Origin of the sequence: Actinomadura miaoliensis, assembly GCF_039536785.1 — a bacterium.
Classification (GTDB): Bacteria; Actinomycetota; Actinomycetes; order Streptosporangiales; family Streptosporangiaceae; genus Spirillospora; species Spirillospora miaoliensis.
Genome location: NZ_BAAAZG010000001.1, coordinates 626,557 through 682,342, shown reverse-complemented (window position 1 = coordinate 682,342; position 55,786 = coordinate 626,557). Strand labels below are relative to the sequence as shown.

Annotated in this window: 45 protein-coding genes and 1 pseudogene (1 of these 46 cut by a window edge); 21 read left to right on the top strand and 25 right to left on the bottom strand. The window is 73.4% G+C overall.

Annotated elements, in window-relative coordinates; all coding sequences use genetic code 11:
- The 5 genes and pseudogenes from ABD811_RS03115 to ABD811_RS03095 form a co-directional block, all read right to left on the bottom strand.
- Nucleotides 1-215: pseudogene (locus ABD811_RS03115) on the bottom strand (hypothetical protein); the annotation flags it as partial.
- Between the two features lie 259 nt (nt 216-474).
- Nucleotides 475-1,935: an argininosuccinate synthase gene (gene argG / locus ABD811_RS03110; protein WP_344940309.1), complete on the bottom strand. Its 1,461-nt coding sequence runs from the start codon at nt 1,933-1,935 to the stop codon at nt 475-477.
- An 80-nt stretch (nt 1,936-2,015) separates the two neighbouring features.
- On the bottom strand, nt 2,016-2,885 hold the full coding sequence (locus ABD811_RS03105; protein ID WP_344940306.1) for a class II glutamine amidotransferase: 870 nt from the start codon (nt 2,883-2,885) through the stop codon (nt 2,016-2,018).
- 27 nt (nt 2,886-2,912) lie between these two features.
- Nucleotides 2,913-4,343, bottom strand: a complete 1,431-nt coding sequence (gene gad, locus ABD811_RS03100; protein WP_344940303.1) for a glutamate decarboxylase — start codon at nt 4,341-4,343, stop codon at nt 2,913-2,915.
- 112 nt (nt 4,344-4,455) lie between these two features.
- Nucleotides 4,456-4,836: a VOC family protein gene (locus ABD811_RS03095; RefSeq protein WP_344940300.1), complete on the bottom strand. Its 381-nt coding sequence runs from the start codon at nt 4,834-4,836 to the stop codon at nt 4,456-4,458.
- Nucleotides 4,837-4,954: 118 nt separating this feature from the next.
- Here ABD811_RS03095 and ABD811_RS03090 point away from each other — a divergent pair, with 118 nt between their 5' ends.
- Nucleotides 4,955-5,914 (top strand): DUF6891 domain-containing protein, encoded by a 960-nt coding sequence (locus ABD811_RS03090; RefSeq protein ID WP_344940298.1) that lies wholly within the window; start codon nt 4,955-4,957, stop codon nt 5,912-5,914.
- 70 nt (nt 5,915-5,984) lie between these two features.
- On the opposite strand, the gene ABD811_RS03085 is transcribed toward ABD811_RS03090, so the two are convergent.
- From ABD811_RS03085 to ABD811_RS03070, 4 genes are all read right to left on the bottom strand, one after another.
- On the bottom strand, nt 5,985-7,196 hold the full coding sequence (locus ABD811_RS03085; protein ID WP_344940295.1) for a globin domain-containing protein: 1,212 nt from the start codon (nt 7,194-7,196) through the stop codon (nt 5,985-5,987).
- Nucleotides 7,197-7,206: 10 nt separating this feature from the next.
- Complete coding sequence (locus tag ABD811_RS03080) at nt 7,207-8,631, bottom strand: beta/alpha barrel domain-containing protein (protein ID WP_344940292.1); 1,425 nt, start codon at nt 8,629-8,631, stop codon at nt 7,207-7,209.
- Nucleotides 8,624-8,749, bottom strand: coding sequence for a hypothetical protein (locus ABD811_RS03075; protein WP_344940289.1), 126 nt, complete (start codon nt 8,747-8,749; stop codon nt 8,624-8,626). The genes ABD811_RS03080 and ABD811_RS03075 overlap by 8 nt, the downstream gene beginning before the upstream one ends.
- Nucleotides 8,750-8,962: 213 nt before the next feature.
- Nucleotides 8,963-10,645 carry a GAF domain-containing sensor histidine kinase gene (locus ABD811_RS03070; RefSeq protein WP_344941059.1) on the bottom strand — a complete coding sequence of 561 codons (1,683 nt, stop codon included), beginning with the start codon at nt 10,643-10,645 and terminating at the stop codon, nt 8,963-8,965.
- A 260-nt stretch (nt 10,646-10,905) separates the two neighbouring features.
- Here ABD811_RS03070 and ABD811_RS03065 point away from each other — a divergent pair, with 260 nt between their 5' ends.
- Nucleotides 10,906-11,871, top strand: coding sequence for an Acg family FMN-binding oxidoreductase (locus ABD811_RS03065; protein WP_344940286.1), 966 nt, complete (start codon nt 10,906-10,908; stop codon nt 11,869-11,871).
- A 47-nt stretch (nt 11,872-11,918) separates the two neighbouring features.
- Here ABD811_RS03065 and ABD811_RS03060 read toward each other — a convergent pair whose 3' ends face one another.
- The 7 genes from ABD811_RS03060 to ABD811_RS03030 form a co-directional block, all read right to left on the bottom strand.
- On the bottom strand, nt 11,919-13,076 hold the full coding sequence (locus ABD811_RS03060; RefSeq protein ID WP_344940283.1) for a hypothetical protein: 1,158 nt from the start codon (nt 13,074-13,076) through the stop codon (nt 11,919-11,921).
- 112 nt (nt 13,077-13,188) lie between these two features.
- Nucleotides 13,189-16,767, bottom strand: coding sequence for a discoidin domain-containing protein (locus ABD811_RS03055; RefSeq protein ID WP_344940280.1), 3,579 nt, complete (start codon nt 16,765-16,767; stop codon nt 13,189-13,191).
- A 59-nt stretch (nt 16,768-16,826) separates the two neighbouring features.
- A complete protein-coding gene (locus ABD811_RS03050; RefSeq protein ID WP_344941056.1) occupies nt 16,827-18,374 on the bottom strand; it encodes a glycoside hydrolase family 13 protein in 1,548 nt (515 codons plus the stop codon).
- 95 nt (nt 18,375-18,469) lie between these two features.
- Entirely contained in the window at nt 18,470-19,438 is a 969-nt protein-coding gene (locus ABD811_RS03045; RefSeq protein ID WP_344940277.1) for a carbohydrate ABC transporter permease, read from the bottom strand.
- An 11-nt stretch (nt 19,439-19,449) separates the two neighbouring features.
- On the bottom strand, nt 19,450-20,370 hold the full coding sequence (locus ABD811_RS03040) for a carbohydrate ABC transporter permease (protein ID WP_344940274.1): 921 nt from the start codon (nt 20,368-20,370) through the stop codon (nt 19,450-19,452).
- A 55-nt stretch (nt 20,371-20,425) separates the two neighbouring features.
- On the bottom strand, nt 20,426-21,808 hold the full coding sequence (locus ABD811_RS03035) for an ABC transporter substrate-binding protein (protein WP_344940271.1): 1,383 nt from the start codon (nt 21,806-21,808) through the stop codon (nt 20,426-20,428).
- Nucleotides 21,809-21,983: 175 nt separating this feature from the next.
- The gene (locus ABD811_RS03030; RefSeq protein WP_344940268.1) at nt 21,984-23,015 is read right to left on the bottom strand and encodes a LacI family DNA-binding transcriptional regulator; all 1,032 of its coding nucleotides are present in this window, start codon (nt 23,013-23,015) and stop codon (nt 21,984-21,986) included.
- Nucleotides 23,016-23,291: 276 nt separating this feature from the next.
- On the opposite strand from ABD811_RS03030, the gene ABD811_RS03025 reads away from it, so the two are divergent.
- Genes ABD811_RS03025 through ABD811_RS03015 form a run of 3 tightly spaced genes read left to right on the top strand, consistent with a single transcriptional unit; the run spans nt 23,292 to nt 26,612 of the window.
- Nucleotides 23,292-24,566 (top strand): iron-containing alcohol dehydrogenase, encoded by a 1,275-nt coding sequence (locus ABD811_RS03025; RefSeq protein ID WP_344940265.1) that lies wholly within the window; start codon nt 23,292-23,294, stop codon nt 24,564-24,566.
- Nucleotides 24,563-25,930 (top strand): MadS family sensor histidine kinase, encoded by a 1,368-nt coding sequence (locus ABD811_RS03020; RefSeq protein ID WP_344940262.1) that lies wholly within the window; start codon nt 24,563-24,565, stop codon nt 25,928-25,930. The genes ABD811_RS03025 and ABD811_RS03020 overlap by 4 nt, the downstream gene beginning before the upstream one ends.
- Nucleotides 25,920-26,612, top strand: coding sequence for a MadR family response regulator transcription factor (locus tag ABD811_RS03015; protein WP_344940259.1), 693 nt, complete (start codon nt 25,920-25,922; stop codon nt 26,610-26,612). Before ABD811_RS03020 ends, ABD811_RS03015 begins: the two co-directional genes overlap by 11 nt.
- A gap of 8 nt (nt 26,613-26,620) precedes the next feature.
- On the opposite strand, the gene mftM is transcribed toward ABD811_RS03015, so the two are convergent.
- The 4 genes from mftM to mdo form a co-directional block, all read right to left on the bottom strand.
- Nucleotides 26,621-27,571, bottom strand: a complete 951-nt coding sequence (gene mftM / locus ABD811_RS03010) for a mycofactocin oligosaccharide methyltransferase MftM (protein ID WP_344940257.1) — start codon at nt 27,569-27,571, stop codon at nt 26,621-26,623.
- Nucleotides 27,568-29,088, bottom strand: a complete 1,521-nt coding sequence (locus tag ABD811_RS03005) for a VWA domain-containing protein (RefSeq protein WP_344940254.1) — start codon at nt 29,086-29,088, stop codon at nt 27,568-27,570. Before ABD811_RS03005 ends, mftM begins: the two co-directional genes overlap by 4 nt.
- 14 nt (nt 29,089-29,102) lie before the next feature.
- Nucleotides 29,103-30,302 carry an AAA family ATPase gene (locus ABD811_RS03000; protein ID WP_344940251.1) on the bottom strand — a complete coding sequence of 400 codons (1,200 nt, stop codon included), beginning with the start codon at nt 30,300-30,302 and terminating at the stop codon, nt 29,103-29,105.
- A 123-nt stretch (nt 30,303-30,425) separates the two neighbouring features.
- The gene (mdo, locus tag ABD811_RS02995; RefSeq protein ID WP_344940248.1) at nt 30,426-31,718 is read right to left on the bottom strand and encodes an NDMA-dependent methanol dehydrogenase; all 1,293 of its coding nucleotides are present in this window, start codon (nt 31,716-31,718) and stop codon (nt 30,426-30,428) included.
- A 301-nt stretch (nt 31,719-32,019) separates the two neighbouring features.
- Between mdo and mftA the strand changes: the two genes are divergently transcribed.
- The 9 genes from mftA (at nt 32,020) to cydC (ending at nt 42,137) form a co-directional block, all read left to right on the top strand.
- Nucleotides 32,020-32,157: a mycofactocin precursor MftA gene (mftA, locus tag ABD811_RS02990; protein ID WP_344940245.1), complete on the top strand. Its 138-nt coding sequence runs from the start codon at nt 32,020-32,022 to the stop codon at nt 32,155-32,157.
- Nucleotides 32,158-32,167: 10 nt separating this feature from the next.
- Nucleotides 32,168-32,506 (top strand): mycofactocin biosynthesis chaperone MftB, encoded by a 339-nt coding sequence (mftB, locus tag ABD811_RS02985; RefSeq protein WP_344940242.1) that lies wholly within the window; start codon nt 32,168-32,170, stop codon nt 32,504-32,506.
- A gap of 22 nt (nt 32,507-32,528) precedes the next feature.
- On the top strand, nt 32,529-33,764 hold the full coding sequence (mftC, locus tag ABD811_RS02980; protein WP_344940239.1) for a mycofactocin radical SAM maturase: 1,236 nt from the start codon (nt 32,529-32,531) through the stop codon (nt 33,762-33,764).
- The gene (gene mftD / locus ABD811_RS02975) at nt 33,761-34,930 is read left to right on the top strand and encodes a pre-mycofactocin synthase MftD (RefSeq protein ID WP_344940237.1); all 1,170 of its coding nucleotides are present in this window, start codon (nt 33,761-33,763) and stop codon (nt 34,928-34,930) included. Before mftC ends, mftD begins: the two co-directional genes overlap by 4 nt.
- A 103-nt stretch (nt 34,931-35,033) precedes the next feature.
- Nucleotides 35,034-36,077 (top strand): Acg family FMN-binding oxidoreductase, encoded by a 1,044-nt coding sequence (locus ABD811_RS02970; RefSeq protein WP_344940234.1) that lies wholly within the window; start codon nt 35,034-35,036, stop codon nt 36,075-36,077.
- Nucleotides 36,078-36,131: 54 nt separating this feature from the next.
- A complete protein-coding gene (locus tag ABD811_RS02965; protein WP_344940231.1) occupies nt 36,132-37,520 on the top strand; it encodes a cytochrome ubiquinol oxidase subunit I in 1,389 nt (462 codons plus the stop codon).
- Nucleotides 37,521-37,576: 56 nt separating this feature from the next.
- On the top strand, nt 37,577-38,686 hold the full coding sequence (gene cydB, locus ABD811_RS02960) for a cytochrome d ubiquinol oxidase subunit II (protein WP_344940229.1): 1,110 nt from the start codon (nt 37,577-37,579) through the stop codon (nt 38,684-38,686).
- Entirely contained in the window at nt 38,683-40,359 is a 1,677-nt protein-coding gene (cydD, locus tag ABD811_RS02955) for a thiol reductant ABC exporter subunit CydD (RefSeq protein ID WP_344940226.1), read from the top strand. The genes cydB and cydD overlap by 4 nt, the downstream gene beginning before the upstream one ends.
- The gene (cydC, locus tag ABD811_RS02950; RefSeq protein ID WP_344940223.1) at nt 40,356-42,137 is read left to right on the top strand and encodes a thiol reductant ABC exporter subunit CydC; all 1,782 of its coding nucleotides are present in this window, start codon (nt 40,356-40,358) and stop codon (nt 42,135-42,137) included. The genes cydD and cydC overlap by 4 nt, the downstream gene beginning before the upstream one ends.
- On the opposite strand, the gene ABD811_RS02945 is transcribed toward cydC, so the two are convergent.
- Together ABD811_RS02945 and fdhA are read right to left on the bottom strand one after the other, a co-directional pair.
- On the bottom strand, nt 42,110-43,495 hold the full coding sequence (locus tag ABD811_RS02945; protein WP_344940220.1) for a coiled-coil domain-containing protein: 1,386 nt from the start codon (nt 43,493-43,495) through the stop codon (nt 42,110-42,112). The two genes, cydC and ABD811_RS02945, sit on opposite strands and share 28 nt — an antisense overlap.
- Before the next feature lie 57 nt (nt 43,496-43,552).
- Nucleotides 43,553-44,776, bottom strand: coding sequence for a formaldehyde dehydrogenase, glutathione-independent (gene fdhA / locus ABD811_RS02940; protein WP_344940218.1), 1,224 nt, complete (start codon nt 44,774-44,776; stop codon nt 43,553-43,555).
- A 340-nt stretch (nt 44,777-45,116) separates the two neighbouring features.
- Between fdhA and ABD811_RS02935 the strand changes: the two genes are divergently transcribed.
- The 5 genes from ABD811_RS02935 (at nt 45,117) to ABD811_RS02915 (ending at nt 51,609) form a co-directional block, all read left to right on the top strand.
- A complete protein-coding gene (locus ABD811_RS02935) occupies nt 45,117-45,884 on the top strand; it encodes a DeoR/GlpR family DNA-binding transcription regulator (protein ID WP_344940215.1) in 768 nt (255 codons plus the stop codon).
- A 172-nt stretch (nt 45,885-46,056) separates the two neighbouring features.
- Nucleotides 46,057-47,523, top strand: a complete 1,467-nt coding sequence (locus ABD811_RS02930; protein WP_344940213.1) for an amino acid permease — start codon at nt 46,057-46,059, stop codon at nt 47,521-47,523.
- On the top strand, nt 47,520-48,953 hold the full coding sequence (locus ABD811_RS02925; protein WP_344940210.1) for an FGGY family carbohydrate kinase: 1,434 nt from the start codon (nt 47,520-47,522) through the stop codon (nt 48,951-48,953). Before ABD811_RS02930 ends, ABD811_RS02925 begins: the two co-directional genes overlap by 4 nt.
- Nucleotides 48,950-50,353, top strand: a complete 1,404-nt coding sequence (locus tag ABD811_RS02920) for an NAD(P)/FAD-dependent oxidoreductase (protein WP_344940206.1) — start codon at nt 48,950-48,952, stop codon at nt 50,351-50,353. Before ABD811_RS02925 ends, ABD811_RS02920 begins: the two co-directional genes overlap by 4 nt.
- Nucleotides 50,350-51,609, top strand: a complete 1,260-nt coding sequence (locus ABD811_RS02915; protein ID WP_344940203.1) for an NAD(P)/FAD-dependent oxidoreductase — start codon at nt 50,350-50,352, stop codon at nt 51,607-51,609. Before ABD811_RS02920 ends, ABD811_RS02915 begins: the two co-directional genes overlap by 4 nt.
- Before the next feature lie 54 nt (nt 51,610-51,663).
- Here ABD811_RS02915 and mptB read toward each other — a convergent pair whose 3' ends face one another.
- Entirely contained in the window at nt 51,664-53,169 is a 1,506-nt protein-coding gene (mptB, locus tag ABD811_RS02910) for a polyprenol phosphomannose-dependent alpha 1,6 mannosyltransferase MptB (protein WP_344940200.1), read from the bottom strand.
- 338 nt (nt 53,170-53,507) lie between these two features.
- Here mptB and ABD811_RS02905 point away from each other — a divergent pair, with 338 nt between their 5' ends.
- A complete protein-coding gene (locus ABD811_RS02905) occupies nt 53,508-53,726 on the top strand; it encodes a hypervirulence associated TUDOR domain-containing protein (RefSeq protein WP_344940197.1) in 219 nt (72 codons plus the stop codon).
- 108 nt (nt 53,727-53,834) lie between these two features.
- On the opposite strand, the gene ABD811_RS02900 is transcribed toward ABD811_RS02905, so the two are convergent.
- Nucleotides 53,835-54,974: an FAD-dependent monooxygenase gene (locus ABD811_RS02900; RefSeq protein ID WP_344940194.1), complete on the bottom strand. Its 1,140-nt coding sequence runs from the start codon at nt 54,972-54,974 to the stop codon at nt 53,835-53,837.
- The gene (locus tag ABD811_RS02895) at nt 54,880-55,278 is read right to left on the bottom strand and encodes a mycothiol transferase (protein ID WP_344940191.1); all 399 of its coding nucleotides are present in this window, start codon (nt 55,276-55,278) and stop codon (nt 54,880-54,882) included. Before ABD811_RS02895 ends, ABD811_RS02900 begins: the two co-directional genes overlap by 95 nt.
- 119 nt (nt 55,279-55,397) lie before the next feature.
- On the opposite strand from ABD811_RS02895, the gene ABD811_RS02890 reads away from it, so the two are divergent.
- Nucleotides 55,398-55,786: the start of a TerD family protein gene (locus tag ABD811_RS02890; RefSeq protein ID WP_344940188.1), read on the top strand. Its footprint extends 1,792 nt past the window's final position; the window shows 389 of its 2,181 coding nt (coding positions 1-389); its start codon is at nt 55,398-55,400; its stop codon lies beyond the right edge, outside the window.

Genomic DNA, 55,786 nt, shown 5'->3' with positions numbered 1-55,786 from the left:
GAGGAGGTGAAGGCCACGGTGACGCAGCCGGAGACGCCGCCGCCGTGACCGTGGCACCGCAGGCCACAGCCCAGGGGCATCGACTCGGCGCCCGAGGCGTCGTCGCCCGCCGTCATCGCGACCGGCAGGCCGGGCCGGAGGAGGCGGCCGCCGACCACCGCGACCGGGAACCGGTTCAGGTCGGCGATGGTCGCCAGGATCTCTCCGGACGACACCGCCGCTGAGCGCCGTCATGTCGAGGGTGACGTCACGGCCGTCGCGCCGGACGGTGACGTAGCCGATCGCGCGGCGACGGCCGTGACCACCGTTAGGACGAGCCGTGCACCTGCGGATCTCATGACGACGATCGTCGTCGCGCGGTCACCGGGGCGGCGTCAGGATCGTCCCTGGACCGTCCCCGAGAGCGCGTCCGGCCCGGACGTCCCGCTGTGAGGCGGGACGTCCGGGCCGGAGTGGCGCGTCGGGGCGCGCGGGTCAGTCGGTGCCGGACTCGATGGCGGCGTGGTCGAGCATCTCGTCGTCGGCCGGGACCGTGGTCGGGACGGCGCCGCGGGAGGCGATCGCCTCGGCGCCGCCCTCGGGCATCGCCCCGATCAGCCCGGTCGAGGCCGCCTGCGCGGCGCCGATCAGCGGCGGGTGGGCGCTGCCGACCATGCCGAGCGCGGCGTACTGTTCGAGCTTGGCGCGCGAGTCGGCGATGTCGAGGTTGCGCATGGTCAGCTGGCCGATGCGGTCGACCGGCCCGAAGGCCGAGTCCTCGGTGCGCTCCATGGACAGCTTGTCGGGGTGGTAGCTGAGCGCCGGCCCGGAGGTGTCCAGGATGGAGTAGTCCTCGCCGCGCCGCAGCCGCAGCGTCACCTCGCCGGTGACCGCCGCCGCCACCCAGCGCTGCAGCGACTCGCGCAGCATCAGCGCCTGCGGGTCCAGCCAGCGGCCCTCGTACAGCAGCCGGCCGAGCCGCCGCCCCTCGTTGTGGTAGATGGCGAGGGTGTCCTCGTTGTGGATCGCGTTGACCAGCCGCTCGTAGGCCGCGTGCAGCAGCGCCATGCCCGGCGCCTCGTAGATGCCGCGGCTCTTGGCCTCGATGACCCGGTTCTCGATCTGGTCGGACATGCCCAGGCCGTGCCGCCCGCCGATGGCGTTGGCCTCCAGCACCAGGTCGACGGCCGAGGCGAACTCCTTGCCGTTGATGGTCACCGGCCGGCCCTGCTCGAAGCCGATGGTGACGTCCTCGGCGGCGATCTCGACGGCCGGGTCCCAGAACCGCACGCCCATGATCGGTTCGACGATCTCGATGCCGGCGTCGAGGTGCTCCAGCCTCTTGGCCTCGTGGGTCGCGCCCCAGATGTTGGCGTCGGTGGAGTAGGCCTTCTCCGTGCTGTCGCGGTAGGGCAGGTCGTGGGCGAGCAGCCACTGCGACATCTCCGTGCGGCCGCCGAGCTCGCTGACGAAGTCGGCGTCCAGCCACGGCTTGTAGATGCGCAGGGACGGGTTGGCGAGCAGCCCGTACCGGTAGAACCGCTCGATGTCGTTGCCCTTGAACGTGGAGCCGTCGCCCCAGATCTGCACGTCGTCCTCGAGCATGGCGCGCACCAGCAGGGTGCCCGTCACGGCCCGTCCGAGCGGGGTGGTGTTGAAGTAGGCGCGGCCGCCGGAGCGGATGTGGAACGCTCCGCAGGCCAGCGCCGCCAGCCCTTCCTCGACGAGCGCCGTCCGGCAGTCGACCAGCCGGGCGATCTCGGCGCCGTACGCCGTGGCGCGCCCGGGCACCGAGGCGATGTCGGGCTCGTCGTACTGGCCGACGTCGGCGGTGTAGGCGCAGGGGACCGCGCCCTTCTCGCGCATCCACGCGACCGCGACCGAGGTGTCGAGGCCACCGGAGAAGGCGATCCCGACACGTTCACCGACAGGCAGAGAAGTGAGCACCTTGGACACGAGTACAAGTATATGCACACCAATGCATGATCATGCAACCCGGACGACGGGACCTCGGCAATGCGGGCGACGGTGCGGTGCTACCGAACCTTCTGGGAGGCGGCGGCCTCGGGGCGCAGGTCCCGGATGCCGAGGCGATGCGCGGGCTCGTCGGGAAGCGCGATCGTGCTGGTGACGCGCAGGTCGGGTGCGGCGTGGAGGAGCTCGCCGGACTCCATCGGCCGCCAGCCGGGGTTGTCGTCCATGCGTTCGCTGGCGACCACCACCGCGGGCGCGGCGGCCAGGTCGGCGCAGTGGACGCGCATGCGGCCCGCGGTGCCGCTGTGGTCGAGATGCCGGTCGCCGTGGTGGCCGCCGCCCCGGCGTTCGAGCACGTACAGCGCGTGGGTGTCGGGATACCGCAGGGCCCACAGCCCCTGCGGGGTCGTCAGGACCATGTTGAGCGCGTACACCGGCAGGTTCCGGGCGATCCAGCGGGCGGCGCGCACGATGCCGCCGGCGACGTCGCCGTCACCGGACCTCAGCTCGCGGGTGATCAGGGCGAAGAACCGTTCGGAGTCGGTGTCGCCGCCGACCAGCGACCGGGCCGGGCCCAGTTCCGCGTCGAGCCGGTCCAGGCCCTCGATCACCCCGTTGTGCGCGAACAGCCGCCCGTCCTGTTCGAAGGGGTGGGTGTTGCGCCGCTCCAGCCCACCGGTGGAGGCGAAGCGGATGTGGGCGAGGAACGTCGCCGACCTCACCTGCTCGGCCTCTTCGGCGAACGCCCTGTCGGCGTACGCGGCGATGGGCGCCTTGTGCAGCCGCGGGGTGCCGTCGGTGTCGAAGAAGCCCAGGCCGGTGCCGTCCGGATCCCGGTGGCTCTGGTCGCTGAGGCTGTCGGGGGCGTCCAGCAGCCAGAAGGTGGCGCGGGTGCGCCGCGGAGAGCTGCTCATCCCGAAGAGACGGCACATGGACAGGGCTCCTCGTCGGGTGAACGGTCAGTGGTCGCTGTGGCGCCGGGGTCGCCTGGTCTCGGCACCGTGGGCGAAGGAGGCGGCGTCCTCGGGGGTCCGGCACGGCCGGGTCTGCCGTCGCAGGCGCGGCAGGACCCGGCGCAGGTCGTCCAGCAGCAGGTCCGCCAGGTCGTGGCTGAAACCGTTGCGGACCACGATCCGCAGCACCGCCAGATCGGTGCGGTTCGGCGGGAAGGTGTAGGCGGGCACCAGCCAGCCGTGCTCGCGCAGCGCGGCCGAGACGTCGTACACGGTGAACCCGCCGATCTCCTCCCGCAGCCGGAACGCGAACACCGGTGCCTGGCCGCCGTCGCTGACCAGCTCGAACGGGCCCAGGGCGGCGATGTGCCCCGCCAGGCGGGTGGCGACGTCCCGGCACGTCTGCTGGACCCGCCGGTAGCCCTCGAAGCCCAGCCGCAGGAAGTTGTAGTACTGCGCGACCACCTGGGCGCCCGGGCGGGAGAAGTTCAACGCGAAGGTGGGCACCTGCCCGCCCAGGTAGGTGACGTCGAACACCAGGTCGTCGGGGAGCGCCTCGGCGTCCCGCCACAGAGCCCAGCCGACGCCCGGCATGACCAGCCCGTACTTGTGGCCGGAGGTGTTGATCGACGCCACCCGCGGCAGGCGGAAGTCCCACTCCAGCTCCGGGTCGAGAAACGGTGCGATCATGGCCCCGGACGCCCCGTCGACGTGGACGGGCACGTCGAGGCCGGTCCGCTCCCGCAGGTCGTCCAGCCGCGCGGCCAGGTCGGCGACGGGCTCGTAGCTGCCGTCGAACGTCGAACCCAGGATGGCCACCACGCCGATGGTGTTCTCGTCGCACAACGCCACCGCCGCCTCGGGGCTCAGGTGGTACCGGTCGCCCTCCAGGGGGACGTACCGGGGCTCCACCTCGAAGTAGTCGGCGAACTTCTCCCAGCAGATCTGGACGTTGACGCCCATCACCAGGTTCGGCCGGTCGGCCGGCCGGCCCTGCGCGCGGCGGCGGTGCTGCCAGCGCCGCTTGAGCGCCAGCCCGCCCAGCATCGCCGCCTCGCTCGACCCGGTCGTCGAGCAACCCACCGCCCGCCGCGGGTCCGGTGCGTGCCACAGCCGGGCCAGCATGTGCACGCACCGCAGCTCCAGCTCGGCCGTCTGCGGGTACTCGTCCTTGTCGATCATGTTCTTGGCGGCGCACTCGGCCATGAGCCGCTGCGCCTGCGGCTCGGCCCAGGTGGTGACGAACGTCGCCAGGTTCAGCCGTGCGTTGCCGTCGAGCATCAGCTCGTCGTGCACCATCTGGTAGGCCGTCCGCGGATCCATCTCCCGCGCCGGAAGCGCGTACCGGGGAACCCGCACCGGCTCCCGGCTGAAGATCGGATTGGCCTCCAGATCACGGCTGCCCCGCCCGTTGTGCCGCGGTTGCTTCAAGACCATCGCTGCACCCCCCGACCCGACGCGTTCGTCGTGGTAGGGGATGCCTTCCCGCCGGACGGTGCGGGACACCCTCCCGGGGGGCCGGCGCACCCGGCCCCTGACCAGGCGGGCCCTACTTCCAGCCCCCGTAGGGGACGGTGAGCACTTCCATGTTGTGGCCGTTGGGATCGTCGAAGTACACGCCCCGGCCGCCGTCCCGGCGGTTGATCTCTCCGGGGCCGCTGTGGTCGGGGTTGGCGTAGTAGGGGATGCCCGCCTCCGTGATCCGGCCGAAGATCTCGTCGAACTCCTCCTCGGTCACCAGGAACGCGCAGTGGTGCCAGCGGAAGTCGGTGGAGTCCATGAAGTCGAGCGTGACGCCGTTGCTCGTCGTCACGGGCACGAACGGGCCCATCGGCGGGCCAGTCTCCACGCCGAGCACGTGGGCGAGGAACTCCGCCGACGTCTTCCTGTCACGCGCGGGGATGATGATGTGGTTGAGCTGTACCGACATGATCGTCACCTTCCGTCGGCCGGCGTCTCTGCCACCAGTCTGCGACCTCGACCTTGGTCGAGGTCAACGGGGACGGCGAGGTGATCATTTGTCGGTGCGAGGCGCCATAATCGGCGGCGTGATCGATGAGATTCAGCGGGGCGACCTGCGGCAGTACGTCCGGCTCCTGCTCGCGTTGGGCGACGACGACTTCGACGGCGTCGTGGAGAAGGGCGCGCAGTACCTGGAGGACGCTCCCGGTGCCGGGTCGCTGGCGCGGCGGTTCGCCGAGGAGGAGTTCGCCGGACACCTGGCCGACCAGCGGGCCTGGCCGGAGGTCCTCGACTCCGACCGGCTGCTGCGCGCGTTCCGCGACCTCGACCTCGCGGGGATCGTGGCCCGGGCCGACTTCGCCTGCTGCCAGAACTGCGGGGTCGGCGAGATCGGCGGGGAGGTGCCCGAGGACGAGCGGCACGCCTACCGCGGCTACGTCTTCTGTCACCGGCAGGACATGGAGAGCGCCGTGCGCGGCGACGGGCTGTTCCTCTCCTACGGCGTCTTCACCGACGCCGCCCGGCAACTGGCCGCCGACCAGGCCGGCATCGGCGCGGAGGTGGCCGCGGCGCTTCGCCGCCACGGCCTGGAGGTGGACTGGAACGGGGATCCCGCCAAGCGGATCGGCGTGCCCCTCACCTGGCGCCGCCGGCGCTTCGGCCGGTTCGCCGCCTGGCCTGACGGCCCCGCGCCGGCCGTTCCCGTCCCCGGCGGCCTGTCCGTCAGCTACTGCGACTACCGCCGGGGCCGCTACGAGGATCGTCCCGTGCCGGTGTCACTGGCGGAGGCCCGAACCGTCCTGCACGCCCTGACCCCCAGGGAGAACAACTTCGCCGTCTTCGAGGGCCGGTCGGGCGGGGTCGTCCAGATGCGCTGGGAGAAAGGGCGCCGGCTGTGGCTGGAGAGCCCCGACCCGGCCGCCGGCTGCTCACGCGGGCGTCATGTGACCCCCGACGAGGCCGACGACCTGGTGGCCGTCCTGGCCCGCGAGGACCGCGTGGCCCTCGACCGCCTGGGCGACGTGAAGACCGTCCCCTGGGCCTGAGCCGCAGCCGGCCGCCGGGCGCGGGGGCTGAAACGCGCCCGATTTCTGGCGGCCGGATCTTCGTGCCGGGTCAGTCGGCCTGGTTCCACAGGTCGGGGCCGAAGACCTCGTAGTGGATGCGCTCGTCGGCGATTCCCGCGGTGAGCAGTGCCCGGCGGACGCCGCGCATGAACGGGATGGGGCCGCACATGTAGACACGGGCCTTGGGCGGCAGGGACAGCCCGGTGATGTCCATGAGACCGGTGCGGATCTCCTCGCCCGCCGCCGACGCGGTGCCGTCCGGCTGTTCGTACCAGGTGACCCGGTGCAGGCCGGGCATGGCGCGGGCGGCGGTGGCGATCTGGTCGCGCAGCGCGTGGGTGCGTGGCGAACGGTCGGCGTGCAGGGCCAGGACGCGCCGGTCGGGGGCGGTGGCCGCCAGGTGGTCGATCATCGCGGCGACGGGAGTGACGCCGATGCCGGCGCTGATCAGCACGAGCGGGTCGGACTCGTCGTCCAGGACCAGGTCGCCGAACGGCGGGGACACCTCCAGCAGGTCGCCCTCGGCGACGTCGTGGTGCAGGAAGGACGACACCGCGCCGTCGGGCGTGCCGCCGTCGCCGCGCACCCGGCGCACGGTGATCTGGATGGCGTCGTCGGCGGGGACCCGTGACAGCGAGTACTGGCGGGGCTGGCGGAGCCCGTCGGGCAGCGTCACGGCGACGCTGACGTACTGGCCGGGGCGGTAGCCGGGGACGCCCTGCCCGTCGGCGGGCTCCAGGACGAGGGAGAACACGTCGTCGGTCTCGGGGCGGCGCGCCACGACCCGCCACGGGCGGAACGGCCCGGCGGGCGAGCAGGACGCCTGCTGGTAGAGCCGTGCCTCCTCGGCGACCAGCAGCGTGGCGAACAGCCAGTACACCTCCGACCAGGCCGCGTGCACCTCGGGCGTCACCGCGGCACCCAGCACGTCCGCCACCGCCTCCATCAGGTGGCGGCCGACGATCGCGTACTGCTCGGGACGCACGCCGAGGGAGGCGTGCTTGTTGGCGATGCGCGACAGCATCAGCCGCACGGAGGCGGGCCCGTCCGCGCTGGTGAGCCGCTGGGCGAAGGCCGCCACCGCCATCGCCAGGGCCTGGCGCTGCTCCCCGTTGGCCTGGTTGCCCTGGTTGAACATGTGGCGCAGCTCGGGGTGCGCGGCGAACATCGCGTCGTAGAACTTCGCGGTGATCTCGGTGCCGTGGGCGGTGACGGCGGGCAGGGTGGCCCGGACGATCTCAGCGTGGTCGGGCGACAGCATGGGACTCCTCTCAACGGTTCGACAGGTAGTCGACGGCGTCCGCGGCGGTGTAGTCACCGCCGTGCCCGCCGAGCAGGTCGGGGAGGAAGCCGAGGTCCTGCCCGAGTGTCAGGAGCGGGGGTTCGGTGTAGCCGTCCGGGCGGTGCTGGGCGAGGCCGATTCCGGCGACGAGCCCGTTGCACAGGCAGCGCCGTCCGGCGGTGTCCTCCGGCGCTCCGCCTTTGCGGATGTAGTCGTCGACCGGTTCGGCGGGGCAGCGGTAGCCGACCGCGCCGTTGGCCCGGACGTATGGGGTGCGCAGATACCCGAGATCGCACAGGCGCGGGCGGTCACGGTAGATGTCCGGTTCGGACAGGCTGTGGGGCAGTGCCGCGACCTTGAACGGGAACCCGGCCGGTGAGGCGGCCGGATCGTTGCGCACCCGCAGGTTACCCGCCGCGGCGGCCTGGACCAGCCGCCGCCGCAGCCGGGGGTCGAGGCCCGACTCCCGGCACAGCGCGAAGATCGTTCCGGCCTGGATCCCGGCGGCGCCGGACGAGCGGGCCGCGGCGGCCGCGCCGGGGGCGGCGTGGCCGCCGGCGAGCCAGAACGGCGATCCGAGCGCGGTGAACTTCGTCACGTCGACGCGGTCCCGCGGCCCGTAGACCGGCTCGCCCGCCTCGTCCAGGCGCAGCCGTCCGCGGGGCGGCGCGCTGTGCCCGCCCGCCACCGGGGACTCCACGACGAACCCGTCGGGGCGGGTGACGGGGGACCGGTGCAGGTACATGGCCAGCACGGCGGAGGAGACGATGGCCAGGAACCGTGGCCGGGCCGGCGGCGCCAGGGGCGTCTCCCCGGTCAGTGCCGACGGGGTGAAGGCGACGGTGCGGCCGTGTTCGGCACCGGCGACGGTGACCGTCAGCTCGCCGGTCTCGTTCGCGGCGAGCGCGTCCAGCAGGGCGGGGATCTGCGTGGGGATGCCGGCGCCCATCAGGACGTAGTCGACCCCGGCGAGCATGGCGCCGTAGGCCGCGGCCGGGGTGGCGAGCTGGATCTTCTCCAGGTAGTTGATGCCGACGGGTCCGTCGTGCCCCTGCTTGGCCAGCCACACCTCGGCGAAGTTGGCCGCGACGATCAGCTCGTCGCGGGCCCGGGAGGGACGCAGGCCGAGCCTCGGCACGGGCCGGAACGGGCGGCCGGGGGCGATGCCGCCGGGGACGAAGTAGCGCCGCAGGATCCGTTCCGTCACCTCGGGGACGGGGAACCGGCCCAGCGCCAGGCGCAGGTGACCGCCGGGGTCGCCGAGCTGGAGACGGCGCGCCAGGAGGGCGTCCAGGGCCACCCCCGAGACGACCCCGAGCTGTCCGGTCCGGGCGACGGCCCGCGCCAGCCGCCACCCGGAGACCCCGGCTCCCATGCCGCCCTGGATCAGGACCGGAAGGGAGGGCTCAGCCACGGCGCACCCGCACCCGCGCGTCCTCGGAACGGCGGGCTCCGCCGCCGGTCGAGGGGTTCGCGATCGGCGGGGCGGTGCCGACGGCGCCGCGCGGCGGCCGTCCGGGGCCGGTGGGCATGGGAACGTCCTCCTCGGGGTGCGCCGGCTCCGGCGGCTGTGCACCCCGCCCCGGGCCGGCCTTCGTGCCGGTGAGCCGTCCGCCGAAGATCGACGGTGGCGAGACACATCCTGATCCACCGGCACGGCGCGGCGGCCGGGACTTTGGTCCCGAAAAAGGAGACCTTTCGGCACACCCGGGCGGCGTGCGGCGTGATGTCCGGCACGCCGCCGGTCAGGCGCCGTCGCCGAGTGGCGCGCGCCACACCAGCAGGGTTCCGCCTTCGCGGCGGGGCCGTGTCCGGAAGGAGCCGCCCAGCCCCTCGGCGCGTTCGGCCATGTTGCGCAGCCCGCTGCGGCGGCCGCCGTCGGGGATTCCCACGCCGTCGTCCTCGACCCGCAGCACCACCTCGTCGTCGCCGACGTCGACGGCGACGTGCGCCTCGGTGGCCTGGGCGTGCCGGGCGACGTTGGACAGCGCCTCGCGCGCGACGGCCAGCAGGTGCTCGCCGACGTCGTCGGAGACGGCGGTGTCCAGCAGGCCGTCCAGCCGGACGGACGGGGCGAAGCCGAGGTTCTCCGTGGCCGCGTCGGCGACCTGGTGCAGGCGGCTGCGCAGGCTCTCCTCGTCGGGCGTGGTCTGCAGGGCGAAGATGGTCGAGCGGATCTGCCGGATGGTGTCGTCCAGGTCGTCCACCGCCCGCTGCACCCGGACCGCCACGTCCCGCCGCTGCGTGATCTTGATGGCGCTCATCAGCGTCATGGCCGTGGCGAACAGCCGCTGGATGACGGTGTCGTGCAGGTCCCGGGCGATGCGGTCGCGGTCCTCCAGCAGGGCGAGGCGCTCGGCGTCGCGGCGCCGCCCGGCCAGTTCCAGGGCGACCGCCGTCTGGCCCGCGAACGCCTCCAGGAGCCGCTGGGCGACGTCGCTGAACGCCGCCGCGCTCGGCGGGTTGACCAGGGCCAGCACGCCGCGCGCCGAGGCGCCCAGCCCCAGCGGGACGACCAGCAGCGGGCCGGCCTCCGCACCCGCGGCGAGCGCGGCGCCGTGGGACACGGCCGTGCCGTCCACCACACGCAGCGAGGCGCCGGTGCGGTACACCTCGGCGGCCGCGCCCTGGTCGATCGGCACGCGCAGGCCGTGCGGCGGGTCGGCGTGGGCGCCGTCGGCGGCCTGGAGCACGAACTCGCCGGCGGTCTCGTCGGCCAGCCACACCCCGGCCACGGCGGCGTCGGCGATCTGCCGGGCCCGCCGCGCCACCAGCGTCATGGCCTGGTGCGGCTCGGTGCCCGACAGCAGCGCGGTGGAGATCTCGGCCAGGGCCTCCAGCCAGCGCTCCCGGCGCCGCGTCTCGTCGTACAGGCGGGCGTTCTCGATCGCCACCCCGGCCGCCGTGGCCAGAGCGACCACCATGGCCTCGTCGTCCTCGTCGAACCGCCCGCCGCCGGCCTTCTCGGTCAGGTAGAGGTTGCCGAAGACCTCGTCGCGGACCCGGATCGGCACGCCCAGGAAGGTGCGCATCGGCGGATGGTCCGGCGGGAACCCGAAGGACTCGGGGTGGGCGGTCAGGTCGGTCAGCCGCAGCGGCCGCGGCTCCTTGATCAGAAGGCCCAGGATGCCGCGCCCGTGCGGCCACTGCCCGATGGCCTCGATCTGCTCCTCGGTCACCCCGACGGTGACGAACCGGGCGAGCCGCTCGCCCTCCCGGCCGACCACGCCGAGCGCGCCGTACCGGGCGTCCACCAGCGTGGTGGCGGCCTCGATGATGCGCCGCAGCACGGTCTCCAGGTCCAGTTCGCTGCCGATCGACACCACGGCCTCCAGCAGCGCGTGCACCCGGTCGCGGGTGACACGCGCCGCCTCCAGCCGGGCGTGCAGCTCGGCCAGCAGGTCGTCCAGCCGCAGCTGCGGCAGCATCAACCTGACGCGTTCGTCGCCGTCCTGGGGCACCGGCCAGTCCTCACCGTGGGCGCGGTTGACGTGAAGTCCCGGTTCGCGGGTGCGGCGCCCGTTCGCCGTCGGCCGGGCGCCATCACGAGGTTAGAGGATCGCCCCGGCACCCCTCACTCCGGGCGTGCGGGCCTCCGCACCGTTGATCAAGGACCTTCGTCCCTGGGACGCCCGGCTCCGCCGCGGAGAGGCTGTGCGGTGACAGCGGCAGCATGTGGAGGTGCGCCATGCCTCACCCATTCGCCACGCACGTCGGGATCCGGCGCCTGGTGACGGCGGCGATCGCGGCCCCTTCGGTGCACAACACCCAGCCCTGGCGGTTCCGGTGCGAGGACGCGCGGGTCCTTGAACTGCACGCCGACGAGGACCGCCGGTTGCCGGTCCTGGACCCGCGCGGGCGGGCCCTGCACATCAGTTGCGGGGCGGCGCTGCTCAACCTGCGGCTGGCGATCCGGGTGACCGGATACCGCCCACTGGTCCAGCCGATCCCCGACGCGTCGCGGCGGCCCACGCTGCTCGCGTCGGTACGGGCCCTGCGGGCGCCCGGGCCGTCCCTGACCGACGCGGAACTGTACGCCGCGATCCCGCTGCGGCACACCAGCCGCCGGCCGTTCTCCGAACGGCCGGTGCCGCAGGAGGTCCGCCGGGAACTGGTGGCGGCCGCCAGGGCCGAGGGGGTCACCCTGAGCCTGCCGGGACCGCAGGCCACGGCCTACCTGCTCAGCCTGGTCGCCGCCGCCGACCAGGAACTGGCCGCCGACCCCGGCTATCTCGCCGAGCTGGCCCGCTGGACCTGCGACGGCGGCCGGGCCGACGGCGTTCCCGCGTACGCCTTCGGGCCCCGCCCCAGCGGACGCGGCGTGCCCGTGCGGGACTTCGGCCTCGCCCGGCCCCTGCCCGGACGGGAGGTCGACCACTTCGCCGCGCGGCCGCAACTGGGCGTCCTGATGACCCGCGGCGACGAGCCGGAGGACTGGCTGCGGGCCGGGCAGGCCCTGCAGCGGGTGCTGCTGACCGCCACGCGGCGCGGGGTGTCGGCCTCGCCGATGACACAGCCGTTGGACATGCGGGACCGGCGGCCCGGCGTGCCGCGCACGGCCGGCCACATCCAGGCGATCATCCGGCTCGGCTACGGGCCGCCCGTGCCGGGCTCTCCCCGCCGCCCCTTCCCCGAGGTCCTCGAACGCGCCTGACACCTGCCGGAGAACGCGCGCCGGACGACGGCGAGAAGCGCCCGCCGTCAGTGCCCGCCGTCGTTCCGGCCCTCGGCGCCCCCGTCCGCTCTGCCGCGCGGGGGCTCCCGGCGCAGGCGGTCCGCCAGTTCCACGAACTCCCGCCTGGCGCGCCCGGGATCCTCGCCGTCGAGCAACGCGCCGGCCAGCTCCTGCACGGGCCAGGCCACGAGCACGCCGTGCCGGGCGAAGTACAGCGCGACGTTGCGGATCCGGTAGGCGTCGGCGGTGTCGAGCCAGGCGCAGGCGAGCAGCCGCCAGATCCAGCGCCGCGACCGGCTCAGCTTGTTGGTGGCGATCACCGAGCTGACGTCGATCAGCGTCGCCCCGCCCGTGCCGCCGACCAGGATGTCGTTGTCGGACCAGTGCGAGCCGAAGACCGGCCTGGCGATCCCCCAGGGACGCCCCGCCGGCGGGTGTCCGGCCAGGCGGCGCATCTCCGCCAGGCCGCCGGCGGTGTGGAGGCGTCGCGCCAGTTCGACCAGTTCGGAGACGATGGCCTCGTCGGCGGCGCCGTGCACCTGCTCGACGGTCGGCGGGCCGTCCCGGAACAGCCGGAAGAACGGCTCGTCGGCGGGGTCGTTGCGGAACAGGTACTCCAGCGTGCTCAGCAACTGGCACAGCCGCGCCAGCCCCTTCTCCGCGCCGGCCTGTCCGAGCGGCGCGTGCATCGCGAAGTAGGCGCGGATCCTGTCGAACAATTCGCCCAGCATCGGTTCGGCCGAGAAATCCGGGAACCTGGCGAAGGGGGACGAACCGTCCTCGCCCACAAAGGCGTCGACACTGTTCTCGGTGCCGAGGTCCAGCCAGCCGTCCAGCGTCGGGCGCAGGTCCAGTGCCCTGCGGCGCTCGGTTCCGCGAAGGTGGATGTGGGTCGGGTACAGCCCCGCCTGCCGGTGTGCCCAGTCGCGTCGCACCAGCCCGGCCCGCACCAGCCCGTACAGCGCCGAATAGGGCGGGGCGGGCTGCACCAGCGTGGCCATGCGAACGCCGAAGGCCCGGTCGACCTGGGACCAGTGGCGTCTGCCGACCCGTTCGGCGGGCCGGACCGGCGACTGGTCCTTGGTCTCCACGGAAATCCGATGCGCCACCTCGTCCGATCCGGTCAACCGTTCGGCACACCATTCCCCGAGTTCGCCGAAGTACAGGTGCGAGACGAGCGACACGCCGCCGACTATAGCGAGCGTTCTCGCGGACCGGCCGGGCTCTTTTCCGGTCGTGACGGCAATGAGATCACGAGGGGGCCGCGGGGCATTCCCCGCGGCCCCTGGTTGGGAGTTACTGGTTTCTGGTGATGGTGAACGTCGTGGTGTTGTTGCGGATGTCCTGGTGGTTGTTGCTCAGGCGCAGGCCGTTGAAGGTGGCCGAGCCGACGGCGGGGCCCTGGCCGGGTTCGGGCAGCTCGTTCACCCAGATGCCGAAGCCGGACTTGGCGTCGAACGCGTCACCGCTCTTGCGCGCCCCGGAGATGTCGATGTCGGTGAAGACGGTGTCGGAGATGGGGTTGAGCGGCCGCCCTCCGCTGTACTTGGTCTGGAACATGATTCCCGAGTAGGTCGGGTCGACGATGTCGACGTCGCTGATGCGGATGCCCCGGAACGGGAATTCGCCGGAGAACAGCCACAGGGCGGGGAACGTCTGCTGGCCCCAGAAGTGGCCGCCCGCCCGCACCAGCGAGATGTTCTCGAACTTCGTCTGCGGATCGGACTCGAAGCCCAGTGCGGGAATGCCGCCGAACTGCAGCGTGCCGATGGTGATGCCGGAGTAGACGAGGGTGTCGGCGATGTGGATGTTGCGGAAGGTGTTGCCGCCGCCCCCGTAGACCGCCAGCCCCGCGGCCCGCCAGGTCAGCAGGGAGGTGAGGTTCTCGTAGACGTTGCCGGTCTGCTGCTCGTTGCGGTGGTCGATGGCCGGGAACAGCGCGAAGCTGTCGTCGCCGGTGGTGCGGGTCTCGACGTTGCTCACCCTGTTGCCGCTGCTGCCGTTGGTCAGGTTCAGGCCGTCGGCCCACATGTTCCGGATCCGCGAGTTCCTGATCACGGAATTGTCGACGTTGGTGCCCCAGAACAGGCACACCATGTGCTCGGCCCAGATGTCCTCGACGGTCATGTCGGCGACGTTGCTGAAATCGAACACCTTGCCGGGGCCGTCGATGCGCGAGGTGTAGTTGCCGAAGAAGGCGAACCCGGAGAACGTGGAACCGTTGGCGGACGCGTCCGCGCGGAATCCCGCGTCGGTGTTCTGCTGGCTCGCCGGGGTGCGGAACCGGGTGAACCACGGGCCCGCGCCGACGACCTTGACGGCCTTGCCGTAGACGTTGAACTTCTGCGCGGTCTCGTAGTCGCCCGGCGGCAGGTAGACGCCCACCAGGTTCGCGTCCTGGCGCGCCCGGTCCAGGGCGTTCTGCACGTCCTGGTGGGTGAATCCGGCGGGCACCGCGTATTTCGCGGGGTCGGGGTTGGGCTTGGCCGCCACCTGCTCGGTGTTGACGAAGTCGATGGCGTAGCTGGTGGTGTTGGCCGCGTCCTTCTGCAGCCTGATCTTGCTGCCCTTCGGCACGGTGGTGCCGAGCATCAGGTTGGCCTCGTCGTAGATGTGGCGCGGCGGCCCCGAGCTCGGCGAGTCGTTCGGACTGGCCTCGTCGCCGTACACCCAGGTGTAGCGGGACGTCAGGTTGATGGCCTTGAGGAAGACGCCGTCGACGTAGACGTTCAGCGTCGCGTCGATGCCGCCGCCGCCCGGGGTGTCCGGGATGGAGTAGCGGGCCACCAGCGTGTTGGTGGGTGCCTTGGTGGTGAACTCGACGCTGGCGCCGGTGGTGGTGAGCCGCACCGCCCGGCGGCCGGACGCCTCGCCCGCCAGGTCGCCGACGGTGCGGTTGGGCCCGACCACCGTGGCGCCGCCGGCCAGCACGCCGTCCTCGGCCTCGTACACGTCGTACGGCATGGCGGCGCCGCGTCCGACGAACAGTGAGTGGGTGGAGGTGTTGTTGGCGCGTTTGACGGGGACCTCGTTGGCGTCGTCGGCGATCACCGTCCGGACGGTGTACCGGCCGTTGGCCGCCGTCCAGGTGCCGAGGTCGATCGGCGCGGTGGACGCGCCTGCGGCGAGCGCCCCGGTGTAGGAGCCGTTCAGCGTGCGCACCGCGTTCCCGGAGCCGTCCAGCACGGTCAGGGTGATGGCGTGCGCGCCGCCCGCGGCCGCCAGCGTGCCGTCGTTGCGCAGCGTCACCGAGAAGGCGACCGTGTCGCCGCCGCGCGGGTTGCCGGGGCTCCAGGTGACCGCGCCGGCGACCAGGTCGGAGCTGGACACCGGCGCGACGGTGAGCCGGGCGGTGCGGGTGTTGTCGGTCTCGTTGAGCTCGATGTTGTCGTCCGCGGCGTCGGCCGTGGCGGCGACGGTGTACGAGCCGGCGGCACGGGTTCCGGCGGACGCCGTCACCGTGGTGGACGACCCGGCCGCCAGCGCGCCGACGGAGGCGGAGCCGACCTTCTGGCCGTCGATCGCGAAGTCGAGCGAGCCGGGGTCGGCGGCGCCGGTTCCGGCGTTGCGCACGGTGGCCCGCAGAGTGATCGCGTCGGTTTCGGTGGGGGAGGTCGGGGTCCAGGAGACGTCGGTGACGGTCAGGTCCGGGGTGGGACCGGGGGTGCCCATGACCTGCAGCTCGGCGACCTGGGCGCCGGGCGCGCCGGTGTTGGCGGTGAACTTCAGCTGCACCTCGGCCGCGTTCGCCGACACCGGCACCGTCACGGTGTTGCCCGTGGACGGGTTGAACGTGTAGGTGGCGGAGGGCTTGATGGTGGTGAACGAGCCGCTGCGGCTGGCGCGTCCCAGCACCTCGAAGGTCTGGGTACGGGTCGCCCAGGCCGCGTCGGGGTTCAGCTTGACCACGACGGACGTGAGGTCGGCCTTGGCGCCCAGGCTGACCGTGAGCGTGGCGGGGTAGGCGCCCGAGCCGGACTCCCAGTAGGTCGCGGTGCTGTTGTCGTTGGCGTTGGCCGCGACGAACGAGTACACGTGCGACGAGGCGGTGACGGGCTTGCCCGCGGCGAGGTTGGTGCCGCCGCCCTGGCCCTGCCGCGTCACGACGTTGCTGCTGGGCGAGACGTTGCCCGCCGCGTCCCTGGCCCGCACGTAGTACGACACGGTCGCCGTGGCGGGCTGGGTGTCGGTGTAGGTGAGCACGTTGCCCGCCACGCTGGCGCGCAGCGTGTCGTTGGCGTAGACGTCGTAGCCGGTGACGCCCACCGCGTCGGACGAGGCGTTCCACGTCAGCCGGATCTGCCCGGGGGAGGGCTCGGTGAAGGCCAGGTTGGACGGCGCGGTCGGCGGCTGCTGGTCGCCGCTGGTGGGCCCGTACACCTCAAGCTCCGACAGCTGCCCGGCGGGCCAGCCGGTGTTGGCGGTGATGAGGATCCGCACGTAGCGGGTGAGCGTGGTGCCGTACGTCAGTGTCACGGTGTTGCCGGAGGACGGGTCGAAGACACGTCCCTGCGACCCCACCAGGTCGGTGTAGGCGGTGCCGTTGGTGCTGCCCTGGACGGACAGCGTCTGCGTTCGCCTGCCCCAGTTGGTGACGGGGAGCTTGAGGACGACCTTGTTGGTGTCGACGGAGGCGCCGAGGTCGATCTGGATCCATTGCGGGAAGGCGTTGTTGGCGCTCTCCCAGTAGGTGGCCTGGTCGCCGTCGTTGACGTTGGTGGCGACGTACTCGGCGTTGGAACTGCTGGCGGACACGGTCTTGCCCGCCGCGAGGTTGGTCTCGGCCGCGGCGGCGGGGGTGACCGCCGGGCCGAGGAGGGTGCCGGACGCGGCCAGGGCCACGGCCAGCAGGAGCCGGGTCAACTTTCGTCTCATCGCTGTTCTGCTCCCTCGGTGTGTGGGGGGTGGGGCACCAACAGGGGAGGAGCGGGGGGTCAGCGCAGCCAGACGGCGGTGTCCGGCGGCAGCAGGTCGCCGTGCAGCGGTTCGCTGGCCAGCAGGATCTCGCCGTCGACCGGGACGGGGTCGGCGCCGAGGTTCACCACGCAGGTCAGGCCGGTGTCACGGGTGAAGGCGAGCACGTCGTCGCCCATCGGCAGCCAGCGCATGGTGCCGTCGCCGAGCTCGGCGGCGCGCAGGCGCAGGGCGGCGCGGTAGAGGGACAGCATCGAGGACGGGTCGGCCTGCTGCGCCTCCACCGTCAGGTCCTTCCATTCGGCGGGCTGCGGCAGCCAGGGCGTCCCGGTGCCGAACCCGAACGGCGGTTCGACGCCCGACCAGGGCAGCGGCACCCGGCAGCCGTCGCGGCCGCGGTCGGTGCGGCCGGAGCGGTGCCAGATCGGGTCCTGCCGCAGCTCGTCCGGCAGGTCCTCCACCTCGGGCAGGCCCAGCTCCTCGCCCTGGTAGACGTAGACGCTGCCGGGCAGGGCCAGCGACAGCAGGGCGGCGGCCCGGGCGCGGCGCAGGCCGAGCGCCGGGTCGGTGGGCATGCCGTGCTTGCGGTCGGCGTGGTCGAAGGAGGTGTCGGCGCGGCCGTAGCGGGTGACGGTGCGGGTCACGTCGTGGTTTGACAGCACCCACGTGGCGGGGGCGCCGACCGGCGCCAGCGTGGCGATGGTGTCGTCGATGACGGCGCGCAGCGCGGCGGCGTCCCAGGGGGCGCCGAGGAACGGGAAGTTGAAGACGGTGTGCATCTCGTCCGGGCGCAGGTACCGGGCCAGCCGCTCCTGGTCGGGCAGCCACACCTCCCCGACCAGCATCCGGCCCGGGTAGGTGTCGGCCAGGCGCCGCCACTGCCGGTAGACGTCGTGGACGCCGTCGCGGTCGGTGTACGGGTCCAGGCCGTCGGGCGCGGCGTCGGGGTCCTTGACCAGCACCGCGGCCGAGTCGACGCGGAACCCGTCCACGCCCCGGTCGAACCAGAACCGCAGCACGTCCAGGAACTCGGCGTGCACGTCCGGGTGGGTCCAGTTGAAGTCGGGCTGCTCGGGGGCGAACAGGTGCAGGTACCACTCCCCGTCGGGCACCCGCGTCCAGGCCGGGCCGCCGAAGATCGACTGCCAGTCGTTGGGCGGCGCGTCGCCCTCGCCGCGCCGGAACCAGAACCGGGCGCGCTCGGCCGAGCCCGGTCCGGCGGCCAGCGCCTCCCGGAACCACGCGCTCTGGTCGGAGGTGTGGTTGGGCACCACGTCCAGGATGATCCGGATGCCGAGGGCGTGCGCCTCGCGGATGAAGGCCTCGGCCTCGGCGAGGGTGCCGAAGACCGGTTCGATGCCGCGGTAGTCGGCGACGTCGTAGCCGCCGTCGGCCATCGGCGACGGATACCAGGGGTTCAGCCAGACGGCGTCGATTCCCAGCTCGGACAGGTAGGGCAGGCGGGAGCGCAGCCCCGCCAGGTCGCCCACGCCGTCGCCGTCGCCGTCGGCGAAACTGCGCAGGTAGACCTGGTAGATCACGGCTCCCCGCCACCATGCTTCGGGCATGCTCACGCGCTCCTCGGAACTGTCTGGATGCTGTTCGGTGTGTTCGGTGCCGTCCGGGCGCGGACCGCCGGACGGAAAGGGAAGGGGGCGGGCCGTCAGCCCTTGAGGCCGCCCGCGGTCAGGCCGGCCATGATGTGCCGCTGGAACAGGAAGAACACGACGATGGTCGGGATGCTGGCGATCACCAGCGCCGCGGTCATCGTGGTCTGCGGCATGTTGGCCCGCAGCGAGGCGATGCCCACGCTGATCGTCATCTTCTCCGGGTCCTGCAGGACGAGCAGCGGCCAGGCGAAGTCGCGCCACACGTTGACCACCGTGAAGATCGACACCACGCCGAGGATCGGCCGGGACACCGGCAGCACGATCGACCACAGGATCCGCAGCGGCGAGGCCCCGTCGACCTGCGCCGCCTCCAGCAGCGCCGAGGGGATCGAGTCGAAGAAGCGCTTGAGCAGGAAGATGTTGAACCCGTTGGCGACGGCGGGCAGCCAGATCGCCCACGGGGTGTTCAGCAGGTCCAGCCGGACGATCGGCACGTCCTTGACGGTCAGGTAGGCCGGCAGCAGGATCACCGTCGGCGGGATCATCAGCGTGGCCAGCATGCCCAGCAGGATCACGTTGCCGAACATGGGCCGCAGCTTGGACAGCGCGTAGGCGGCCGCGACGTCGAGGGCCAGCGTGAACGCCCAGGCGCCCGCCGCGTACTGCAGGGTGTTCAGCAGGAACCGGTCGAGGTTCATCAGCGTCCACGCCTGCCGGTAGCCGTCGAGCGAGAAGCTCGACGGGATGTAGGTGGGCGGGATGCGGGCGAACTCCTCGCCGGACTTCATCGCCCCGGTGACCATCCAGTACAGCGGGAACACGAAGACGGCCGTGAACAGCAGCACCGTCGCGACCAGGACCAGCCAGTAGATCCGGCGGCCCCAGGGCGAGTCGAGCTGGTGCGGCGACAGGATCGTCCGCTGCCCGGCGGGGAACGGCTTCGGGCGGCGCCGCCGCCCGGGGGCGCGCCGCTGCACGGGCGCGGACGTCGCGGGCGGGCGTGTGGCGGTGAGAGGGGGCATCGTGGCGGCCTTCAGGTGTTGTCGCGCGAAAGGCGCAGGTAGGCGGCGGAGAAGACGATCAGTACGAGCATGAGCATCAGCCCGAGGGCGCTGCCCCCGCCGAAGTTCTGGTAGTTGAAGGCGTACTGGTACATGAGGTAGACGACGCTGAGCGTCGCGTCCTCCGGTCCGCCGCCGGTCAGCAGGTACGGCTCGATGAACACCTGCATGGTGGCGATGATCTGCAGCAGCAGCATCACCAGCAGGATCAGCCGGGTCTGCGGGATGGTGACGTGCCAGATCCGGCGGAAGGTGCCGGCGCCGTCCAGCTCGGCGGCCTCGTACAGCTCGCCCGGCACGGTCTGCAGCGCGGCCAGGTAGATCAGCGTGCCGGTGCCCAGGTTCATCCAGGTGGAGACGAGCACCAGCGAGATCAGCGCGGTGTCCCGGGAGTCCAGCCAGCTCAGGCCGGGCAGGTTCACCAGCCCGAGCAGCTGGTTGAACAGGCCGGGCCCGGGGTCGTAGAACCACTTGAACAGCAGCACCGACACCGCCGGGGGCAGCATGACCGGCAGGTACACCACGAACCTGAGGTAGCCGCGGGCGTGCCGCAGCTCGTTCAGGACCAGCGCGATCACGAACGGGACCACGTACCCGCACAGCAGGGCCAGCACGGTGAACATCGCGGTGTTGCGCCAGGCGGGCCAGAACGCCGGGTCCCGCACCACCGCCCGGATGTTGTCGAGCCCGACCCATTCGGGCGGGTCGACGAAGTTGTTCTTCTGGAAGCTCAGGACGACCTCGCGGGCCATCGGATACCACGAGAAGAACGCGAAGCAGATCAGCGCCCCGCTGAGGAAACCGTAGGCGGTGAGGTTGCGCCGTGCCGCCAGGCCGAGCAGCCGTGGCCGCGTCCCCGCCGGGCCGAGGCGCCTGCTGTGCGAGACGGTCATCGTCTCCCTTTCCGGTGGTCCCGGGGGCGCCGGGCGGCGCCCCCGGGGGCGGGCGTCAGTTGCTGCGGGCCAGCAGGGCGTTGACCTTCTTCTCGGCGTCGGCCAGCAGCTGGTCGATGTTCGCGTCCTTCCTGGTCAGGACGGCCGACATGGCTCCGTCGAGGATCGCGTAGACGGCCTGCGCGTTCGGCGGCTCGACCTTGGGCGCGACGGCGGGCGACCCGTTCTCGTACGGGGCGAAGTTGTCCACGGGCACGGTGGCGTACTGCCGCCGCAGCGCGCGTTCCTGCGAGCCGCTGGCGTTGGCGCCCCACAGCAGGTTCTCCGGCACGCCGACCGGGCGGCCGTCGGACTTGAACCGCCGGTAGTCGAACTGGCCCTGCCCCGGCGTGAGGTTCCGGAAGTCCAGCCACAGCATCGCGGCCTTGATCTGGTCCGGGGTCGCCTTCGGGTTGATCATGTACGCGTCGCCGCCGAGCAGGGACGCCCTGGCCTCCGGCAGCGTCGTCGCGCCGATGTCCTCGATCTTGGCGCCGAAGTTGAGGAACGTCTCGACGGCCACGTCGGGCGCGCCGACCATCATGCCGAGCTTGCCGCTGCCCATCATGCGCATGAGGTCCTCCCAGCGCAGCAGCTGCTTGCTCCCCATGGAGTCGTCGGTCCAGCGCATGTCCTTGAGCGTCTGCAGGACGGCCCGCCCGGCGGGGCTGTTGAACGCGGCCTTCCTGCCGTCGGGGGTGACGACGTCGCCGCCCCGCCCGTACAGCTCGGCGGTGAAGTGCCAGCCGCCGGTGTTGCCCGCGCTGTACTCGCCGTACCCGACGTACCCGGGGCCCAGCGCGGCGATCTTCTTGGCCGCCTCGCGGACCTCCGCCCAGGTCCTGGGCGGGCTGTCCGGGTCGAGCCCGGCCCGGGTGAACAGCTTGCGGTTGTAGACCAGCCCGGTGGTGTAGCCCTTGCGGGGCACGCCGTAGACGCGGCCCTTGCCGTCCTGCAGCGCCTTGACGAACTGCGGGTTGACGTCCTTCAGCCGCTTGAGGGCGCCGACGTACGGGGTGATGTCGGCGGCCTGCCGGTTCTGGATGATCTTCTGGGCGTCGGTGTAATAGACGTAGTAGACGTCCTCCATCTGCCCGCCGGCCAGCTTGGCCTGGAACGTCTCGGGGACGATGCAGGGGAAGGCGTCCTTGCTGACGATCGTGATGTTCGGGTACTTGGCCTGGAACGCCTGGACGTCGGCGTCCCAGGCGGCCCGGTCGGACTTGGCCGTCTTCGGGGGCTGGCAGCCCACCGTGATCGTCACCTTCGTACCGGGATCCAGCGGCCCCGCCGTCGCGGCGGCTCCGCGGTCGTCCTGCCTGCTGGACTTGGCACCGCACGCGGTGCCGGTGACGGCGAGCGCCGCGGACAGCAGCACCGCCACTGGACGGAGTCTCATCGGGGGTTTCCTCCTCGGGGGATTGCGAGGAAGATACAGAGACGTACATCACGTCGCAAGACCCGAATTTCAGAACGCAAAAACTGGACAACAAGATCGCAAGTGAGTTGCGCCCCCGGAAACGACGGAAGGGGCCGCCCGGGAGGGCGCCGGCTTCGGCGACGGCGCGGTGCGATCAGCCGGCGTCGGCGCGCGCCGGCGGCGCGGTCGACCCGCGGACCACCAGTTCGGGCTCGTAGAGCAGCTCCTCGGCGGGCACCGAGCCGCGTTCCATCTGGTTCACCAGCATGGTGACCGCGGCCCTGCCCATCGCCTCGATCGGCTGGCGGACCGTGGTGAGCGGCGGGTGCGTGCAGTTGATGAACGCCGAGTCGTCGAACCCGACCACCGACAGGTCCTCGGGGGCCGACAGCCCGGCCCGGCGCACCGCCCGCACCGCGCCCAGCGCCAGCACGTCGCTCGCGCAGATCACGGCCGTGAAGCCCGCCGCGATGATCCGCGTGGTGACCGAGTGGCCGCCCTCCAGCGAGAACATCGCGTGCCGCACCGCCTCGTCGGGGACCTCGCCCGCGACCGCCCGGAACGCCGCCAGCTTGCGCTGCGACGGGACGTGGTCCTCGGGCCCCAGCAGCAGCGCGATGCGCTCGTGCCCCAGGGAGGTCAGATGCGTGTAGGCCTGCTCGACGGCGACCGCGTCGTCGGTGGACACCCGGGGGAACGCCAGCTCGGGCACGCACGCGTTCACCAGCACCACGGGCAGCCCCAGCTCCATCAGCCGGAAGTAGTGCTCGTGCGGGGAGTCGAGCTCGGCGTAGTGCCCGCCCGCGAACACCATGCCCGACACGTGCTGGTCGACGAGCATGTTGACGTAGTCGGCCTCCGACAGCCCGCCCGCCGTCCGGGTGCACAGCACGGGCGTGAACCCCCGCTGGGCCAGCGCGCCCCCGATCACCTCGGCCAGCGCCGGGAAGATCGGGTTGCCCAGCTCCGGCAGCACCAGGCCCACCAGGCGGGCCCGCTCCCCGCGCAGCTGCGTGGGCCGCTCGTAGCCCAGCACGTCGAGCGCGGTGAGCACCGCCGCCCGCGTGGCCTCCGACACCCCCGGCCGCCCGTTCAGCACCCGGCTGACCGTCGCCTCGCTGACCCCGACCTTCTTCGCGACCTCGGCGAGCCGCCGAGTCCGCGCGGACTCCCCTGACTGACTCATTGCGCAAGCATACGACAGAGTCGCGCAAGGGAGGTCAGTTTCTTGCGCAAGCGAGCGCAAGCGGCGGGGGAGGGTCATGATCGGACGCGGTGCGGAATCCCGTGCCCCTGCGGAGGGAGGGGGCCGCCCCGTCCGATCGGACAGGTGCCCCGGACGTGCTCACCCGTCTAGCTTGGGCGCTGAATGTGACGTACGCGATATCCGGCCCATCCCTTCGTAAGATTCGGATGACGGCGCGTTGCGGGCGTCAGGGCGCGGACGGCTCGGGAGGGTGGCATGTCGCTGATGGCAGGCATGACGGTCGCTCATGGCGACGAGCCGAGCGCGGACTGGAGCCCGGACGCCCGCCACGGCGAGCTGGCGGGCCCGCGGCGGGCGGGCGCCGAGGCCGTCCAGCCGTCCGCGCGGCTGGCCAAGTTCCATGTCCCCGAGATCGTCTTCGGGCCGGGGTCGCTGGCCGAGATCGGCCACTGCGCGCTGCGCCTCGGCGGCCGCCGTCCGTTCCTGGTCACCGACCCCGGGCTGATCGAGGCGGGCTGGGCGGACGAGGCGATCGGCCACCTGCGCCGCGCCGGGCTGCGGCCCGTGCTCTGGCACGACCTCACGCCCAACCCCAAGGACCACGAGATCGAGCAGGGGTTCCAGCGGTACGCCGAGAGCGGCGCCGACGTGATCATCGGGCTGGGCGGCGGGTCCTGCGTCGACGCGGCCAAGGGCGTGGCGATCCTGTCGGGCAACGGCGGCCGGATCCTCGACTACGAGGGCGTCGACCGGGTCGTCCACCCGATCCCGCCGACGGTGATGGTGCCGTCCACGTCGGGCACCGGGGCGGACGTGTCGCAGTTCGCCGTCGTCACCGACACCGCCGAGCAGATCAAGATCACCATCGTCAGCCGGACCCTGGTGCCGGAGACCTCGCTGATCGACCCGCGGCTGCTGACCACCATGCCGGGCTGGCTGAACGCGGCGACCGGCCTGGACGCCCTGACCCACGCCGTCGAGGCGTTCGTGTCGCGGGCGCACAACCCGCTGACCGACAACCACGCCCTGCACGCGGTCCGGCTCATCGTCGGGAACCTGCCGCGCACCCAGGTGCGGCCCAGGGACTTCGACGCCAGGCTCGCCATGGCCCAGGCGTCCCTGGAGGCCGGGATGGCCTTCACCAACGCGATCCTCGGCGCGACGCACGCGATGAGCCACCAGGTCGGCGGGCTGCTGGACGCGCCGCACGGCGTGGTCAACGGCGTGCTGCTGCCCCACGTCATCCGGTGGAACGCCCAGGTGTGGCCGGAGCGGTTCGTGCCCCTGGCCGAGGCGGCGGGCATACCGGTCGAGGGCATGCCGCCCCGCGAGGCCGCGCAGCGGCTCGCCGACCGGATCCGCGCCCTCGCCGACGACGTCGGCGTGCCCAGGGGGCTGGCCAGCCTAGGCGTCGCCGAGAGCGACGTCCCCCGGCTCGCGCGCACCACCCTCAAGGACGCCTGCATGGCCACCAACCCGAGGGAACTGGACGTGGACGACGTCCGGACGCTGTTCCACGAGGCGCTGTGAACACCCCGAACCCCGAGCACGACCTGGGCGTTCTGACCGGGCTGCGCTCGGGGAAGCGCTCGTTCTACCCGGCCTACGTGCGGTCCACCGAACGGCTGGAGCGCACCGTGGCCGCCCTCGACGGCATCTCCCGCGCCCTCGTCCGCACCGCCGAGGGCCCGCGCGCCCTGGTCGAGGCGGTGGTACGGGCGGCGGCCGAGCACCTGCAGGCGCACTGGCTGCTGCTGGTCGTCGCGGACGGCGCCCTGCGCGCCGCCCGCCCCCGGTTCCTGCTGTACGCCGACGACGTGCTGATCGACGACGAGGCCCGGCTGCCCGCCGAACCGCGCGAGCATCTGGCGGTGCTGCGGTCCCGGCCGTGGGAGGCCGCCACCTCGGCTCCCGACCGGGCCTGGGTGCGGGCCCCGATGACCCTGGACGACGAGCCCGTCGGCGGCATCGCCGCGCGCCCCGGGCTCGGCGTGGACGTGGCCGACACCGACCTGGCGATCCTGCGGGTGCTGGCCAACCAGGCGGCCGTCGCGCTGCACAACTCCTACCTGTTCCACGCGGCGACCACGCTGCGCGGGCGGACCGAGGCGCTGTCGGAGGCGGCCGAGCGGCAGGCCCGGGACCTGGCCGCGCGCAACGCCGAGCTGGCCGCCACGCAGGAGCGGCTGTTCGGCGCGATGCGGCGGCAGGCGCTGGACGACGAGCGGCACCGCATCGCGCGGGAGCTGCACGACAGCGTCACGCAGTACGTGCTCAGCGCGGGCATGACCGTCGAGGTGTGCCGCGCGGAGCTGGAGGCGCAGGGCGGGCCGGCCGCCGAGATCGCCGGCCGCCTGGCCACCGCCAAGGACCTCAACCGGCAGGCCGTGGAACGGCTGCGCGCCGCGATCTACGCCCTCCACCACACCTCGGAGGAGCCCGCCGGGCCGCTGCCGGTGATGCTGGAACGGCTGTCGACCGTCCACCTGCCGACCGACCTGGACGTGCGGGTGCGGGTGGAGGGCGGCCCGGTGCCGCTCCCGCCGCACGCCGAGCAGTCCATCCTGCGGCTGGTCGGCGAGGCGCTGTTCAACTCCGCCGCGCACGGCCGGGCGGGCCGGGCGCTGGTGCGGCTGCGGTACCGGCCGCGGGCCGTCACCGTCAGCGTGTCCGACGACGGCGGCGGCGACCCGGCGCAGCTGCGGCGCGCGCTGCGGCTGTCGCGGGCGGCGGACCTGTCGGGACGGCACCGCGGGCTGACCAACATGGTCGCCCGCGCGGAGGAGCTGGGCGGCCGGCTGTCCATCGTCCGGTCGGGAATGGGAGGCGTCATGGTGCGGGTCGACATCCCGCTGCCGGTGCGGACCGCGGGGGAGGCGGACGATGAACGCTGAGGGGACCGACACCGCCCTGGAGGCCGGGGCCGGGGCCGCGCTCGGCGCCGGCCCCGTGCGGATCGTGCTGGTCGACGACCACGCGATCGTCCGGCACGGGCTGCGGTCGATCCTGGAGCGCGAGAGCGATCTGCGGGTCGTGGGCGAGGCGAGCACGGCCGCCGAGGCCCTGGTGGTGGTCGAGCGGACCCGGCCCTCGATCGTCCTGCTGGACCTGAAGCTGTCCACCGGGGCCGACACCGAGGGCCTGGAGCTGTGCGCGCGGCTGACCGGCGGCCACCCGGGCACCGCGGTGCTGGTGCTGACCACCTTCCTGGACGACTCCCTGGTCGTGGAGGCGGTCCGGCACGGTGCGCGCGGCTACGTGGTCAAGGACGTGGACACCACCGAGCTGCTGCGGTCGATCCGCGCCGTCGCCCGCAACGAGTGCGCCTTCGACTCGCACTCGGCCGAGGCGATGATGCGGTCGATGCGGACGGCCCCCGAGCGGCCGCGGTTCACCGAACGTGAGCTGACGGTGCTGCGGCACCTCGCCCGCGGCCTGAGCAACCGCGACATCGGCGCGGAGATGTACATCTCCGAGACGACGGTGAAGTTCCACGTGCGCAACATCATGCGGAAGATGGACGCGGGCAGCCGGGCGGAGGTCGTCTACGAGGCGACCAAGCTGGGCGTCATCTGAGCCCCGGGTCAGCCGGTGTCGACGACCAGCCAGCCTCCGTGGTGGTCGTCGACCCGGAAGCGGCGGCCCGTGGCGCGCCCCAGGGCGGTCAGGGCGGCGCGGTCGAACACCCGTACATGCCCGTAGGCGGCGGTGGGTTCCTCCTCGTACGGCACGGCCACCACGACCCGCCGCCTGGCGAGCCGCAGCGCCTCCCGCACGACGGCCTCGCCCTGCGCGCCGTCCATGTGTTCGAGGAGGTGGACGGCGGTGACGGTGTCCACGCAGCCGTCCGGCAGCGGCACCCGTACGGCGTCGCAGGTCAGCGTCTCCAGCGGCAGGCCCCGCGCGCCCGCCACCGCCGCCAGGAGCCGCATGGTGCCGCGGGACAGGTCCGAGGCGATCACCCGGCCGGCGGCCCGCTCGGCGAGCAGCAGGGGCAGGAAGCCGAAGCAGGAGCCGACGTCCAGCACCGGGCCCGGCGGGACTAGGTCCAGGGCGCGGCGGTACACGGGGGCGAACCCGGCGATGGACGAAGGGGTGGCGGGCGCGGGCATGCGCCAGTACCGCCTGGTCCGCGCCAGCGTGTTGGCGTAGAACGTGGACCAGGCGGTCAGCGGGCCGTCCACGCAGGTGCGCACGACCCCGGTGAAGACCCGTTCGAAGATGTCGGGGCCCGACAGCCAGCCGGGGGCGAACAGCTCCTCGGCCAGCAGCCCGGCCAGGTCGTTGTCGAGCCGCCCGGGGCGCAGCCAGTGGTCCAGCTCGATCCGGCCGCCGCGGCGGCGCAGGCGGAAGTGCTCCGTCCGGGCCACCGGCGCGGCGGCCGAGGCGGCTGCGTCGGCGACGTCGGCGTCGTCGCGGGGAGGGGCGATGCGGACGACCCGGACGAGGTGGTCCGCGTACACCCCGGGCGGATGCGGCGCCAGGGGGTCGATGCGCCGCGCCGCCGTGGCGAGGGACTGGGCGGGGTCCTTCATGACCGGCCCGCCGCCCTCGCCGCCATCCGGTGGGCCGTGCGTTCCAGCCCGGACAGGTCCGCGACCACGTGCACGCGGTCGCAGTGCTCGGCGTAGCGCGGCAGGTCGCAGGCGCCCAGGCCCCAGGAGTAGCGGGGCTCGGGGGTGAGCCAGACGGTCTCCCGGACCCGGCGCGTGATCTCCTCGAACGCGCCGATCGCCGGATCGTTGCCGTTGCCCCTGCCGTCCCCGAGGACGAGGAGGGTGGTCCGCCTGCCGAGCGCGGGGGAGTGCTCGGCCAGCAGCGCCTCGAACGTCCGGCCGTAGTCGGAGTGCGCGTCGGTGTCGAGCATGCCCCCGTCCGGCAGCCCGTCGAACACCAGCCCCAGCGCCTTCTCCAGGGGGTGCTCGGCGAACAACTCGGTGATCTCCGTGGGCTCGTCCACGAACGCGAACGAGCGGACCTGCCCGAACAGCGCCTGCAGGCCGTGCACCACGTGCAGCGTGAACCGGGCGCTCGCCCGCACCGACAGGGAGACGTCCGCCAGCACCACCAGGCGGGGCCGGTCCTCGGCACGGGTCACGGTCACGGGACGGAACGGCACCCCGTCGTAGCGCATGTTCCTGCGCATGGTGCGGGCGGGGTGGACGCGTCCACGCGGGGTGTCGCGCCTGCGGCTGGTCGGGGCGCCGTTCAGGGACCGGCCCACCCGGCGCAGCGCCTCCTCGAGCCGCGTCCGCTCGTGCTCGTCCACGGCCTCGACCCGCGCGCGTTCGGCGATCCGGGCCGGCTCCACCGCCATGTCCTCCAGCTCGGCGAGCCGCTCCAGATGGCGTTTCAGCAGTTCCGGCAGGTGATCGACGATCCCGGCCAGCAGCGGGTTCGGGTCGTCGGTGCCGTCGGCGCCGCCGTCGGGACGTGCGGGGACGTCGTGCTGTGCGACGGCCAGCTCCGAGTCGATCCGGTGCCCGGTGCCGGGCGCGAGACGCCCGGGGATCCCCGCCCCGTGCAGGCGCTCGATCTCCAACTGCACCGACGGCGTGCCGCCCGGCCCGGCGGCGCCGCCGTCCTGCGACAGGACGATCTCGTCGGTCAGCGAGGTCAGGTCGACCTTGTTGGCCTCCTGGTGCAGGTTGTAGCGCTGGGCGAGGTCCCGCTGGTCGAACAGGTCGCGGATGTCGGCCGGCTTGCCGTGGCTGTGGCCCTGCCGGGGCGTCTGCGACGGCTCGTCGGACACGGTGAACGACTCCAGGGCGCCGGTGTCGGTCAGGCCGTCGTGCTCGTGGCCGTGGCCGTGCCCGTCCGCACCGCCGTCCAGAGGGCGCAGGGAGAAGAACGCCGAGAACAGCTCGTCGAACAGCGCGTCGTCGCGGCGGTCCTTGACCAGGGTGATGCGCAGGGCCTCGCGCAGCGCCGCCCGCCCGTCGAGCACGCCGGGCTGGGCGGCGGCGAGCATGGCGTCCATCGCCTCCGTGACCGACACGCGCATCCCGAACAGCCGGAGCGCGCGCACGAACCGGTGAACCGCGGCCTGCATCCCGCCTCCTCCGGTCAGCCGTTGCGGCGGCGGGTGATCGCGGCGAACGCGCGGGCGCCCTGGCCGCCGCCCGGAGCGGCACGGTGCGCCGGTCCCGCCCCCGGCGCCCCGTAGTAGCCCTCGTCGTGGCGGCCGGGTTGATCCTTGGCGACGCGCACCGCCCGCCCGTCCCCCTCGTCCTGGCCGTTGCCGGAGTGCCCATGCCCATGCCCGTGCCCATGCCCATGCCCATGCCCATGCCCGTGACCGGGTTCGGGAAGGGTGCGGTTGGGGTCGACGAGGCGCGGCAGCACGTCGAGGGCCTGGTCGAGGTCGCGCTCGTACTTCAGCACGACGTTGGCGGTCTCCGCGAGCACCCGCGGGTCGAGTTCCTCGACGCCCAGCATGGCCAGGGTGCGGGCCCAGTCCACGGTCTCGGAGATGCTGGGGTTCTTGCGCAGCCGCAGCTCGCGCAGGCCGCGGACGACCCGGACCAGATGCCGCGCCGCGGCCTCGGGCAGCCCGGTCTCCTTGGCGCGCAGGATCTCCAGCTCCCGGTCGGCGTCGGGGTAGTCGAGGAACAGATGCAGGCAGCGGCGCTTGAGGGCCGCCGACAGGTCCCGCGTGTTGTTGGACGTCAGCACCACCAGCGGCGGGACCTTCGCGGTGAACGTGCCGATCTCCGGCACCGACACCTGGTACTCGGCCAGGCATTCCAGCAGCACCGCCTCCAGCGCCTCGTCCGCGCGGTCCACCTCGTCCACCAGCAGCACCGCGGGCCGCTCGCCGCGAATCGCCTCCAGCACCGGGCGCGGGGCCAGGAAGCGCTCGGAGAAGAACACGCTGTCCTGCTCCTCGATTCGCCGCACCGCCGTGGCCAGGTCCGGGGCGTCCGCGGTCAGGTCGCCGATCTTGTCGCGCAGCATCTGCGTGTAGAGGAGCTGCTTGCCGTAGTCCCAGTCGTACAGCGCGCGGCTCTCGTCCTGCCCCTCGTAGCACTGCAGGCGCAGCAGGCGGCGCCCCGTCACCGCCGCGAGCGTCTTGGCCAGCTCGGTCTTGCCGACGCCGGCAGGCCCCTCCAGCAGGACCGGCTTGCCCAGGCGGGACAGCAGGAACACGGTCGTGGCCAGGCGGCGGTCGGTGATGTAGCCGTGCGCGGCGAACCGCTCGGCGACCTCGTCGACCGAGCCGAACTCCTGCGGCGTGGCGTCGGGATGCTGGGGCGTGTCGGGCACGGCTCCTCCGTCCGGGGATGGGCGCTGGGATCTGGGTGTGCGGGCGGGAGGGGAGGTGCACGGGGCGCCGTTCTCACCTCCCCTCCCACGTGCAGGGGGTGCGGGGTGTGGCCCGACGGCCGGTCAGCCGAGCAGGTCGTCCAGGTCCCCGGTCATGCAGTGCTCGACGACGGGCCGGACCGTCTCGAACGTGCACTCCTTGGCGTTGCCCGGGGTGCAGGCGTCACCGAGGACGTGGTTGGTGATCCGGTCGATGTCGGCCGCGTCGCCCTTGATCTCCTTGGCCCGCTCGTAGAACTTCGTCGGCCCCTGCCCCAGCCGGTTCTTGCCGTAGGTGTCCTGCCGGACGTCCACGAACCTCTCCGGGATGCCGACGTCGCGCAGCAGCCGGATGCCCTCGGCCAGCGCGGCCTCGGCGGCCTGCACCTTGGTCATGCCGTGCGTGTCGACGCCCATCGCCTCGGCGATGTCGGCGAACCGCTCGTAGTGCGCCGGCATGTTGAACGCCCACACCCGGGGCAGCGCGATGGCGTTGTTGAGCCCGTGGTGGGTGTCGTAGAACGCGCTGACCGCGTGCGAGATCGAGTGGATGATGCCCAGGCCGCCGGAGTTGAACGCCTGCGCCGCGATGTACTGCGCGTACATCATGCCCTCGCGTCCGGCCAGGTCCTGGCCGTTCCACACCGCCTGGCGCAGGTGCCGGGCGGTGAGCCTGATCGCGTGCAGCGCGTTGCCCAGCGACGGCTGGAAGTCCAGCCGCGACACGTACGGCTCCGAGGCGTGGGCGAGCACGTCGAACCCGCACTGCGCGGTGTAGTCCAGCGGGCAGTCGTAGTAGAGCGTCGGGTCGTCGATCGCCAGCGTGGCCACGCACGCGTCGTCGAACGCGACGTACTTGTGCGGGTTGTCCGGGTCGGTGGTGGTGTCGGTGATGACGTACGCCCAGGACGTCTCCGACCCGGTCCCCGCCGTGGTGGACACCGCGATGTGCGGCGGGTTCTGCGGGTTCTCGGACTTGTTGAAGCCCTCGAACTCGTTGACGCTGCGGCCGTCGTGCGCCACCGAGACCCGCGCGCCCTTGCAGGCGTCGTGCGAGGACCCGCCGCCGATCGACACGAACGAGTCGCACCTGTTCTCCTGGTAAAGCGCCACGGCGTCCATGACGTTGTAGTCCTTGGGGTTCGACTCGACCTTGTCGTACACCACGACCTCGAGCCCGTGGTACTTCATCGACTCGACGATCTTGTGCACGGTGTCGCTGCCGCGCAGGCCCGTGGTCATCACCAGCGTCCGCCGGAAGCCCAGCTTCTTGGCCTCGGGGCCGATCAGCTCGTGCGCGCCGGGGCCGAGCAGTGCCCGGGGGAAGGGGTGGAACTCCTTGATGGGGAACGGCTTGAGAAGCTCCTCGACTCGCATGGCGTGACGTTCCTCTCCGTGGGGTGGGCTGCGTGTGCTTCACCTTCCGGGACGCGGGGCCGCGCCGGTACCGGTCGTCCGGACGGAAGCGGAGGCGCGGGGGGAGGGGCCGCGCCCCGTCCGACCGGACGGGTTCGGGCCGGTGACCCCCGGTCGCGGCGGCGCACCTGCCCGATCGGAGGGGGACGGGACGGCCGGAAGCAGGGCGACCGCCCGCCGGCGCCCGGCCTAACGTCGTGTCCCGGCCGCCGGACCCACCGGGTTCCGACCCCCGGCCGGCTCACACGTTGGGAGGCATTCCATGCAACGGGACATCCGCGACGCCGAGCGGGCACACGACGCCGACGCCGACGGCGCCGCCGTGGCCGACCTGGACGACCTGACCGAGGAACTGCTGGTCGAGGAGGTCTCCATCGACGGCATGTGCGGCGTCTACTGAGGGCCGGACGATGCCCTCCCCCACATCCTCCGCGGCACGGGCCACGCCCGCCGCTCCGGCCGGCGCCGGAGCGGCGGGCGACGCCGACGCGACCTTCGACCCGGCACGGCCGTACCGGCTGAGCCCGTCGGTCGCGCTGCGGCCCGAGCCGTTCGGAGCGCTCGCGTACCACTTCGGCAACCGGCGGCTCTCGTTCCTGAAGGCGCCCGAACTGGTGGAGCTGGTCCGGACGCTGGAGCGGTACCCCAGCGCCCGGGACGCCCTCGCGGGCGTCCCCGGCGCACGGCGCGGCGCCTTCCTGCGCGCGCTGGCCTCGCTGGCCGCGGCCGGCATGATCGTCCCCCGCTGAGGGGCCCGACGGGAGTGCGGTGATGACCACCCTTCACGACCCTTCGCACGCCGGGCGCGTCCCCGCCCTGGCCGAGCAGTTCACCGGCGGGCTGGCCGCGCCGATCTGCCTGACCTGGGAGTGGACGTACGCGTGCAACCTGTCCTGCGCGCACTGCCTGTCCTCGTCCGGGCGGCGCGACCCCCGCGAGCTGTCCACCGCCGAGATCGAGGCCGTCATCGACGAGCTGGAGCGGATGCGGGTCTTCTACGTCAACGTCGGCGGCGGGGAACCCACCGTCCGGCCCGACTTCTGGGACCTGCTGGACTACGCGATCGACCACCGCGTCGGCGTGAAGTTCTCCACCAACGGGGTGCGGCTGAGCCCCGAGCGGGCGCGGCGCCTGGCCACCACCGACTACGTCGACGTGCAGGTCTCCCTCGACGGCGCCACCCGCGACGTCAACGACGCCGTGCGCGGACCCGGCGCGTACGACATGGCGGTGCGGGCCATGGAGAACCTGGCCGCCGCCGGGTTCTCCGGCTTCAAGATCTCGGTGGTGATGACCCGGCGGAACGTCGCCCAGCTCGACGCCTTCGCCGCCATCGCCGACCGGTACGGGGCGCAGCTGCGGATCACCCGGCTGCGGCCGTCCGGGCGCGGCGCCGACGTGTGGGACGAGCTGCATCCCACGGCCGCCCAGCAGCGCGAGATCTACGCCTGGCTGCTGGACCACGGCGACCGGGTGCTCACCGGGGACTCGTTCTTCCACCTCAACGCGCTGGGCCCGGCGCCGCTGCCGGGGCTGAACCTGTGCGGCGCGGGACGGGTGGTGTGCCTCATCGACCCGGTCGGCGACGTGTACGCCTGCCCGTTCGCCATCCACGACGCGTTCAGGGCGGGCAACGTCCGCTCGCCCGGCGGGTTCGAGCGGGTGTGGCGCGAGTCGTCGCTGTTCGCCGAGCTGCGGCGGCCGTCGTCCGGCGGGGCCTGCGCGCACTGCTCGGCCTACGACGCGTGCCGGGGCGGGTGCATGGCCGCGAAGTTCTTCACCGGCCTGCCGCTCGACGGCCCCGACCCCGAGTGCGTCAAGGGCCACGGCGAGGCGGCCCTGCGGTCGGTCGACCCGGCCGCGCTGCCGCGCCAGGGCAACGACCACTCGCGCCCCACCGTGGCCCTGGGCATGCCCGCCGTCCGGGCCGCCCGTCCGGACCGTTTCTGCGACGAGAGCCCGCTGGCCGGGATGGACCCGGCGCACCCGATGGGAGGGCGGTCATGAGCGGCTGGTTCGAGACGGTCGCGCACGCGCAGCGCCTGGCCAGGAAGCGGCTGCCGCGATCGGTCTACGGCGCCCTGCTCGCCGGCTCGGAGAAGGGCGTGTCCTACGGCGACAACACCGCCGCGTTCGCCGAACTGGGGTTCGCGCCGCACGTGGCGGGCCTGCCGGAGAAGCGCGACCAGACCACGACGGTCATGGGCGAGCGGATCTCGCTGCCCGTGATCATCTCGCCGACCGGGGTGCAGGCCGTGCACCCCGGCGGGGAGGTGGCGGTGGCGCGGGCGGCGGCGGCCCGCGGCACCGCCATGGGCCTCAGCTCGTTCGCGAGCAAGCCGCTGGAGGAGGTCGTGGCGGCCAACCCGCGCACGTTCTTCCAGATGTACTGGACGGGCGGCAGGGACGCGATGCGGCGCCGCGTCGACCGCGCCCGCGAGGCCGGGGTCAAGGGGCTGATCGTCACCCTCGACTGGTCCTTCTCCCACGGCCGGGACTGGGGGAGCCCCCGCGTCCCCGAGCGGCTGACGGTGAGGGAGATGGCGCGTTTCGCGCCCGAGGCCCTGGCCCGCCCGCGCTGGCTGGCCGGCTACCTGCGGTCCCGGACCCTGCCCGACCTGACCACGCCCAACATGGCCGAGCCCGGACGGGCCGCCCCCACGTTCTTCGGCGCGTACGGCGAGTGGATGCAGACCCCGCCGCCGTCCTGGGAGGACGTGCGGTGGCTGCGCGAGCAGTGGGACGGCCCGTTCATGCTCAAGGGCGTGTGCCGGGTGGACGACGCCCTGCGCGCGGTCGACGCGGGAGTCACCGCGATCTCGGTGTCCAACCACGGCGGCAACAACCTCGACTCGACCCCGGCGCCGATCCGCGTGCTGCCGTCCATCGCCGACGCGGTTGGCGACAGGGTCGACGTGCTGCTGGACGGCGGTGTGCGGCGCGGCGGCGACGTGGTCAAGGCGCTGGCGCTCGGCGCCAGGGCGGTGATGGTGGGCCGCGCCTCCCTGTGGGGCCTGGCGGCGAACGGGCAGGCCGGGGTGGAGAACGTGCTGGACATCCTGCGCGGCGGCATCGACGCGGCGCTGCTCGGCCTCGGGCGCTCGTCGGTCCGCGAGCTGACCCGGGACGACGTGGTGATCCCCCCGGGCTTCACCCGGGCCCTCGGCGTGTGAACCGGCCGGAGGGCCGCCGGAGAATGGACCTTGGTCCCTGTCGAGGGTGACGGTGCCGGTGGTGCGCTGAAAGTCCGTACAGGACTGCACCAGGAGCACCATCATGACCCCTACGCGGCCGTCCGGCACCACCGTGCCTCCGGACCAACGGCTGGCCCTTGACGTGCGGCAGGCGATCGAGGCGGCCGTGTGGGCGCCGTCGGTGCACAACACCCAGCCGTGGACGTTCGCCCTGCACGGCAGCCGCGTCAGCCTGCGCGCCGACCCGGACCGGCGGCTGGCCGCGGCCGACCCCGACGGCCGCGAGATGCTGATCAGCTGCGGGGCGGCGCTGTTCACCCTGCGGATCGCGCTGCGGGGGCTCGGATACGCCCCCAAGATCCGGCTGCTGCCCGACCCCGACCGGCCGCACCTGCTCGCGGACGTGCTTCCCGGCGAACCGTCCGCCGACCGGGAGGAGCCCGACCACCTGGTGGCGCACGTGCGCCACCGGCACACCCACCGCGGCGGGTTCCGTCCGACCCCGGTGCGCGCCGCGCTGCTGTCGACGCTGCGCTGGGACGCCGAGGCGGAGGGGGCGCGCCTCATCCAGGCCGTGGAGCCGCACACCAAGGGCGCGCTCGCGGCGCTGACGCAGGTCGCCGAGCACGTGCAGCGGCTCGACCCCGCGTGCGCCGCCGAGGCGGCCCGCTGGGCGCCCGCCCCCGGCAACACCCGGCAGGAGGGCGTCCACCACGAGGCGTATCCGCGTCAGGAGCCGCACACCGAGCCGTACTTCCCCGGCCGCGACTTCGCGCGCGGCTTCGGCTGGGGCGTGCCGCCCGAGGCGGCGTGCCCGGAGGAGGAGGGGGCCCGGCAGCCGGTGACCGGGGTGGTCCTGATGATCGTCACGGCCGGGGACGCACCGGCCGACTGGCTGCGGGCGGGGCAGGCGCTGCAGCGCGTCCTGCTGCGCGCCGCCGGAGACGGGCTGGCGGCCGCCTTCCACACGCAGGCGCTGGAGGTGCCGGAGCTGCGGGCGTTCATCCGGTCCCGCTTCTGCCACGGGCTGCATCCGCAGATCCTGATGCGGCTCGGCGAGCCCGTCGGCCCGGAACTGGTCACCGTGCGCCGTTCCGTCACCGCCGTCATCGTCGACGAGCCCTGAGCCGGCGCCCGACCCCGTCCCCCGCGGCGCACCCCCCGACCCCGAGGAAGACATGTGAACACCTTGGACCTGTCCCGATGGCAGTTCGGGATCACCACCGTCTACCACTTCGTCTTCGTCCCGCTGACCATCGGCCTGTCGGCCCTGGTGGCGGGCATGCAGACCGCCTGGCACCGGACGAGGAACCCCCTCTACCTGCGCATGACCAGGTTCTTCGGGAAGCTGTTCCTGATCAACTTCGCCATGGGCGTGGTCACCGGGATCGTGCAGGAGTTCCAGTTCGGCATGAACTGGTCGGACTACTCGCGGTTCGTCGGCGACGTGTTCGGCGCGCCGCTGGCCATGGAGGGACTGCTGGCGTTCTTCCTGGAGTCCACGTTCCTGGGCCTGTGGATCTTCGGCTGGGACCGGCTGCCGGCCCGGCTGCACCTGGCCACCATCTGGCTGGCCTCGATCGGCACCATGTTGTCGGCGTACTTCATCCTGGCCGCCAACTCCTGGATGCAGCACCCGGTCGGCCACCGGATCGACCCCGAGACCGGGCGGGCCGAGCTGACCAGCATCTGGCGGGTGCTCACCAACTCCACCGCGCTGGTGACCTTCCCCCACGTGATCTTCGCGGCGTTCCTCACCGGCGGCCTGTTCGTGGCGGGGGTGGGCGCCTGGCACCTGGCGCGGGGACGCGACGTGCCGCTGTTCCGCCGGGCGACGCGCGCGGGCCTGGTGTTCTCCCTGGTCGCGGCCATCGGCGTGACCGTGTCGGGCGACCTGCAGGCGCGCGTGATGACCGAGCAGCAGCCGATGAAGATGGCCGCCGCCGAGGCGCTGTACGAGACGTCCGCGCCCGCCTCGTTCTCCCTGTTCACCATTGGCTCGCTGGACGGCGGCGAGGAGCTGTGGAGCCTGCGCGTGCCGCACGTGCTGTCGTTCATGGCCACCGGCGCGCCGGACGGCGCCGTCGAGGGCGTCAACGACGTGCAGCGGGCGTACGAGCAGCGCTACGGGCCCGGCAGCTACACGCCCGTCATCCCCGTCACCTACTGGACGTTCCGCCTGATGATCGGGTTCGGGTTCCTGGCCGGGCTGCTGGCCGTGGCCGGGCTGTGGCTGACCCGGGGCGGCCGGGTGCCGCGCGGGCCGTGGTTCCACCGCGCGGCGCTGGCGGGGATCGCGCTGCCGTTCCTGGCCAACACCATGGGCTGGATCTTCACGGAGATGGGCCGCCAGCCGTGGGTGGTGATGGGCCTGATGCGCACCCGCGACGGCGTCTCGCCCGACGTCGCCACCGGCGAGGTGATCATCTCCCTCACGGTGTTCACGGTGCTGTACGCGGTGCTGGCGGTGGTGGCCGGGGCGCTGATGGCCCGCCACGCCCGGAAGGGACCGCCGCCGCAGGACCAGACGCCCGCCGCCGACGAGCCCCTGCCCGCCTTCTCCTACTGAGCCCGTAGCAAGGCTCGTACCGAGGCTCTTACCGAGCCGCATTCCCGGAGACGCTCATGGAACTGACCACCGTCTGGTTCACGCTGATCGCCGTGCTGTGGACCGGCTACTTCGTCCTGGAGGGGTTCGACTTCGGCGTCGGCGTGCTGCTGCCGGTGCTGGCGCCGCGCCACGGCGCGGCCGACGGCGGCGCGCACGCCGAGACCGACCGCCGTGTCATGATCAACAGCATCGGGCCGGTGTGGGACGGCAACGAGGTGTGGCTGCTGGTCGCCGGCGGCGCCACCTTCGCCGCCTTCCCCGAGTGGTACGCCACCCTGTTCAGCGGCTTCTACCTGCCGCTGCTGCTGATCCTGGTCGCGCTGATCGTGCGGGGCGTGGCGTTCGAGTACCGCGGCAAGGGCCCGGCGTCCGGCCCCGAGGGCGCGCGCTGGCGGCGCAACTGGGACCGCGCCGTCTTCTGGGGCTCGCTCGTCCCGGCGTTCCTGTGGGGCGTGGCCTTCGCCAACATCGTCCGCGGCGTCCCGATCGACGCCGACCACCACTTCACCGGGACCCTATTCACCCTGCTCAACCCGTACGCGCTGCTCGGCGGGCTCACCACGCTCGCGGTGTTCACCCTGCACGGCGCGGTGTTCCTGGCCCTCAAGACCGACGGCGAGGTGCGGTGGCGCGCCCGGGCGCTGCTGACCCGGCTGGCCGTGCCGGTCGCGGTGCTCGCCGCCGCGTTCCTGGCCGTCACCCAGATCGGCCACGGCAGGCCGCTGACCTGGGTCACCGCCGCCGTCGCCGCGGCCGCGCTGCTCGGCGGCATCGCGGCCGGGCTGCGCGGCCGGGAGGGCTGGGCGTTCACCGGCACCGCCGTGGCGATCGCGGCGACGGTCGCGACGCTGTTCGGCGACCTGTGGCCGAACGTCATGCCGTCCAGCACCGACGACGCGTTCAGCCTCACCGTGCACAACGCCGCCTCCTCCCCGTACACGCTCACGGTCATGACCTGGGTCGCGGTGATCTTCACGCCGGTGGTCCTGGCCTACCAGGCGTGGACGTACTGGGTGTTCCGGCGCCGCCTCACCCGGCAGGCCGTCGCCCCCGCCGAGCCCGCCCCCGGGGCCGAGGCGGCACCCGGAGCAGGGGCGGCACCCGGAGCAGGGGCGGCCCGGTGAGACCGCTCGACCCGCGACTGCTGCACCACGCCCGCGCCGCCCGTGCCTTCCTCGCGGGCACGGTGGCGCTGGGCCTGGTCACGACGGGGCTGGTCCTGGCCCAGGCCGTGCTGCTCGCCCGCATCCTGGCCGGGGCGTTCGACGGGCAGGGCGTCGCGGACCTCACCCCCGCGTTCCTGCTCCTGCTGGCCGTGGCGGCCGGACGCGCCCTGGCCGCCTACGGCGGGGAGGCGATGGCCCTGCGCGCGGCCGGCGCGGTCAAGTCGCAGTTGCGGCTGCGGCTGGTGGGCCACGTCCTGCGCTGCGCCCCGGACGCGTCACGGCAGCCCGGCGAGCTGGCGACGCTCGCCACCCGCGGGCTGGACGCGCTGGACCCCTACTTCGCGCGGTATCTGCCGCAGCTCGTCCTGGCCTACCTGACGCCGGTCGCCGTGCTCGCCGTGGTGGCGGGCGCCGACCCGCTGTCCGCCGGCGTCATCGCGGCCACCCTGCCGCTGATCCCGGTGTTCATGATCCTGGTCGGCCTGCACACCCGGGCCCGCACCGAGCGGCAGTGGTCGCTGCTGGAAAAGCTGGGCGGCCACTTCCTCGACGTGGTGGAGGGGCTGCCGACGCTCAAGGTGTTCGGCCGCGCCAGGGCCCAGGCGGCGGTGATCCGCGAGGTGACCGGCGCGCACCGGCGGGCCACCATGCGCACGCTGCGGGTGGCGTTCCTGTCGGCGCTGGTGCTGGAGCTGCTGTCCACGCTGGCGGTGGCGCTGGTCGCGGTGGAGATCGGGCTGCGCCTGCTGGGCGGCGGCATGCCGTACGAGACGGCGCTGCTGGTCCTGCTGCTGGCCCCCGAGGCGTACCTGCCGCTGCGCAACGTGGGCGCCCAGTTCCACGCCAGCATGGAGGGCGTCACCGCCGCCGGGCGCGTCTTCGAGGTCCTGGACGGCGGCGTGCCGGAGGACGGCACCGCCGCCGCTGCCGGCGCCGCTGGCGGACGCGTGCGCCTGGACGGGGTGACGGTGCGCCATCCCGGACGAGATCGTCCGGCGCTGTCCGACGTGTCCCTGGAGGTGGCGCCGGGGGAGCGGCTCGTGGTCGTCGGGCCGAGCGGAGCGGGAAAGAGCACCCTGCTCGCCCTGCTGCTGCGCTTCGTCCACCCCACCGAGGGACGCACCGGCTTCGAGGACGTACCGGCCGAGCGGTGGCGCGAGCGCATCGCGTGGGTGCCGCAGGACCCCTACCTGTTCGCCGGAAGCGTGGCCGACAACATCCGGCTCGGCGACCCCGGCGCGTCCGGCCACGCCGTACGGCGCGCCGCCCGCCTCGCCGGGGCGGACGAGTTCGTCCGGGCCCTTCCCCAGGGGTACGACACCCCGGTAGGCGAGCGCGGCGCGCGCCTGTCGAGCGGGCAGCGGCAGCGCGTCGCGCTGGCCCGCGCGTTCCTGCGGGACGCGCCGCTGCTGCTGCTCGACGAGCCCACCGCCCACCTGGACGGCGAGAGCGCCGAAGGCGTCCGCGCCGCCGTCGAACGGCTCATGGCGGGACGCACGGTCGTGCTGGTCACCCACGACCACGCCTGGACCCGTCTCGCCGACCGGGTCGCCGAGATCGACGGCGGACGGCTCACCATCCGCCGGCCACCGGGCGTGCCGCCGGAGACGGCGGCGGTGATGGCGTCATGACCGTCGTGCCGCCGGCCGCGCGCCGCGCCCCGCTGCCCCGCCTGCTGGCCCTCGCCCGGCCGCTGCGCGCAAGGCTGCTGGTCGCCGTCCTGGCCGGGGCCGCCACGACCGCGGCCGGGATCGCGCTGCTGGGCGTGTCCGGGTTCCTGATCGCCAGGGCCGCCGAGCATCCGAGCGTCACCGCGCTCACCATCGCCGTCGTGGCGGTGCGCGCCCTGGGCGTCAGCCGCGGGGTGCTGCGCTACGTCGAGCGGCTGACCTCGCACGACGTGGCGTTCCGGGTGCTGGGCGACGTCCGCGTGCGCGTCTACCGGACGCTCGCCCGCCTCGCCCCCGCCGGGCTGCGCGAGCTGCGCTCGGGCGACCTGCTCACCCGGCTGGTCTCCGACGTCGACACCGTCCAGGACGTGTTCGTCCGCGGCGTCGTCCCGCCCGCGGCCGCCGCGCTGGCGGGCGGAGCGGCCGTCGGCGCCTGCGCGTTCCTGCTGGCCCCGGCGGCCGGGGCGCTGGCCGCCGGGCTGCTGGTCGCGGGCGTGCTGGTCCCGCTGTGCTCGGTGCTGGTCGCCCGCCGCGCCGCGCACCGTGCCGCGGCCGCCCGAGGACGCCTCACCACGCGGGTCGTCGACGCCCTGTCCGGAGCCCCGGACCTGATCGCCTTCGGCGCCCGGGACCGCGCGATCGCCTCCCTCACCGCCGCCGACCGCGAGCTCACCCGGCAGACCCGGCGCAACGCCTTCGCGCTGGCGCTCGGCGCCGGGCTCGGGACCGCCGTCACCGGCCTGACCGTGTGGGCGGTGCTGCTGCTGGGCGTGGCGGCCGTCGAGGACGGCGACCTCGGCCGGGTCCCGTCGGCCGTGCTCGTCCTCACCGCGCTGGCCGCGTTCGAGGCCGTGGCGCCGCTGCCCGCGGCGGCGGCGCGGCTGGCCGAGACCGGCTCGTCCGCCCGCCGGATCATGGGCGTGCTGGACGCCCCCGACCCCGTGCGCGAGCCGTCCCGTCCGCTGCCGCCGCCCGAGCCCCCGGTCACCGTGCGGCTTCGCGGCGTCCGGGTCCGGTACGGGCCGGACGACCCATGGGCGCTGGACGGCGTCGACCTCGACTTGGAGCCCGGCCGCCGCGTCGCCCTGGTCGGCCCCAGCGGCGCGGGCAAGAGCACCGTCGCGGCGCTGCTGCTGCGCTTTCTCGACGCGCAGGGCGGGCACGTCACCCTGAACGGCCGTGACCTGGCCGCCTACGCCACCGACGACGTGCGCCGGGTGATCGGCGGCTGCCCGCAGCACCCGCACGTCTTTGACAGCACCCTCAGGGAGAACCTGCGGCTGGCGCGTCCCGGCGCGAGCGACGGCGAACTCGACGCGGCCGCCGGCGCCGCACGCCTGCTGCCGTGGATCCGATCCCTGCCCCAGGGCTGGGACACCCCGGTCGGCGTGCACGGCGCCCGCCTGTCCGGCGGCGAACGGCAGCGGCTGGCCCTCGCCCGCGCCCTGCTGGCCGACCCGGCGCTGCTCGTGCTCGACGAGCCGACCGCGCACCTGGACCCGGCGGCCCGCGCGGCCCTGACGGCCGACCTCCTGCGCGTCACCCGCGGCCGGACCACCCTGCTGATCACCCACGACCTGACCGGCCTGGACGCCGTGGACGAGATCGCCGTCCTCGACCGCGGGAGGATCGTGCAGCGCGGCACGCACCGCGACCTGGTGCGCCGCGACGGCCTCTACCGCCGCATGTGGGCCCGGAGCGACGCGGAGGGTCAGTCCTCCCCGCCGCCGTCCTCGTGATCGGCGTCGACCTGCCCGGCGGGCTCGTCGTCGTCCTGGAGGGGACGTCGCGTGGCCTGGTGGACGCGCACGGCCAGGACCGCCCGCGCGAACCGCGCCGCCGTCTCGCCGTCCAGGACGTCCGGCACGTCGTCGAGCCCGATCAGGCCGCCGGGCAGGGCGAGCACCGCGCCGGACTCGCCGGGCCCGCCGACCCGGACCCCGCGGTCGTCGCCGAGGTCCTCGACCGACGGCAGGTCCAGCGCCGAGCGCAGGGTGTCCTGCAGGGCGCGCAGGGCGGCGGCGTCCCGGTCGGCGCGGTCGACGGCGGCGTCCACGCGCTGCTCGGCGCGGTCGGCACGGGCCAGCGCGTCGTCGGCGCGGGCGATGGCGTCGTCGGCGAGCTGCTCGGCGCGGTCGGCGCGCGCGGCCTGCTCGTCGGCGCGGGCGGTGGCGGCGTCGAGCTCGATGGTCAGCCGCTGGTTCTCGCTCTGCGCGGCGGCCAGCTCGGCCCGCAGATCCCGTTCGGTCTTGGCGGCGGCCTCGAGCCGGGCGAAGGCGTCGTCGGCCTCGGCGCGCGCGTCCTCCAGCTCGGCGCGCGCCATGGCCAGCGCGCTCTGCTCGGTGGCCAGCTGCGCCATCAGGTCGTCGCGTTCGCTCTCCACCTGGACGCGGGCCTGGCGTTCGGTGTTCCACGCCGCCTCGGCGCGTTTGCGCAGGCCTTCGGCGTGGGCGGCCTCGTTCGCGGCGGCGGCCCGGGCCTGCTGCGCGGCGCCGGCCTCCTTCCACGCGTTGGCCTCGCTGTTCTGGGCGGCCACGACGCTCGCCTTCGCGGCCGCCATGCCCGCGCGCAGCTCCTCGATCGCGTCGGCGGCCTCCTGCCGGGCCGCCTCGGCGCGGGCCTCGGCCAGCTCGGTGCGGTTGTCGGCCTCGGCGACCGCCACCCGGGCGCTGCGCGCCTCGGCCAGTGCCTCTTCGGCCCTGCCGATGACACCGCGGACCTCGTCGTCCAGCCGCTCGCCCAGCACGGCGGCGGTCTCGGCGAGCTCGGCCACCAGGACCGCCAGCCGGTCGACGTCCTCGGCCAGCGCCCGGACCGGCGCGGATTCGTCGGCGTCGTCGCGGGCCGCCTCCCGCGCGTAGGCGACGCGATGCGCGTCGCCGCAGAACCGGGCGTCGCGTCCCGCCCGGGCCGGGACCGGCCCTCCGCAGTACGCGCAGCGCCGGCGATCGTGCTCCTCGGGGATCACGCCTGCCGTGACCGCCTCCGGCGACAGGTCGTCCTCGTCGACCAGTCCCTCGGCCGGCGGCCGGATGGGCGCCGTCGGTTCCACGTCGCTGGGGAGATGCCCATCCCGGCCGTCTTGATCTCCGTTCACGGGGAGCATCCTAGTAAGACCCGCGGCGCCCGTGTCCGCCTCGGCCGCAGGCCGCCGTCAGCTCGCCTCGGCGAGCATTCCGTGCGGGTCGAGAACGTACTTGCGCGCGGCGCCCTGGTCGAACTCCTCGTAGCCCTCGGGCGCCCGGTCCAGCGGTATCACCGTGGCGTTGACGTTCTCGGCGATCGACACGCGGTCGTGCAGGATCGCCATCATCAGCTGACGGTGGTAGCGCATCACCGGGCACTGGCCGGTGGCGAAGGACAGCGACTTGGCCCAGCCCAGCCCCAGCCGGATGGACAGCGACCCGACCTTGGCGGCCTCGTCGGGAGCCCCCGGGTCACCGGTGACGTAGAGGCCGGGGATCCCCACGGCGCCGCCGGCGCGGACGATGTCCATGAGGGTGTTCAGCACGGCCGCCGGGTGCTCGGTGCGCGCCTCGGCGCCGTGCCCGCGCGCCTCGAAACCGACCGCGTCGACACCGCAGTCGACCTCCGGCGTCCCGAGGATCTGCTCGATCTGGTCCTTCGGGTCGCCCCGCGAGACGTCCACCGTCTCACAGCCGAAGCTGCGCGCCTGGGCGAGCCGGTCCTCGTTCAGGTCGCCGACGATGACCGCGGCGGCGCCCAGCAGGAGGGCGGACGTGGCCGCGGCCAGCCCGACCGGACCGGCGCCGGCGACGTAGACCGTCGAACCGGTGGTGACGCCGGCGGTGACGCAGCCGTGGTAGCCCGTCGGGAAGATGTCCGCCAGCATCGCCAGGTCGAGGATCTTGTCCATGGCCTGGTCCCGGTCGGGGAACTTCAGCAGGTTCCAGTCCGCGTAGGGGACCAGCACGTACTCGGCCTGGCCGCCGACCCACCCGCCCATGTCGACATACCCGTACGCCGACCCGGGCTGGTCGGGGTTGACGTTGAGGCAGATCCCCGTCTTGCCCTCCTTGCAGTTGCGGCACCTGCCGCAGGAGATGTTGAAGGGCACCGAGCACAGGTCTCCGACCTTGACGTACTCGACGTCGGGCCCGGTCTCGACGACCTCGCCGGTGATCTCGTGGCCGAGCACCAGCCCCGCCGGCGCGGTGGTGCGGCCGCGCACCATGTGCTGGTCGCTGCCGCAGATGTTGGTGGCGACGCACTTGACGATCGCCGCGTGCGGCGTCTTGCGGCCCACGTTGGCCGGATTGACGCCGGGCCCGTCCTTCAGTTCGAACGTCGGGTACTCGGTGGTGTGCACTTCCACCTGACCCGGCTTGACGTACACGACGCCCTTGTTGCCTGACATGGCCGTACCCCGATTCTCCTGACCGCCGACGGCTCCCGGCACCCGGGCCGTGGATGCCCGGCGGCCCTCACGCCGTCGCCCCGACCCCTACCCCCTGTGCGCCCACCAACCGCCGCCCCTTCGCCCGGCCTCGCCCCCCTGGGCGGTGCGTTCCGCCGGCGTGACCTGCGGGTTCGTGATCGCGGTCCGGGCCGAGCAGGGGCGGGCGGCGTCTAGGTTCGGGGTGGTCACAGCACGGTAAATCTTGCGGTTCCGGGAGCCGGCCTCTTGACGGATACTCCCACGTTATCCACACTTTTCCTCATGTTCGGTCAGTTCTCCACGGACCCGGTCAGTCGCGATGCTCGCGGCTGAGCGTCATCGGCGGATCTGCGCCGCGCTGCGGGACAAGCGCGTGGTGCGGACCGAGGAGTTCGCCAGGATGCTGGGCGTCTCGGCGGAGACGGTCCGCCGCGACCTGGTCGTGCTGGAACGTCGCGGGTCGCTGGTGCGGGTGCACGGCGGCGCGACCAGCACCGCCGGCGGGTTCGGCGAGGAGGCGTCCTTCGCGGAACGGTCCACGACGGACCGCGAGGCCAAGGTGGCCATCGGACGCGCCGCCGCCGCGCTGGTACGGCCGGGGCAGACGGTGATCATCGACGTGGGCACCACGGCGGTGGAGGTGGCCCGGGCGCTGCCGCAGAACCACCGCGGCATCGTCGCGACCTGCTCGCTGCTGGCGGCCGCGGAGCTGGCCGGCCGGCCGGGCGTCGAGGTCCTGGTGTCGGGCGGCCGGCTGCGCGCCGGCGACCTGGCCTGCTCGGGCGCGCACGCCAACGGGTTCTTCGCCGACCTGAACGCCGACGTGGCGTTCCTCGGCTCCGGCGGGGTGGACGCCGCCGCGGGACTGACCGACTTCCATCTCGACGAGGTGGCCGGCCGCCGAGTGATGATCGCGAACACCGTGCGCTCGTACGTGCTCGCCGACGCGCGCAAACTCGGCCGCGTCGCGCCGCACCGGGTGTGCGGGCTGGACGAGATCGACGGACTGATCACCGACGAGACACCGCCCCCGACGCTGCGCGCCGCCATCGAGGACGCCGGCGGCGCCGTCGTGGTGGCTGGGTGACGCTGCCACGTCACCCAGCCGGATCGCCAACCCCTGATCAACGTGCGAGGAGACGATCGATGGCCGATTCTGCCATGCCGCCGCGCGACGCGGCGCGTCCCAGACCCCCGGTGCCGGCCACGGCGCGCCCAGCGGCGGCGACGGCCTGTCGGAGTTCGGCTACGCGCAGGAGGTGAAGCGCGAGCTGGGCCGGTACGCCTCCTTCGCCGTGGCGTTCGGGTTCGTGTCGATCGCGACCGGCATCTTCACCGCGTACGGCTCGGTGCTCAACAGCTCGGGGCCGATGGGCATCTGGACGTGGCCCGTCGTCGTGGTGGGGCAGCTGTGCGTGGCGCTGGTCTTCGGCGCCCTCGCCGCCCGCATCCCGGTCAGCGGCTACGCCTACCAGTGGACGTCACGGCTGGCCAACCCGGTCCTCGGCTGGATCATGGGCTGGATCTCCTTCACCTTCCTGTCGGTGGTGGTGGTCGCCGTCGACTACACCATCGCCGCGACGATCCTGCCGGTGCTGTTCCAGTACCAGGGCACCAGCCAGAACGCGTGGGTCATCACCGCCGTGGTGCTGCTGCTCCAGGCCGTCCTGGTCGCCCTGTCCACCCGCGTGACGCAGCGCGTCAACAACGTCGCGGTCACCATCCAGCTGATCGGCATGGTGTCGCTCACGGTGCTGCTGTTCGTCGTCGGCGCCGTCACCGGCGCGCTGGACTTCGGCACCCTGTTCAGCACCGCCGACGTTCCGCGCGACGGCTACTTCTCCCTGGGCGGGGCGACGTCCGCCGGGCCGTGGGCGCTGGGCTTCCTGCTGGGCGCCTTCACCATCGTCGGGTTCGAGTCGGCGGCGAACCTGGCCGAGGAGACCAGGGACCCGGCGCGCGTGGTGCCCAAGGCGATGGCGCAGGCCGTACTGGGGCTCGGCGTGCTGGGCATGCTGTTCCTGATCGCGGTGACCGCGCTGGCCGGCGACCCGGCCGCCCTGGCGCGCTCCGACACCCCGGTCGCGGACGTGATCGCCCGCGTCCTCGGCTCCTACGTCGGCAAGGGCCTGCTCGTGCTGGTGGTCGTCTCGATCTTCTCCTGCGGCCTGGTCATCCTGCTCAGCGGCGCCCGGCTGGTCTGGGCGATGGCGCGCGACCGGCGCTTCCCGGGATGGCCGCTCCTGCGCCGGATCAACCCCGCCACCGGCACGCCGATGAACGCCGCCGTGCTGATGTTCGTGATCGCGCAGGTCCTGCTGGCGCTGTTCGCGCGCTCCACGCAGGCGCTGTTCTCGCTGTTCTCGGCCGCGACCCTGCTGCCGGCGATCATCTACGCGGCGACCGTCGCGCTGTACGTCGCCAAGCGGCGGAGCCTGCCCCCGTCCCGCGGCTTCCAGCTCGGCCGCTGGGAGACCCCGGTGCTGGTGCTGGCCGCCGTCTGGCTGGCCTACGAACTGCTGATCTTCCGGGACGCCTCGTTCGCCGAGCCGTGGCTCTACGTCGCGGTGATGTTCGCGCTCGGCGCCCTCTACCTGGCGTACCTGCTGGTGCGGCACGGCACCGCCGGGCTGACCATGCCGGACATGCACGACATCGACAAGGCTCTCGACGACGACACGCCCCCGCCCGCCGCACGGGCCGGAGCCACGGGAGGCCGGCCGTGACGACCGTGCTGGCGATCGACCAGGGCACGTCGGGAACCAAGGCGATGGTCGTCGACGGCTCCGACCGCGTGCTGAGCGTCGTGGAGCTGCCGGTGCGGCCCCGCTACCTGCCCGGCGGCGGGGTCGAGCAGGACCCGGGCGAACTGCTGGACTCGGTCCTGGAGTCCGGGCGGCGCGCCGTGGCCGAGGCGGGCGCGCGCGTCGACTGCGTGACCCTGGCCAACCAGGGCGAGACCGTGCTGGCCTGGGATCCGCGCACCGGCGAGCCGCTCACCCAGGCGATCGTCTGGCAGGACCGGCGGGCCGCCGGGATCTGCGCCGAACGCGACGGCTCCGCCGAGCTGGTGCGCGACCGTACCGGGCTGGTGCTCGACCCGTACTTCTCCGCGCCGAAGATGCGCTGGATCCGGGAGAACCTCACCGGAGACGGCGTCGTCACCACCACCGACAGCTGGCTGGTGCACCGGCTCACCGGCGAGTTCGTCACCGACGCGGCCACGGCGTCCCGCTCGCTGGTCACCGCTCTCGACACCGTCACCTGGGACGCCGAGCTGCTGGAGCTGTTCGGGCTGGCGGACGAGCCGCTGCCGCGGATCGCGGCCTGCGACGAGATCGTGGGCGAGACCACGGCGTTTGGCGGCCCCGCCGCGGTGGGCGGGCTGGTCGTCGACCAGCAGGCCGCGCTGCTGGCCGAACGCTGCCTGGCACCGGGCGAGGCCAAGTGCACGTTCGGCACCGGAGCGTTCCTGCTGGCCAACATGGGCACGGCACCGGCCCGGTCCACCTCGGGGCTGGCCGCCTCGGTCGCGTGGCGGGTCCGCGGCCGCACGTCGTACTGCTTCGACGGGCAGGTCGCCACCGCCGCCTCGGCGGTCCGGTGGCTGCAGGACCTCGGACTCGTCGGCGGCGCCCCCGACCTGGACCGCGTCGCCGCGTCCGACGCCGACGGCGTGCTGTGCGTGCCGGCACTGGCCGGGCTGTCGGCGCCCTGGTGGGCGCCGGACGCCACCGCCTCGTTCACCGGCATGACGCTGTCCACCTCGGCCGGCCACCTGGTCAGGGCGGTGCTCGACGGCATCGCCGCCCAGGTCGCCGAGCTGGCCGACTGCACGGCCCGCGACATCGGCGGCCCGCTGCGGCGGCTGCGCGTCGACGGCGGCCTGACCCGCAGCCGGGTCCTGATGCAGGCCGTCGCCGACCTGCTGCAGGCACAGGTCGACGTCTACCCGTCCGAACACGCCACCGCGCTCGGAGCCGTCGCCCTGGCGCGGGCCGCCGCCGACCCGGCGCTGCCCCTGGCCGACGCGGTCGTCGACTGGACACCCAGCACCGGCTACACCCCGCGTATCGGCCCGGACGAGGCGGCCGGCTTCCGCACACGATGGAGGACCGCCGTGGAAACCTCAGCGATCCCGAAGGAGGGACAGTGACGACCCCGCAGGCCCCGCCGGCCGTCGACGTCGCGGTGATCGGCGCCGGAGTCGTCGGCTCGGCGATCGCCAGGGCCCTGTCGGGCCACCGGCTCGACGTCGCGTTGCTGGACGCCCGCTGCGACGTCGGCGACGGCACCAGCAAGGCCAACACCGCCATCCTGCACACCGGATTCGACGCCACCCCCGGCACCCTGGAGGCACGCCTGGTCGCCCAGGGCTACCACCTGCTCAAGGACTACGCCGACCGCACCGGCATCCCCTACGAGCCGACCGGGGCGCTGCTGGTGGCCTGGGACGACGAGCAGCTGAACGCCCTGCCCGGACTGAAGGCCAAGGCCGAGCGCAACGGCTACACCGAGACCGAGATCGTCGGCCCGGACGAGGTGTACCGGCAGGTCCCGGCGCTCGGGCCCGGCGCGCTCGGCGGGCTGACCGTCCCCGGCGAGTCCATCATCTGCACCTGGACGACCACGCTCGCGCTCGCCACCGACGCCGTCCGGCGCGGAACGCGCCTGCTGCGCTCGCACCGCGTCGAATCCGTCACCGTCGGCGCGGACGTGACCGTCCTGCACACCACCGCCGGGGACGTCCGCGCGCGCTGGGTCGTCAACGCCGCCGGGCTCGGCGGTGACGTGCTGGACGCCCAGTTCGGACATGACCGCTTCCACCTGCACCCTCGCCGCGGCGAACTGCTCGTCTACGACAAGCAGGCCCGTCCGCTGGTCGACCGGATCGTGCTCCCGGTCCCGTCCAAGGTCGGCAAGGGCGTCCTGGTCAGCCCGACGATCTACGGCAACGTCATGCTCGGCCCGACCGCCGAGGACATGACCGACCGCGCCGACACCGCCACCACCGAGGACGGCTACGAGTTCCTGCTCCGGCGCGGCGAGCGCATCATGCCCCGCCTGCTGCGGGAAGAGGTCACCGCCACGTACGCCGGTCTGCGCGCGGCCAGCGACGTGCCCGACTACACCATCGAGGTCGACGCGGCGCAGCGCTACGCCGTCGCCGGCGGCATCCGCTCCACCGGCCTGACGGCCGGCATGGCGATCGCCGAACACCTGCTGGGACTGCTCGGCGAGGCGGGACTGGAGCTGCGCGAACGCACCGGCCTGCCCGACCCGCCGCGCATGCCAAACATCGGCGAGGCGCGCCCGCGTCCCTACGCCGACGCCGACCGCATCGCCGCCGACCCGGCGTACGGCACGCTCGTCTGCTTCTGCGAACGGGTCAGCCGGGGCGAGATCCGCGACGCGCTGACCAGCACGATCCCTCCGCGCGACCTGGACGGGCTGCGCCGCCGCACACGCGCCATGAACGGGCGCTGCCAGGGCTTCTACTGCGGCGCGAACGTCACCGGGATGCTGGAGAAGGCCCTGAAGGAAGGCACGCGATGACCGCGACACGCACTCGGCTGACCCCCACCGTGGTCATCGTCGGAGCGGGCCCGGCCGGGCTGCGGGCCGCCCGGGAACTCGCCCCGGCGGTCCCCGGCCAGGTCCTCGTCCTGGAACGCGAACAGCACGCCGGCGGCATCCCGCGGCACTGCGGCCACACCGGTTTCGGCGTCCGCGACCTCCACCGCGTCACGACCGGACCGGACTACGCCCGCCGCATTGCACGCGACGCCGAACGGGCGGGCGCCGAGATCCGCACCGCCGCCATGGTGACCGGATGGTCTTCTGACGGCGGACTGGAGGTCACCGCCCCGGACGGCCTGTTCGACGTCCACGCCGAGGCCGTGGTGCTGGCGACGGGCGCCCGGGAACGCCCCAGGACGGCACGGCTGGTGCCCGGCGACCGCCCCGACGGCGTCTACACCACCGGCCACCTGCAGAACCTGGTGCACCTGCACCGTCGCCGGCCGGGCCGCCGCGCGGTCATCGTCGGCAGCGAGCTGGTCAGCTGGTCGGCGGTGCTGACGCTGCGCCACGCCGGATGCCGGACCGTGCTCATGACCACCGAACGGCCCCGGGGCGAGGCGTACGCGGTGTTCTCCGCCGCGGGCAGGATCGGCCTGCGCGTCCCGGTCAGCACCCGCACCCGCGTCACCCGGATCATCGGCAAGCGCCGGGTCGAGGGCGTGGAGGTCGAGAACCTCGCCGACGGCCGCCGGAAGGTCGTCCCCTGCGACACGGTGGTGTTCACCGGCGACTGGATCCCGGACAACGAACTGGTCCGCGCGGCCGGTCTCGACCTCGACCCCGGCACTCTCGGCCCGTCCGTCGACACCGACCTGCGCACCAGCCGGCCGGGCGTCTTCGCCGCGGGCAACCTGCTGCACCCCGTCGACACCGCGGACATCGCGGCCCTCGACGGCGCGCACGTGGCCGCGAGCGTCCTGGACCACCTGGCGGGCCGCGAACGCCCCGCCGGCGACCCCGTCCGCATCCTCGCGGAGAGCCCGCTGCGCTGGATCTCCCCGATGACGCACCGTCCCGGCGGCTGCGGTCCCGCCCGCGGGCGGCTGCTGGCCTGGGTGGACGAGTACGTGCCGTTCCCCCGGGTGGTCGTCGCCCAGAACGGCCGTCCCATCGCCGAACGCCGCCTGCCCTGGCCCGCGGCCCCCGGCCGCATGTTCCGCATCCCCAGCGACCTGCTGGACGCGGCCGATCCGGCCGCGGGCGACATCCGGATCTCACTACGCCGGTGAACCGCCGCGCCCCCGCCCCTCGCCGGTGAGACACCGGGGCTCTCACCGGCGAGTTCACGCCTCCGCAGGGCTGTGACGCGGGGCAGGGGCGGGGGTGCGCGGCCTGGCGGTGAACAGGCACAGGAGCACCAGGGCGGCCGAGAAGAGCAGGACGGCGACGCGCGCCGCCTCGTACTGGGAGGTGGCGGTGCCGATGCCCGGCAGAAGGACGACGCTGAGCACGGCGCCGCGCACCACCACGGCCTCGTCGAAACGCGTGCGCGGCAGCAGGGCGAGCAAGGGCAGGAAGGCCGCGTCGTACCAGGGGTACTGAACGGGCGACATCACCACACAGGCGAGGGCGAACGCGACCAGGGGACGCACGTCCAGCGGCCGGTCGTGCCCGGCGGCCGGTGGGGTGTCGCGGTGCAGCCGCCACCAGAGCACGGCGGCGGTCACGAGGGTGCTCAGCAGGATCGTCGCGCTGTAGACGGTTGAGCGTTCCCTCAGGATCTCGGGGATCGGAAGGAACAGGTCGTTGTCGTGGGCCATCCGCTGGGTCAGCGACGCGATCGCCGTGCGCCCGGCGACGAGGTACCCGATCGCGACGGTGGCGGCGGCGCCGAGCGCGCCGGTCACCAACGTCCGGGGCCGCCGCAGACACGCCAGCGCCAGCCCGAGGACCGGGAACAGGAACGTCACCTTGGCGGCCACCGCGGCTCCGGCCAGGGCGCCCGCGGCCAGACCGTGGGCGGTGACGGCCGCGCCGGTGTGCGCCCGCCTGGCGAGCAGGTAGACGGCGCCGGTCAGCAGCGCCACCGCCAGCACGTCGACATGGCCGCTGGCGACCATCCAGAACAGCGCCAGCGGATTGGCCGTCCACAGCACCGCCGCCCGGACGCGGGCGGCGGGCTCGGGGCCGCTGAGCCGGTCGATCATCACCGCGGTCGCCAGGAACGCCACGAGGTGGGTGACCTTGAGCCAGAAGACGATCCAGGCCATGGAGGCGCCGCCGAGATGGGCCGCCAGGGCGTGTGCGGCGGTGGCGACAGGCCCGTACACCGTCGGCTGCTTCGCCCATGCCCGGGGACGCAGCAGCCCCACCGGGTCACCGGTGTGGTGGAGCTCGTTCGGCGTCATCACATAGGGGTCGAGCCCGAGGTCGGTGATGCGGCCGTAGACGGCGTAGTTGAGGATGTCGATGGAACCGGCCGGCGGCAGCAGGGTGAACAGGATGGCGGTGAGCGCTCCCGCCAGCAGCAGCACGCGGGGCCGGACGCCGCTCCATCCCCGCCTCAGCGCCCACAGGACCAGCACGATCCCGAGCCCGGCGCAGACGGCGGCGCCGCGGCTCACCAGGGTGACCGTGCTCCGGGAGAGGTCGGCCGCCCAGTAGAGGAACGGGCCGCCGGGACCCCAGCGGGCCACCAGCCCGGACGGTCCCGCCGTCATGCCGGCCGCGAACACCGCCACGCTGACACCGAGAAGGCCGAGCCCCAGCAGTGCCGTGACCCGGCCGCGGCGCCCGCCCGCTGCCTGCGTCGTGCCGCGGACACCGGGCGGCCCAGTCAAGATCGACACCTGCGGAACTGTAGGAGATCCTCGGTGCTGTCGTGGGGAGTTCATGAAGATGTAAGACCTCGGTCGGCGACCAATGGCCCGGCCATGCGGCACGCGCGGAACCGGGCACATCGGCGGGGGAGAGCAGTGGATCGTATGCGGAACACATACTCTACGACCTAGTTCACTCACTATTTGTCGCCAGCCTGACACGTACTGTAATTCCTTCGGGGAATGCCGAAAATGGCTGGCGTCCTTTTCGCGTAATGGCCGTCGCCGCGTACCCGCCGCCGCCCCGTGCGTTCCCCTGACCTGCGGGTATGGGAGGCGGACGGGCGGACAGGACGGAGGAGGGCACCATGGGGAAGGGCAAGAGGCTGCGCAAGGGGGACCGGGTCTCCTGGCGTAGTCACGGCAGTGAGGCCCACGGCGAGGTCGAGCGCGAGATCACCGAACGGACCGAGGCCGCGGGCCGGACGGTCGCGGCGTCGCCGGACGAACCGCAGTACGAGGTCCGCAGTGAGAAGTCCGGAGGCAGGGCCGTGCACAAGCCCGGCGCGCTGGAGAAGGACGACTGAAACCGTGCCGGACGGCGAGCGGCTCACGAGCCTGTTCCACGACCTGGTGGACCTCACCGGGGTCCACGGCCCGCTCAAGACCTGACCGGGACGGGGCCGGCGCCGGCGTCAGGGTCTCCAGCCGAGGATGGGCGCCATGGTGCGCACGGTCGCCGCGCCGGGCGCGAGCCGGGCGACCAGGTTCCGCGCCGTCGCGGCCGGTGGCCACGCCGCGAGGCTCAGCGCCCCCATGCGCGCGGAGCGGCGCGCCACGCGCTGGGTGCGGGGCCTGCGCCGCCGGTCGTAGCGGACCAGCGCGGACCCGATGTCCGGGGTTTGGTCGAGGCAGGCGGCCAGGACGACGGCGTCCTCCAGGGCCTGGCAGGCGCCCTGCCCCAGGTTCGGCGTCATCGCGTGGGCCGCGTCGCCGAGCAGGGCGATCCGGCCCGTGACGTAGCCGGGCAGCGGCGGCAGGTCGTAGACGTCATGCCGCAGCACACCGTCCACCGGAACGGCGGCGAGCAGCCGCGGGATGGGGTCGGGCCATTGCGCGAACCGCCGCCGCAGCTCCGCGGCCTCCCCGTCCGGGGCGGCCCCGTCCGGCGGCACCGAGGCGCTGGCGAAGCAGTAGGTTCTGCCGCCCGTCATCGAGGTGAAGCCGAACAGTTCGCCGCGTCCCCACGTCACGGCACCGTCGGCGATCGGCTCGGGCAGCGGTGCCGCGATCATCCGCCAGGCGGTGAACCCCGCGTACCGGGGCGCCCGGGCCGTCGGCCATCGCAGGCGGCGCACGGTGCTGTGCAGGCCGTCGGCGCCGATCACCAGGTCGGCCCGCAGGTCACCGGCGTCGTGCTCGACCACCACCGCGTCACCGTCGTCGCGTACCCCGGTCACCGTGGTGGACGGACGCAACGCCTCCCGCGGCAACGCGTCCGCCAGGACACGGACCAGGTCGGCGCGGTGCACCATCAGCACGGGAAACCCGAACCGGCGCTCGATCTCGGCGTTGTCGACCCGCGACAGCCAACGCCCCGAGCGGCCACGCACACCCCCGGCGTTCTCGACCGCCCCGATCTCCCGGACGCGGCCCGCCAGTTCGAGCGTCTCGAGGGCCCGCAGCGCGTTGGGCCACAGCGTGAGCCCGGCGCCGATCTCGGTGAACTCCGCCGCGCGCTCACAGACCTCCACCTGCCAGCCGCGGCGGCACAGGGCCACCGCCGCGGCCAACCCGCCGATCCCGCCCCCGACGACCACAGCTCTCCGCGCCATCTCTCACCTCGCCAGAGCCGGCGCCACCACGCTCTCCACGGGAAACGCCATACGGACGGCTTCTATTCTTCGGCGGCGCCGTCGATGCGTTCACGCAGCCGCCATTGGGCAAGGGCTGCCAGTATCTGGCCGGTTGTTCGTCATTGATGACGACCTGGAACCATACCCGCTCCACCTCTGCCATGTGCCGCACCAGCCCGAGCAGGGACAGGACAGAGGCGGGAACCGCCTTGCGCCTGAGCTGTCCGGCGGTCAGCCCGGATCTATGCATGGCCAGTGTCTGGCGCCGGCGGCGGTACGGCATAAAGGACCGCTGCCTTTCCGCGGGGCGTGTACCGCAGAGGGAATTCCTCGAGAATTCGCGTATCGCGGTCTCGGTGAGCGGAAGTGCGGTGCCTCGGCCGGACTGGCAGCATGGCCGTCGTGAACAGCAGCCTGACGAAACTGGTCGTCCAGCACACGTGCCGCGTTCCTTTCCCCGAGGGGCCGGCCGGGTCCGGGGCCGTGGCGGCACGCCAGTTCGACGCGGTGCTGATGACGGTGGGCTTCAAGCTGTCGTCCGAACTGCTGGCACATCTGTCGGGCCTGTCGGAGGGGACCGTCATCGACACGGCGGTGCGAGTGCTGCCGGTCGTGCGCGCCATGGTCGGCGGGCACGTCCAGCACAACGCCTACTTCCGCGACTTCCCCCGCGACGTCCCCGACACTCTCGACTTCTGGCTGCGATGCCTCCGGCAGGCACTGGCCGATCCGGAGGCGTCCCCGGGCACGGCCGCCACGGTGGCCGACGAGGCGCGACACGGTGTGCTGAA

Excerpts from the sequence above, each read along its gene's own strand:
- gad (WP_344940303.1), bottom strand. The coding sequence starts at position 4,343 with ATGGTCTTGAAGCAACCGCGGCACAACGGGCGGGGCAGCCGTGATCTG.
- ABD811_RS02895 (WP_344940191.1), bottom strand. The coding sequence starts at position 55,278 with ATGCCGTACCGCCGCCGGCGCCAGACACTGGCCATGCATAGATCCGGG.
- ABD811_RS03075 (WP_344940289.1), bottom strand. The coding sequence starts at position 8,749 with ATGCCCACCGGCCCCGGACGGCCGCCGCGCGGCGCCGTCGGCACCGCC.
- ABD811_RS02935 (WP_344940215.1), top strand. The coding sequence starts at position 45,117 with ATGCTCGCGGCTGAGCGTCATCGGCGGATCTGCGCCGCGCTGCGGGAC.
- ABD811_RS03035 (WP_344940271.1), bottom strand. The coding sequence starts at position 21,808 with ATGAGACTCCGTCCAGTGGCGGTGCTGCTGTCCGCGGCGCTCGCCGTC.
- ABD811_RS02905 (WP_344940197.1), top strand. The coding sequence starts at position 53,508 with ATGGGGAAGGGCAAGAGGCTGCGCAAGGGGGACCGGGTCTCCTGGCGT.
- ABD811_RS03085 (WP_344940295.1), bottom strand. The coding sequence starts at position 7,196 with ATGCTGTCGCCCGACCACGCTGAGATCGTCCGGGCCACCCTGCCCGCC.
- ABD811_RS03095 (WP_344940300.1), bottom strand. The coding sequence starts at position 4,836 with ATGTCGGTACAGCTCAACCACATCATCATCCCCGCGCGTGACAGGAAG.
- cydB (WP_344940229.1), top strand. The coding sequence starts at position 37,577 with ATGGAACTGACCACCGTCTGGTTCACGCTGATCGCCGTGCTGTGGACC.
- mftM (WP_344940257.1), bottom strand. The coding sequence starts at position 27,571 with ATGAAGGACCCCGCCCAGTCCCTCGCCACGGCGGCGCGGCGCATCGAC.
- ABD811_RS02900 (WP_344940194.1), bottom strand. The coding sequence starts at position 54,974 with ATGGCGCGGAGAGCTGTGGTCGTCGGGGGCGGGATCGGCGGGTTGGCC.
- ABD811_RS03005 (WP_344940254.1), bottom strand. The coding sequence starts at position 29,088 with ATGCAGGCCGCGGTTCACCGGTTCGTGCGCGCGCTCCGGCTGTTCGGG.
- ABD811_RS03070 (WP_344941059.1), bottom strand. The coding sequence starts at position 10,645 with ATGCTGCCGCAGCTGCGGCTGGACGACCTGCTGGCCGAGCTGCACGCC.
- mdo (WP_344940248.1), bottom strand. The coding sequence starts at position 31,718 with ATGCGAGTCGAGGAGCTTCTCAAGCCGTTCCCCATCAAGGAGTTCCAC.
- mftA (WP_344940245.1), top strand. The coding sequence starts at position 32,020 with ATGCAACGGGACATCCGCGACGCCGAGCGGGCACACGACGCCGACGCC.
- ABD811_RS03045 (WP_344940277.1), bottom strand. The coding sequence starts at position 19,438 with ATGCCCCCTCTCACCGCCACACGCCCGCCCGCGACGTCCGCGCCCGTG.
- ABD811_RS03065 (WP_344940286.1), top strand. The coding sequence starts at position 10,906 with ATGCCTCACCCATTCGCCACGCACGTCGGGATCCGGCGCCTGGTGACG.
- ABD811_RS03025 (WP_344940265.1), top strand. The coding sequence starts at position 23,292 with ATGTCGCTGATGGCAGGCATGACGGTCGCTCATGGCGACGAGCCGAGC.
- ABD811_RS03015 (WP_344940259.1), top strand. The coding sequence starts at position 25,920 with ATGAACGCTGAGGGGACCGACACCGCCCTGGAGGCCGGGGCCGGGGCC.
- ABD811_RS03105 (WP_344940306.1), bottom strand. The coding sequence starts at position 2,885 with ATGTGCCGTCTCTTCGGGATGAGCAGCTCTCCGCGGCGCACCCGCGCC.
- ABD811_RS02970 (WP_344940234.1), top strand. The coding sequence starts at position 35,034 with ATGACCCCTACGCGGCCGTCCGGCACCACCGTGCCTCCGGACCAACGG.
- ABD811_RS03050 (WP_344941056.1), bottom strand. The coding sequence starts at position 18,374 with ATGCCCGAAGCATGGTGGCGGGGAGCCGTGATCTACCAGGTCTACCTG.
- ABD811_RS03055 (WP_344940280.1), bottom strand. The coding sequence starts at position 16,767 with ATGAGACGAAAGTTGACCCGGCTCCTGCTGGCCGTGGCCCTGGCCGCG.
- fdhA (WP_344940218.1), bottom strand. The coding sequence starts at position 44,776 with ATGTCAGGCAACAAGGGCGTCGTGTACGTCAAGCCGGGTCAGGTGGAA.
- ABD811_RS03030 (WP_344940268.1), bottom strand. The coding sequence starts at position 23,015 with ATGAGTCAGTCAGGGGAGTCCGCGCGGACTCGGCGGCTCGCCGAGGTC.
- mftB (WP_344940242.1), top strand. The coding sequence starts at position 32,168 with ATGCCCTCCCCCACATCCTCCGCGGCACGGGCCACGCCCGCCGCTCCG.
- mftC (WP_344940239.1), top strand. The coding sequence starts at position 32,529 with ATGACCACCCTTCACGACCCTTCGCACGCCGGGCGCGTCCCCGCCCTG.
- ABD811_RS02915 (WP_344940203.1), top strand. The coding sequence starts at position 50,350 with ATGACCGCGACACGCACTCGGCTGACCCCCACCGTGGTCATCGTCGGA.
- cydC (WP_344940223.1), top strand. The coding sequence starts at position 40,356 with ATGACCGTCGTGCCGCCGGCCGCGCGCCGCGCCCCGCTGCCCCGCCTG.
- mftD (WP_344940237.1), top strand. The coding sequence starts at position 33,761 with ATGAGCGGCTGGTTCGAGACGGTCGCGCACGCGCAGCGCCTGGCCAGG.
- ABD811_RS03040 (WP_344940274.1), bottom strand. The coding sequence starts at position 20,370 with ATGACCGTCTCGCACAGCAGGCGCCTCGGCCCGGCGGGGACGCGGCCA.